Raw genomic sequence first — 55421 nt, forward strand, 5'->3', positions numbered from 1 at the left:
CGCGTCGGCGTTCAACGCGCAGATATTCGAACAACTGCGCCAGCGCTACATCCCGCTGGAGCCGGAACTGCCGAAGATCGAGGCACCGACCCTGCTGCTATGGGGCGACCGCGACCGCGTGCTGGACGTCTCCAGCATCGAGGTGATGCGTCCGCTGCTGAAGCGGCCCAGCGTGGTGATCATGGAAAACTGCGGACACGTGCCGATGGTCGAACGCCCGGAGGAAACCGCGCAGCACTACCAGGCCTTCCTCGACGGCGTACGGAACGCCCAGGTGGCCGGTCGCTGAAAACGCGAACCGGCGCCTGGGCGCCGGTTCGGGGGAGCGGGAGCCGTCGCGAGGACGGCTCGGATCCAGGCCTCAGGCCTGGATCAGGTTGGCGATCTGCACGTCCGGGTTGACGTCCTGCTCGTAGTCGACCCCAGCGACCTCGAAACCGAACAGGTTGAGGAACTCGCTCTTGTAGCCGGCGAAGTCGGTCAATTCGTAAAGGTTCTCGTTGGTTACCTTGTCCCACAGCTCCTCGACACGGGACTGCACTTCCGGCTGCAGTTCCTTGTAGTCGGCACGCAGGCGGCCTTCCTCGTCGAGGCGCGGCTCGGCGCCGTACAGGCTCTCCCGGTACAGGCCGTCGACCTGCTCGATGCAACCTTCGTGGGTACCCTGCTCCTTCATCACCTTGAACAGCAGCGACAGGTACAGCGGCATCATCGGGATCGCCGAGCTGGCCTGGGTCACCACCGCCTTGAGCACCGAGACGCGCGCGTCGCCGCCCAGCGGGGCGAGCTTGTCGCGGATACCGAGGACCTTCTGGTCGAGATCCTTCTTGGCTGCGCCGATGGAACCGTTCCAGTAGATGTCGTGGGTGATCTTCTCGCCCAGGTAGGTGAACGCGGTGGTCTTCGCGCCGTCGGCCAGCACGTCGGCCTCCAGCAGCGCGTCGATCCACATCTGCCAGTCCTCGCCGCCCATCACCGCAACGGTATCGGCGACCTCCTGGTCGCTGGCCGCCTCCAGGACCACGTCCTTGATCACTTCCTTGTCGGTGTCCAGGCCACGGAAGCTGACCGACTTGCCGATCGGCTTGAGGGTCGAGGAGAACACTTCGCCGCTCTTCGGATGGGTACGGCGCGGCGCGGCCAGGCTGTAGACCACCAGGTCGACCTTGCCGAGATCGCGCTTGATGGTCTCGATGGTCAGCCGCTTCACCTCGTCGGAGAAAGCGTCGCCATTGATGCTGCGGGCATACAGGCCTTTCTCGTGGGCGAACTTCTCGAAGGCCGCCGAGTTGTACCAGCCGGCGGTGCCCGGCTTGCTCTCGCTGCCCGGACGCTCGAAGAACACCCCGAGGGTATCGGCGCCGGAACCGAACGCGGCGGTGATGCGGGCAGCCAGGCCATAGCCGGTGGAGGAACCGATGACCAGGACCTTCTTCGGTCCGTTGACGACGGGGCCCTTGGCCTCGACGTAGTCGATCTGTTGCTTGACGTTGGCCTCGCAGCCTGCCGGATGGGTAGTGACGCAGATGAAGCCACGCACGCGCGGTTTGATGATCATGAAAACCTCGGTTGCTAGATGCCGGAAAAGCACATTCAGGAGCTAGAGACGTCGCGCATTGTAAATGAGACACCTCCGCTTGGGCGGACCGAAGGCAGGAATCGTGACCAAAGGGTCACGCGTCGCAGCCCGGACATAAAAAAACCCGCTCCGGGGAGCGGGTCTTGTCGGCTTGGAATCGGGCTCAGACGGCCTTTTCCAGCTCCGGTACGGCGTCGAACAGGTCGGCGACCAGGCCGTAGTCGGCGACCTGGAAGATCGGAGCCTCTTCGTCCTTGTTGATCGCGACGATCACCTTCGAGTCCTTCATGCCCGCCAGGTGCTGGATGGCACCGGAGATGCCCACCGCGATGTACAGCTGCGGGGCGACGATCTTGCCGGTCTGGCCGACCTGCATGTCGTTCGGCACGAAACCGGCGTCGACCGCGGCGCGGGAAGCGCCGACTGCGGCACCCAGCTTGTCGGCCAGGGCGTAGAGGATCTTGAAGTTGTCGCCGTTCTGCATGCCGCGGCCGCCGGAGACCACGATCTTGGCAGCGGTCAGTTCCGGACGGTCGGACTTGGCCAGCTCTTCGCCGACGAAGGCGGACTTGCCGGCATCGGCCGGGCCGGAAACCTGCTCGACGGCAGCCGAACCGCCTTCGGCGGCGACGGCGTCGAAGCCGGTGGTACGCACGGTGATCACCTTGACCGCAGCCGAGGACTGCACGGTAGCGATGGCGTTACCGGCGTAGATCGGACGCTTGAAGGTGTCGGGGCTGACCACTTCGACGATCTCGGAGATCTGGTCGACGTCCAGCAGCGCGGCGACGCGCGGCAGGAAGTTCTTGCCGTTGGTGGTAGCCGGGGCCAGCACGTGGCTGTAGTTCTTGCCCAGCTCGGCGATCAGCGGTGCGACGTTTTCCGGCAGTTGATGGGCGTAGGCGGCGTTGTCGGCGACCAGCACCTTGGAGACGCCCTCGACCTTGGCGGCGGCTTCGGCCACGGCGGCAACGTTCTGTCCGGCGACCAGCACGTGGATGTCGCCGCCAATGGCCTTGGCAGCGGCAACGGTGTTCAGGGTGGCAGCCGCCAGGGCCGCGTTGTTGTGCTCAGCGATAACCAGGATAGCCATTAGATTACCTTCGCCTCGTTCTTCAGTTTCTCTACCAGTTCAGCCACGGACTTGACCTTGATGCCAGCGGAGCGTGCAGCCGGCGCCTCGACCTTCAGGGTCTTCACGGTGGAAGCGGTGGAAACGCCCAGGGCGTCCGGGGTCACCACGTCCAGCGGCTTCTTCTTGGCTTTCATGATGTTCGGCAGCGACGCGTAGCGCGGCTCGTTCAGGCGCAGGTCGGTGGTGACGATGGCCGGCAGGTTCAGCGCGACGGTCTGCAGACCGCCATCGATCTCGCGGGTCACGTTGACCTTGTCGCCAGCGACCTCGACCTTGGAGGCGAAGGTGCCCTGGGCGTAGCCGGTCAGCGCGGCGAGCATCTGGCCGGTCTGGTTGTTGTCGCTGTCGATGGCCTGCTTGCCGAGGATCACCAGCTGCGGCTGCTCCTTGTCGACCACGGCCTTGAGCAGCTTGGCCACGGCCAGGGAGTTCAGCTCGTCGTTGCTCTCCACCAGGATCGCACGGTCAGCGCCCAGCGCCAGCGCGGTGCGCAGTTGCTCCTGGGCGGCGGTCGGGCCGACGGAGACAGCGACGATCTCGGTAGCCACGCCCTTCTCTTTCAGGCGCACGGCTTCTTCCACGGCGATTTCGCAGAAGGGGTTCATGGACATCTTGACGTTGGCGAGGTCGACGCCGGAGTTGTCCGCCTTGACGCGGACCTTGACGTTGTAGTCGACCACTCGTTTGACTGCTACAAGAACCTTCATGGATTCCTCGTTATTCTCCGGTGAATAAGGATGTCGCCAGACAGGCCTGGCCGGTGATGCTCGCCGGCCGGAAACCGACACTCTGCTAGACAGCGACCGCAAAACCGCCCGTATCTTGACCGGATCACCCTTTTCGGTCAATACGGCAAAAGGGTGGTTTCCCCCCCTCGAATGCCGATTCTATCAGGCTTCCAAAGAATTCAAACAAACGTTTGTATTGGACCTGCCCATGCAGCTATATATAATGCGCCCGCTCTGATCAGGGAAAGATCTCAGCCACCAATAAACAGATACCGTGAGCCTTGAGTAGGAGATCGATAGTGGAACGCGAATACATGGAATTCGACGTCGTCATCGTCGGCGCCGGCCCCGCCGGTCTGTCCGCCGCATGCCGACTGAAGCAGAAGGCCGCCGAAGCCGGTCAAGAGATCAGCGTCTGCGTGGTCGAGAAGGGTTCCGAAGTGGGCGCCCACATCCTCTCCGGCGCGGTGTTCGAGCCGCGCGCGCTGAACGAGCTGTTCCCCGACTGGAAGGAACTCGGCGCGCCGCTCAATACCCCGGTGACCGGCGACGACATCTACGTCCTGAAGAGCGCCGAGAGCGCTACCAAGGTGCCCAACTTCTTCGTGCCCAAGACCATGCACAACGAGGGCAACTATATCATCTCCCTGGGCAACCTCTGCCGCTGGCTGGCCCAGCAGGCCGAAGGACTGGGCGTGGAGATCTATCCGGGCTTCGCCGCCCAGGAAGCGCTGATCGACGAGAACGGCGTGGTCCGCGGCATCGTCACCGGCGACCTCGGCGTCGACCGCGAAGGCAACCCGAAAGAAGGCTACTACACCCCCGGCATGGAGCTGCGGGCCAAGTACACCCTGTTCGCCGAAGGCTGCCGCGGGCACATCGGCAAGCAACTGATCAAGAAATACAACCTGGACAGCGAGGCCGATGCCCAGCACTACGGTATCGGCATCAAGGAAATCTGGGACATCGACCCGTCCAAGCACAAGCCCGGCCTGGTGGTCCATACCGCCGGCTGGCCGCTGAACGACGAAAATACCGGCGGCTCGTTCCTCTACCACCTGGAGAACAACCAGGTGTTCGTCGGCCTGATCATCGACCTGTCCTACAGCAACCCGCACCTGTCGCCGTTCGACGAGTTCCAGCGCTACAAGCACCACCCGGTGGTCAAGCAGTACCTGGAAGGCGGCAAGCGCGTGGCCTACGGCGCCCGGGCCATCTGCAAGGGCGGCCTGAATTCGCTGCCGAAGATGGTCTTCCCCGGCGGCGCGCTGATCGGTTGTGACCTCGGCACCCTGAACTTCGCCAAGATCAAGGGCAGCCACACCGCGATGAAGTCCGGCATGCTCGCCGCCGACGCGATCGCCGAGGCCCTGGCCGCCGGCCGCGAAGGCGGCGACGAGCTGTCCAGCTACGTCGATGCGTTCAAGGCCAGCTGGTTGTACGACGAACTGTTCCGCAGCCGCAACTTCGGCGCGGCCATCCACAAGTTCGGCGCTATCGGCGGCGGCGCGTTCAACTTCATCGACCAGAACATCTTCGGCGGCAAGATCCCCGTCACCCTGCATGACGACAAGCCGGACTACGCCTGCCTGAAAAAGGCCAGCGAAGCGCCGAAGATCGACTACCCGAAGCCGGACGGCAAGCTCAGCTTCGACAAGCTGTCCTCGGTGTTCCTCTCCAATACCAACCACGAGGAAGACCAGCCGATCCACCTCAAGCTGGCCGATGCGAGCATTCCGATCGAGAAGAACCTGCCGCTCTACGACGAGCCGGCCCAGCGCTACTGCCCGGCAGGCGTGTACGAAGTGGTGGCCAACGACGACGGCAGCAAGCGCTTCCAGATCAACGCGCAGAACTGCGTGCACTGCAAGACCTGCGACATCAAGGACCCGGCGCAGAACATCACCTGGGTGGCGCCGGAAGGTACCGGCGGGCCGAACTACCCCAACATGTAAGGCAAACGAAAAAGGCTCCCTCGGGAGCCTTTTTTCATGCTGCGCCTGTCAGTCCGGCTGCGGGCCGATGGGAAAGAACTCGCCGTGGCTCCAGACGCCGAGCCATTCGATGCCGTCGATCCGGCGCGGCACCGCCAGCTCGACCAGCTGGTAGAACACGTTGCGATGCACCAGCGCCTCGAGGTTGTCGCGCACCCGCAGGTAGGGCGTGGGTTCCTGGCTGCGGGGGTCGATCTCGACGCGCAGCGGATGCCCGGCGTCCGCCTCGACCTCGTCCTCGACGTTGGTGGCGAAGCGCAGTACCTGCGCCCCGCCCTCGCCCTGCACCTGCAGGGTCACCGCGACGAAGGGCGCATCGTCGACGCGGATACCGACCTTTTCCACCGGAGTCACCAGGAAATAGTCGTCGCCGTCGCGGCGAATGATGCTGGAGAACAGCTTCACCATCGGCTTGCGTCCGATCGGCGTGCCCAGGTAGAACCAGGTGCCGTCGCGGGCGATGCGCATGTCGATGTCGCCGCAGAACGGCGGATTCCACAGGTGCACGGGCGGCAGGCCCTTCTTTTCGCCCCTGGGGATCTGCGCCAGCAGGTCGTTGGCCTTGCCGGTATCACTCATAGCCTGTTCCTCGACTGTTCAGGCCCAGCAATTCCTGGGCGTATTGCTCCAGCGGGGGACGCAGCAGGTCTTCCGGGGTGGCGTCGTAGAACGTCAGGAAACCGCCGCGGCTGCGGATGGTCGCGCTGTCCACCAGGAAACGGGTGCTGGTCTCGATCAGCATGACCTGGATGACACTGCGATCGCGCCCGACCCGGCCGAGTTCCTCTTCGTCTTCCCACTCCTCCCAGTTGCCGATCCTGTTGTCGCCCCGGGCGAAACGGCAGTACAGCAGGTAGTGAGCGCCGGCGGCACGCGCATCGCGCATCGCGTCGTCCAGGCCGAGCGGCGCCTTGGCGCGGCGCACCAGCGGGAAATACTCGACGAAACCTTCGAAGGCCTGCTCGGCCACCACGTTCGGCCGCGCGTACCGGTAGCCCGGCGGCACGAACGGGCCCTGGCCGATGTAGATGAAGGAGTCGGCCTGGATCCGCCGGTTGTTGCTGCGCTGGCTGGCGCTGTGATCGAGCACCCCGGCGTCGCGCAGGTAGTAGTCGGCGCCGTCGGCCAGGTCGCTGGGCTTCATGCAGGCGGACAGGCTGCCCAGGAGGAGCATCGCCAGGGCGATACGGAACAGGTGCAACATCGGTCATCTCCCCTGCCGGCGTCGGAAAACCGGCGAATGACGAGCCGATGCAGCTTCCGCGCCATCACAGGCCACGCTGCCACTCCTGGCGCAGGGCAGCGTGCTGCGGCTGCTCGATGGCCTGGCGGACCTCGGCCAGCAGGCGCGCCTTGTCGGCACCCAGTTCGCCCTTGAGCACCAGATAGTTGGAAGCGTGGTCGCTGCGAAATACCGTGTCTTCGAGCTCCAAACCCTGCAACAGGCGTTCGACCTCGACGAACAGGGCACGCCGATCCAGCGCCTCGAAATCGGCGAAGCCAGCACGGAAACGCTGCTCGCCGGTAGGGAAACTCACCACCAGGGTCGACAGGTACTCCGGCTGGGCGGCGTTCATCAGGCGCGCGGAGTTGTCCGCGTGCTGCGCGCTCAGGGTCATTCCGCCCAGACCGTTGAGGATCATCACCGAACGACTGATCCCCGCCTCGCCAAGCTTTTCCAGCGCATCCAGGGTAGAGGAATAGGTCTCGCCCTTGTTGACCCGCGCCAGCACTTCGTCGTCGCCGGACTCGGCGCCGACATAGGCCATTCGCAGCCCGGCGTCGGCCAGTTCGCGCAACTCGTCGACCGACTTCCTGCGCAGGTTGCGCGGCAGGCAGTAGCTGGATACCCGCTCCACCTCCGGCAAGTGCTCGCGAATCGCCTGCAGCACCGCGAGCAGCCGGCGGGTCGGCAATACCAGGGCGTCGCCATCGGCGAGAAACACCCGCTTGACGATCAGGCGCTCGCCGCAGCGGCGGATCTCCTCCAGTACCTCGTTCTCGTCGCGGGCGCGAAATTTCTTTTGCGGCTGGGTATACATCTCGCAAAAGCCGCATTTGTTCCAGGAACAGCCATTGGTCACCGGGAGGATCAGCGAATGCGCCTCGCTCGGGGGCCGGAACACCGGTTCGATGTAGTGGATGGGGAATTCACGGACACTCATCGGAGAACTCCTGAACGAACGTGGAGCCACCGGCGGATTCGCCGGAAATGGGCAGCCGACGTCCCGCCGGCGGATCGATGGGCGACGAGTATATCCCTGCCGGCAAAGAGTGCGCGGGGCGCAGTGACTGCGTCCCGGCACCACAGGTATCAGGCGCTGGGAGCGTCGCCTTCGCGCTTGCGCTTGTTGCCCATGCGCACGCCGATATCCATCAGGAAGTGGAAGAAACCTTCCTGGTCTTCCAGCACCTCGCGCCAGAACGGCGAGTGGTACAGCGCCACGGCGCCATGCACCAACGCCCAGGCAGCGCAATAATGGAAGTACGGCGGAACGTTCTCCAGCTTGCCGTCGGCGATACGCTCCTTGATCAGTTGGGTCAGGCGTTCGAAGTTGGAGGCGCGGATCTTGTGCAGCTCCTCGACCATCTCCGGCACCTGGCTGGTCTTCACCACCTTCTCTTCCAGGCGGTCGAACAGGCGGTAGCGCTGCGGATCGCGCATGCGGAACTCGAAGTAGGCACGCGACAGGGCTTCCTTGTCGCGGGCTACGTCTTCGGAATGGAACAGGGCGGCGAGATCGCGCTCGTAGTCCAGCATCAGGCGCAGGTAGATCTCCGCCTTGGACTTGAAGTGCTTGTAGATCGTGCCTTTGCCGATGCCGACGGCATCCGCGATCATCTCGACCGTTACGCTGTCTTCCCCCTGTTCGAGGAACAGCTTGAGGGCGGTATCGAGAATCTCCTGTTCACGGCGACGAAATTCACGAACTTTGCGAGGCTCTTTCTGCATAAAAAGACTGTCAGGTCAAAATGAGTCAAAAATCGAAGCCGCGTATTATGCCTATTCAGCACGAAAATGCACGGAACATCCGACGATGAATTGTTACCAGGACGAATTCGACCAGACCAACGGTCTGCGCTACCTCAACCACGCAGCGGTCGCACCCTGGCCTAGACGCGCCGCCGACGCGGTGAGCGCCTTCGCCCGGGAGAACGTCGCCCACGGCGCCAACGACTATCCGGAATGGCTGAAGATAGAACATCGCCTGCGCGAGCGCCTTGCCCGACTGCTCAATGCGCGCGCCGGCAGCGACCTCGCCCTGGTCAAGAACACCTCCGAGGCGCTTTCCTTCGTAGCCTTCGGCCTGGATTGGCGAGAGGGCGACCAGGTCGTCATCGGCAACGAGGAGTTCCCCTCCAATAGAGTGGTCTGGGAAGCCTTGCGCCCGCGCGGCGTCGAAGTGGTCGAGGTCGGTCTCGCCGGCGACGATCCCGAGAGCGCCCTGCTCGCCGCCTGCGGCCCGCGCACCCGCCTGCTGTCGATCAGCGCGGTGCAGTACGCCAGCGGCCTGCGCCTTGACCTGGAGCGCATCGGCGCGGGATGTCGCCGCCGCGGGGTGCTGTTCTGCATCGACGCGATCCAGCAGCTCGGCGCCCTGCCCTTCGACGTACAGACCTACGATTGTGCCTTCGCCATGGCCGATGGGCACAAGTGGATGCTCGGCCCCGAAGGGCTGGGCGTCTTCTATTGCCATCCCGAGCAGCGCGAGCGCCTGGCGCTGCACGAATATGGCTGGCACATGCTGGAACATGCCCTCGATTACGAGCGTCGCGACTGGCGGCCGGCGCGCAGCGCCCGGCGCTTCGAATGCGGCAGCCCGAACATGCTCGGCGCGATGGCCCTGGAGGCCAGCCTGGGGCTGTTGGAGGAGGTCGGCATGGAGCGGGTCGGCAGAGACATCGCCGAGCGCGTCCAGTGGCTACAGGACGGTCTGTCGGGAATTCCCGGGGTACGCCTGCACAGCCCGCGGAACCCGAGCCGACGCGCGGGCATCCTGACCTTCAGCCTGGACGGCCAGGACAATCGGACACTCTTCGAAACGCTTCGCCAGGAACGGGTCATTTGCGCCCAGCGTGGCGGAGGTATCCGTTTTTCCCCGCACTTCTACACGAGTTCGACGGTGATCGACGATACCCTGGCGATCTTGCGCCAGATCGCAGGCACCTAGGTACTCAAGGACCGCAAGGGTATTCCAAATCTGTTTAAAAAACCGCCAGCCCTGTCTGGACGCCCCACGAACATGACCAATACTGAAAGGTACTGGCGCGCGGTATCTCCCCCCAAGTACCCAGCCAGTGAAGGTACCGAGGAATGCGTACCTTTGTTCCACTCCTAATGGTCTTGACCCGGATTCATCCCCCAGAACCCGGGTTTTTTTTATCCGTGCGCCGGCCTAGCGGGCCAACGGAAACAGCCGATGGAAATTGGCGGTAGTCTGCTCCGCCAGGGTTTCCAGGCTGACGCCACGCAACGTCGCGAGGAATTCGGCGACATCGCGCACGTATTCCGGCAGGTTCGGCTTGCCGCGATGGGGAATCGGCGCCAGGTAGGGCGAGTCGGTCTCCACCAACAGCCGGTCGGCCGGTACCTGGCGAGCCACCTCGCGCAGGGCATCGGCATTGCGGAAGGTGACGATGCCGGACAGGGAAATGTAGAAGCCCAGGTCCAGCGCCGATCGCGCCATTTCCCAGTCCTCGGTGAAGCAATGCAGCACGCCGGCCTGCGGCAACGCCGCCTCGCGCAGCAGCGCCAGCGTGTCGGCGCGCGCCTCGCGGGTGTGCACGATCACTGGCTTGGCGGTGATCCGCGCGGCTTCCAGGTGCAGGCGAAACGCCTCCTGTTGCAACTCGGCGGCTTCCGGTTCGTAGTGGTAGTCGAGGCCGGTCTCGCCGATCGCCACCACCCGCGGATGCGCCAGTTCGCCCAGCAGCCAGTCCAGCGCTGGCGCGCTTCCGGGCTCCAGGTCCAGCGGGTGCACGCCCACCGAACAGTGCACGTCGGCATAGCGCTCGGCCAGGGCCTTCACCGCCTGGGCATTGTCGGCGCTGACGCCGATGCAGAGGAATTGACCGACGCCACGCGCTCGCGCGGCATCCAGCGCCGCATCGAGCGAGCCGCCATGGGCGGCCAGGTCGAGGCGATCGAGGTGGCAGTGGGAATCGACCAGCATGATCCTGTCTAGCGTTACATCGTGTGGGTCGGCCGGTCCGACTTCAGCGCCCCGGCCAGGTAGGTTTCGATCTTGTTGCGGGCGGTGTTGTCACCGTCGTTGAACTGCACGCCGATGCCAGCCGCACGGTTGCCCTGGGCGCCCTTCGGGGTGATCCAGACGACCTTGCCGGCCACCGGGATCTTCTCCGGCTCTTCCATCAGGTTGAGCAGCATGAAGACTTCGTCGCCGAGCTTGTAGTTCTTGTTGGTGGGAATGAACAGCCCGCCGTTCCTGATGAACGGCATGTAGGCGGCGTACAGCACGGACTTGTCCTTGATGGTCAAGGACAGGATGCCGTTACGCGGCCCCAGATTGGGTGGCAAACTCATGCAGGTTCCTGCCAGTCGAATATCAGCGGGATTCTAGCCCGGCCCGGGCAGGCTTGCCCACTGCACCAGCAGGGCTTCGAGAAGCAGGACACGGTTGAGGTTGGCCTTGTTCAACACTTTCTGCCGCTGTTGCAGCAGCCAGTCCTGCATGGCCAGCACCTTGGCCTGCCCGGATTTGTCGCCCAGGTACTGGATCACCTTGCGCATGTCGGCCAACCCCAGCCCCTCCTCGTCGTGGGTCAACTGGTAGCGCAGGATGCCCAGCGTCCAGTCGCAGAACCAGTCGAAGAGCAATGGCAACGGCACGCTGTTCCAGCTTTCGGCCAGTGGGCTGGCGGCGATCTGCTGCTTGAGCAGCTTCTTCACCCCCTCGACCACCTGCGCGCGCTGCTCGCGCACGCCCTGGCCGTGCAGGCGCTGGGCGGTGAGCGGCGAGCCGCCGGAAAGCGCCAACAGTTCCTCCAGGGCCTCGGCCGGCTCGTCGGGCAGGGCCCGCGCCAGCCATTCCAGACTCGCCGCCGCGCCCGGCAAAGGGCAGGCCTGCTGCACGCAGCGGCTCTTGATGGTCGGCAACAGGCGGCTGGGCTGGTGGCTGATCAGCAGCAGCACAGTATCGCCCGACGGCTCTTCAAGGCTTTTCAACAGGGCGTTGGCGGCGTTCACGTTCATCGCCTCGGCGGGTTCGAGCAACACGACCTTGCGCCCGCCCAGTTGCGCGGTCTGCACCACGAAGCCAACCAGGTCGCGGACCTGATCGACCCGGATCGGTTTCTCCGCCTCCTCCGGCTCCAGCACGAAGTAGTCCGGATGGGTACCGGCGGCCAGCAACTGGCAGGCCTTGCACTCGCCGCATGCGCCAGCGGCGGCAGGCCGCTGGCAGAGCAGTTGGGCGGCCCAATGCTCGGCCAGGGCACGCTTGCCGATCCCGGCGGGACCGTAGAGCAGATAGGCGTGGGCGTGCTGGGCGCGGCCGCCCAGTTGGTTCCAGAGCGCCTGCTGCCAGGGATAGATATCAGCCATTCAGACGCTCCAGCAGATTCGGCAGCAGCCGATCCAGGCCAGCCTGCACCTCGGCCAGCGGCAACCCGGCATCGAGCACCTGGTAACGCTCCGGGGCCTGCGCGGCGCGCTGCAGGTAGGTCTGACGCACGGCCTCGAAGAAGCGTCGGTCCTCCTGCTCGAAACGGTCGAGCCGGCCACGCGCCGCCGCCCGCGCCAGGCCGATTTCCACCGGCAGGTCGAAGACCAGCGTGAGGTCGGGCCGCAGGTCGCCCTGGACGAAGCTTTCCAGCGCGGCGATGCGCGCCTCCGGCAAACCGCGCCCGCCGCCCTGGTAGGCATAGGTGGCATCGGTGAAGCGATCGCAGAGCACCACGGCCCCGCGCGCCAGCGCCGGGCGGATGACCCCGGCGAGATGCTGGGCCCGCGCGGCGAACATCAGCAACAGCTCGGTATCGGCGGCCATCGGCTCGTCGCTGGGCGCCAGCAGCAGTTCACGGATGCGCTCGGCGAGAGGCGTGCCGCCAGGCTCGCGGGTCAACTGCACCTCGATGCCGCGCTCGCGCAGGCGCTCGGCCAGGTAGTCGCGGTTGGTGCTCTTGCCGGCCCCTTCCGGGCCCTCCAGGGTGACGAACAGGCCGGTCACACGGCACTCCTTATCTTGGCTGCGCCGCTCATTGTGGCGGCGGGGTGATGGGCGCGGGGCTGGAGCGATAGTCCGAGCGACGCTTCAACTGGTACTCGCGGACCGCCTTGTTGTGTTCGTCCAGGCTGCTGGAGAACACATGGCTGCCATCGCCGCGCGCCACGAAATACAGGGTCTCACCCTCGGCCGGATGCAGCGCGGCGCGAATCGCCTCGCGCCCGGCCAGGGCGATCGGGGTCGGCGGCATGCCCGGCACCACATAGGTATTGTAAGGGGTCGGTTCGCGCAGGTCGGCGCGGGTGATCTTGCCGTTGTAGCGCTCGCCCATGCCATAGATCACCGTCGGATCGGTCTGCAACAGCATGCCGCGCTGCAGGCGGCGGACGAAGACGCCGGCGATCTGCGAACGCTCTTCCGGCACGCCGGTTTCCTTTTCCACCAGCGAGGCCATGATCAGCGCCTGGTAGGCGTCGCGATAAGGCAGGTCCTGGCTGCGGCCATCCCATTCCTTGGCGAGGATGGTCTGCATGCGCTGGTAGGCCTTGCGCAGTATGTCGATGTCGCGCATGCCACGGGTGTAGCGGTAGGTATCGGGGAAGAAGCGCCCTTCGGCCACTTCGTCGGGCTTGCCGAGGCGTTGCATGATCTCGCCGTCGCTCAGGCCGGCCAGGGTCTGCTCCAGCTTGCCCTGCCTGGCGAGCGCTTCGCGCACCTGGCGGAAACTCCAGCCCTCGACCAGGGTCAGGCTGTACTGCACCACCTCGCCTTCACGCCAGAGTTCCAGCAGGTCGGCGCCCTTCATCCCCGGCAAGAGGCGGTATTCGCCGCTGTGCAGGGCCTGGCCCGGCAGGTTGAAACGCCAGTAGAGGCGCAGCCAGAACGCGCCATGGAGCACCTTTTCCTGCTCCAGACGCGCGAGCATGCCGCCCGGCGTGGAGCCCGAGGAAACGTCCAGCAGGCGCTCCTCGGTCAATTGCAGGGGCTGCTCCAGCGCCCGCTGCTGCTGCCATGCAGCCAGGCCGACGCAGAGGCCAACGAACAACAGGCCACTCTCCAGCAGCACCAGCAGTTTGCGCATCAAAGTCAGAAATCCAGGTCGTCGCGAAGTTGGTCTTGCAGTTTACGGGTCAGCTCGCCGACCGGCCAGACGTGCTCGTCCAATGCCCGGACCGGCCAGATGCCGAACTGGCTGTTGCACAGAAAGACCTCGTCGGCCGTCGCCAGTTCAGCCATGGAAACATCCCGTATCGCCAGCGGGACGCCGATTCCTTCGGCGCGCTCGAGCAATTCCGCGCGCATCACTCCAGCGACGCCGCAGCGCCGCAGGTCAGGCGCTACGAGGGTGCCGTCGAGAACCAGCAGCAGGTTGCTGAACACCCCCTCCACCACCCGCTCGTGCACGTCCAGCATGAGCCCTTCGGCATGCCCGGCGTCGCTCCACTCGGCACGGGCGAGGACCTGCTCCAGGCGATTGAGGTGCTTGAGGCCGGCCAGCAGGGGCTGCTCGGCCAGGCGCGTGCGGCAGGCGAACAGGCGCACGCCTTGCTGCCAGTGGCGCTCGGGATAGGCCGGACGCGGCGATCCGGAGAGGATTCGCCGCGGCGAGGCCTCGGCAGGCGGCGCGTAGCCACGCAAACCCTCGCCGCGGGTGACGATCAGCTTGGCGACACCGTCGCCCAGCGCCGCGCAGAACGCCAGCAACTCCTGGCGCAACGCCGCGGCGTCGAGAGGGATCGCCAGGCGCCGACACCCCTCTTCCAGGCGCGCCAGGTGGCGCTCCAGGAGACGCGGCGTGCCGGCGCGCACCGCCAGGGTCTCGAACAGCCCGTCGCCATAGGCCAGTCCGCGATCGCGCACGGACAGCTCGGCGGCGGGCCGGCCGTCGACCCAGTCCAGCATCAGTCGGCGAACCTGCGGAACACCAGGGTGCCGTTGGTCCCGCCGAAACCGAACGAGTTCGACAGGGCCACGTCGATCTTGCGCGGCTTGGCTTCGTGGGCCACCAGGTCGAGGTCGCAACCTTCGTCCGGGTTGTCCAGGTTGATGGTCGGCGGGGCGACCTGGTCGCGCAGGGCCAGCACGCTGAAGATCGCCTCCACCGCACCGGCGGCACCTAACAGGTGGCCGGTCATCGACTTGGTCGAACTCATCGACAGCGCATGGGCATGCTCGCCGAACACGCTCTTCACCGCGGCGATCTCGGCGATGTCGCCGGCCGGGGTGGAGGTGCCATGGGCGTTGATGTAATCGACCTGACGAGGATCCAGGCCGGCATCGCGCAGCGCGTTCTTCATGCAGCGGGCGGCACCGGCGCCGTCTTCCGGCGGCGCGGTCATGTGGAAGGCGTCGCCGCTCATGCCGAAGCCAACCAGCTCGGCATAGATCCGCGCGCCGCGGGCACGGGCGTGCTCCAGTTCTTCGAGCACCAGGGCGCCGGAACCGTCGGACAGGACGAAGCCGTCGCGATCCCGGTCCCACGGACGGCTGGCACGGGTCGGCTCGTCGTTGCGAGTGGAGAGCGCGCGAGCCGCGCCGAAACCACCCAGGCCGAGACCGCAGGCAGCCATTTCGGAACCGCCGGCGACCATCACGTCGGCCTCGCCATAGGCGATGTTGCGAGCAGCCATGCCGATGCTGTGGGTACCGGTGGTGCAGGCGGTGGTGAGGGCGTAGTTGGGCCCCTGCAGACCCAGGTGGATCGACAGGAAGCCGGAAACCATGTTGATGATCGAACCGGGCACGAAGAACGGCGAGATGCGCCGCGGCCCTTGCTCGAACAGGGATCGGCAGTTGTTCTCGATATTGGTCAGGCCGCCGATACCGGAACCCATGGATACGCCGATACGCTCACGATTGGCGTCGGTGACCTCCAGGCCGGAATCGCGAACGGCCTGGAAGCTGGCGGCGAGACCGTACTGGATGAACAGGTCGAGCTTGCGGGCTTCCTTGGCGGACAGGTATTCCTCGACATTGAAACCCTTGACCGAACCACCGAAGCGGGTGGAATAGGCGGACAGGTCCATATGCTCGATCGGGGCGATCCCGCTGCGACCGGCGAGAATACCTTCCCAACTGCTCGGGACATCCAGGCCCAGCGGCGACAGCATGCCCATGCCAGTAATGACGACGCGTCTACGCGACACTACGACTTCCTCTTTCTCATTTCACGGGGTTGCGCCGACAGACTACCAGGGTAGGTAAGGCGCTAAAGAAAAGCCGCACGCCCTTACAGGCTGTGCGGCTTTTCCACGTCGGAAAATCCGACGACTACTTATTGCTGGTGAGCAACGATGTAGTCGATGGCTTCCTGAACGGTGGTGATCTTTTCAGCTTTCTCGTCAGGGATTTCGGTCTCGAATTCCTCTTCCAGAGCCATCACCAGCTCGACGGTGTCAAGGGAGTCGGCGCCCAGGTCTTCGACGAAGGAAGCGCTGTTGGTGACTTCTTCTTCCTTCACGCCGAGTTGTTCAGCGACGATCTTCTTAACGCGTTCTTCGATGGTGCTCATACCTTGTTTTCACTCCTATGGAAAATCCGAGCAGCTGGGCTGCGGGTAAGTGTATAGAAAGGGTTTTCTGCTTTTCAAGCTGAACGCCTCACCTTCCCACGGCCACTTCGATAATTCTATCTAATAACCCGGCTGCAATTCCGCAACGAATTCTAGACAGCGCTTATGACAGACCCGAGAAAGGTAACGTCACATTCAGCTCATGTACATCCCACCATTGACCGGCACGGTGGCCCCGGTCACATAGGCTGCGCCGTCCGAAGCGAGGAAGCCGACCACCTTGGCGATCTCTTCCGCCTGCCCCAGGCGACCCAGCGGAATCTGGCCCAGCAGCGCTTCGCGCTGGGCTTCCGGCAGCTCGCGGGTCATGTCGGTGTCGATGAAGCCCGGCGCCACCGCATTCACGGTAATGGCACGCGAACCGACTTCCCGGGCCAGCGCACGGGTGAAGCCCTCCAGGCCGGCCTTCGCCGCGGCATAGTTGGTTTGCCCGGCATTGCCCATGGCGCCGACCACGGAACCGATGTTGATGATGCGCCCCCAGCGGGCCTTGGTCATACCGCGCAGAACGGCTTTCGACAGACGGTAGAGACTGTTCAGGTTGGTGTTGACCACATCGAACCACTCGTCGTCTTTCATGCGCACCAGCAGATTATCGCGGGTGATGCCGGCGTTATTGACCACGATCAGCGGTTGGCCGAGATGCTGCTGGATGTGCTCCAGGGTCGCGGCTACGGATTCGTCGCTGGAAACGTCCAGGACCAGGCCCGCACCCTCGACGCCATTGGCCTTGAGGGTTTCGGCGATCTTCTCGGCGCCGGACGCGCTGGTCGCGGTGCCGATGACCACGGCACCCAGGCGCCCCAGTTCCAGCGCAATCGCCTGGCCGATGCCACGGCTGGCGCCGGTTACCAATGCGACCTTACCTTGCAGACTCATGGGATTCTCTCCTTTCTCTCTCTCAGGCCAGGGCGGCGCGCGTGGCGGCGAACGCCTCGACGCCATCCAGGCCATGGGTATTGATGCCCTTCGCGCAGCGCCTGTTGAGGCCTGCCAGGACCTTGCCCGGCCCGCACTCGACCAGCTCGGTGACGCCCTTTTCCGCCAGCAGCTGGATGCTCTCCACCCAGCGAACCGGGCTGTACAGCTGTGCCAGCAGGTCGCGGCGCAGCGTATCGAGATCAGCCGGCACGGCGGCGCTGACGTTCTGCACCAGCGCAATCTTCGGCGCCTGCCACTGCAGGCTTTCGACCGAGGCGGCGAACTGCTCGGCGGCCGGACGCATCAGTTCGCAATGCGACGGCACGCTGACTGGCAGCGCCACCGCGCGCTTGGCGCCGCGTGCCTTGCATGCCTCGATGGCACGCTCAACGGCAGCCGCGGCACCGGCGATCACTACCTGCCCCGGCGCGTTGAAGTTGACCGCGCTGACCACCTCGCCCTGGGCCGCCTCGGCACAGGCCGCCAATACATCGGCGTCTTCCAGGCCAAGGATCGCGGCCATGCCGCCCTGCCCCGCCGGAACCGCCTGCTGCATCAGTTGGCCCCTACGCTCGACCAGCTTGACCGCATCGGCGAACGCCAGGCTTTCGGCCGCGACCAGCGCGGAATATTCGCCCAGGCTGTGCCCGGCGACGAACGCCGGGCGCGCACCGCCCTCGGCCAGCCAGAGGCGCCAGAGCGCGATCGAAACCGTGAGGATGGCCGGCTGGGTCTTGTCGGTCTGGTTCAGGTGCTCTTCAGGACCATTCTGGACCAGCGCCCAAAGGTCGTAACCGAGCGCCTCGGAGGCCTCGGCGAAGGTATCGCGCACCAGCGCCTGCTGGGCGCCCAGCTCGGCCAGCATGCCGAGGGATTGCGAACCCTGGCCAGGGAAGACGAATGCGAGGGATGCAGACATTGAATAGGTCCCTTGTGGTCTTTTGCTCGTCGGAGATAACGCGCCAGCCGCGACTGGCGCAGGAAACTGAGTGTTGGATGGCTGCCTGGACCGCCCGGTCACACATTAGAGCAGCAGATGCTCGAGACGGCCATGCAATCGTTGCGGCAGGTTTTCCCGGACTTCCAGTGCCGCGCGACGCAAGGCGCTCTGGAAACCCTCCTCGGCGGCAGACCCATGGCTTTTCACCACTATCCCCTGCAATCCGAGGAAACTGGCGCCGTTATAGCGTGCCGGAGCGATATCGCCGCGCAGCCGGCGCAGCAGCGGCAACGCCAGCGCACCGACCAGCTTCGCCGCCAGTCCATCGCGGAAGCGCTGTTCGATCCGCGCCGACACCATGGCAGCCAGGCCTTCGCTGGCTTTCAGCAGGATGTTGCCGACGAAACCGTCGCAGACCACCACGTCGGCCTCGCCGCGATACAGGCCATCGCCCTCTATATATCCGCTGAAATTCAACCCCTGCGCCTTCTGCAACAGACTCGCCGCCAGCTTGACCTGCTGGTTGCCCTTGATCTCCTCGGTCCCCACGTTGAGCAGGGCGACCCGGGGCGAGACGCAGCCCAAGGCCTCTGCCGCCACCGCGCCCATCACCGCGAACTGATAGAGATGCTCGGCACTGCAATCCACGTTGGCGCCGAGGTCGAGCAGATGACAATGCCCCTTCTCGGTCGGAACCGCCGTCACCATCGCAGGGCGGTCGATACCGGGCAGGGTCTTCAGCAGGTGCCGCGACAGCGCCATCAACGCCCCGGTATTGCCGGCGCTGACGCACGCGTGCGCCGGGCCGTCGCGGACCAGCTCCAGCGCCACGCGCATGGAAGCGTCCGGCTTGCCACGCAAGGCCTGGGAGGGACGCTCGTCTGAACCTATCACTTCGCTGGCCGCATGCACACGCAGGCGCTGCCGGTCGAGCGACGGATAGCGGGAAAGGAGTTCTTCGAGGAGGGCAGGCTGACCGACGAGGATCAGTTGCGAAGAGGAATTCTCGGCCAGGAAGGCAATAGAGGCCGGAACAACGCAGTGGGGACCGAAGTCCCCACCCATTGCATCAATCGCGATGATTGGTGCGGACAAGGATTACTCGTCGGAGCCCTTGTCTACTACCTTACGGCCGCGATAGAAGCCGTCCGGGGATACGTGGTGGCGCAGGTGGACTTCACCGGTGCTCTTTTCCACGGACAGAGCATTGGACTCGAGCGCATCGTGGGAACGACGCATGTCACGAGCGGAACGAGACTTTTTGTTCTGCTGAACAGCCATGATTGATTAACTCCTAAACGTTTGGGTCACGCTTCAACTGTGCCAGTACGCTGAACGGATTAGGACGCTTGTCCTCGACTTCGCTCGACTCCGGCTCGTCTTCGACGACGAATCCAGCCGGGTGCTGACATACTTCGGGGTCATGGGCCGGAACGATGGGTAAGGCGAGCAACAGCTCGTCCTCGACCAGCGCCAGCAGGTCCAGGGGTTCCTCCCCCACTTCCAGCGCATCGTACCCCTTCGGCAGACCGTCGGCGGACTGACCTTCCCGAAGAATGGCGTAGGTATATTCGCCATGCACGGGAATGGCCGCCGCATCCAGGCAGCGTTGGCATACCATGCTCACCTCGGTATCGAGCTGCATATGCATGACCGCCAGCTTCTGGTGGTCGCGCTCGAAGGAAACCTTCACGCGCACCTCACCGGCATCGCTGGTCAGTTGCTCGCATACACGCGGCATATCGGCGAGCGCGTACACACCCTCGAGGGTGGCGCCGCGGTCGACCAACTTGCGCGGATCGATATGAGGTGGAATCGGCCCATTCAACATAAGCGCGCCATTATAGGGACGCCCCCGCGCCTGTCAAAGGAAATTAGCCATAAACCGCTGTAAGGACGAGTCTTTTCGTTAAAATCGGCCGCTCGCCATGGAGAACCTCATGCCCGACCTGATCCTCGCCTCCAGCTCCCCCTACCGACGCGAACTCCTGACCCGCCTGCGCCTTCCCTTCGAAAGCGCCAGCCCCGATATCGACGAAAGCCATCGCGCCGGGGAAAGTGCCGAGGAACTGGTGCGCCGCCTTTCCGCCAGCAAGGCCGAAGCGCTGGCCGGACGCTATCCGCAACACCTGGTGATCGGCTCCGACCAGGTCGCCGTACTCGACGGCAACATCCTCGGCAAGCCGCACACCCCCGAACGCGCCATCCAGCAGCTACGGGACGCCAGCGGCAAGAGCGTGACCTTCCTCACCGGACTGGCCCTCCTCAACAGCGCCAGCCGACGCATCCAGGTGGCATGCGTGCCGTTCACCGTGCACTTCCGCCACCTCGACGAGAGCCGCATCCGCCGCTACGTCGAAGCGGAACGCCCGCTGGACTGCGCCGGCAGCTTCAAGGCGGAAGGCCTGGGCGTCAGCCTGTTCCGCTCCACCGAAGGAGAGGACGCCACCAGCCTGGTGGGACTGCCCCTGATCCGCCTGGTCGACATGCTCCTCGAGGAAGGCGTCGAAATCCCCTGAGCCGGCATTCCATATAAAGAAGCCCGGCTTCGGCCGGGCTTCTTTATATAAGGAAGGGAAACACCCTCAGCGCAGTACCGGCCCCTGCCAGCCCATCCACAGCGCGAGGCGCTCCGCCACACTGGCACCGAACTTCTTGGCGAAGCGATCGAAAGGCGACTCCTGCACGGTGTAGTCCTCGATCTTCTTCTCCTTCACCACTTCGCGCGCCACATAGCTGGCATTGCCCAGGCCGTCGATCAAACCGAGCTGCAATGCCTGTTCGCCGGACCAGACCAGACCCGAGAACAGCTCCGGATGCCCCTCGACCTTGAGCCGGTCGCCGCGCCCTTTTTTCACGCTGTCGATGAACTGCTTGTGGGTGGTATCCAGCACCTGCTGCCAGAACTGGGTCTCCTCGGGCTTTTGCGGCTGGAAAGGATCGAGGAACGACTTGTGCTCGCCGGAGGTATAGACGCGCCGCTCGACACCGAGCTTCTCCATGGTGCCGACGAAACCGAAGCTGGCCGCCGTCACACCGATGGAGCCGACCAGGCTGGCCTTGTCGGCGTAGATCTGGTCGGCGGCGCTGGCGATGTAGTAGGCGCCGGAGGCACCCAGGTCGCTGATCACCGCATAGACCTTGACGTTCGGGTGCTCGCCGCGCAGGCGACGAATCTCGTCATAGATATAGCCCGACTGCACCGGACTGCCGCCCGGACTGTTGATCCGCAGGACGATCCCCTTGGTACCCTCATCCTTGAACGCCGCGCGCAGGGCCGTGACGATATTGTCGGCACTGGCCGGCTCATCGTCGGCGATCATGCCCTTCACCTCGATCAGTGCCGTGTGGCTACCGCTGCGCGAGGCCGATTTCTCCAGGCTGCCGAACGGACTGAAGGCCAGCAGCACGACAAAGAGATAGATGAAGGTCAGCGACTTGAAGAATATCCCCCAGCGCCGCGCCCGCCGCTGCTCCTGGACCCCGGCGAGAACCGCCTTCTCCAGCAGCTTCCAGCTCTTGTCGTCATTCGCCTTCGGCGTTTCCGACCTCCACTCGTCAGACATGTTCAACCACTCCTGAAACCGCCTCACGTCGAGCACCGCCCAACCAGGCGCGCAACTCGGTGAAATGCTCAACTTCCAGCCGCGGCGCATAAGGCCGCAACTGCTCCAGCGATTGGGCGCCATAGGCCACCGCAACCGAATCCATCCCCGCCCGCCGCGCCATTTCCAGGTCGAACGGCGAATCACCGATCATCAGCGCCCGCCCCGGCTCGACCCGGCAGTGCGCCAGGATCTCGTGGAGCATCAACGGGTCCGGCTTGCTGGCCGTTTCGTCGGCGCAGCGGGTGATATCGAAGAAATCGCTCCAGCCATGCCCCGCCAGCACCCGGTCCAGGCCGCGCCGACTCTTGCCGGTGGCGACCGCCAGGCGGAACCCGGCCTCGCGAAAATGCACCATGGCTTCGGCCACGCCGGGGAACAACCGCGACGGCTGCGCCTCCTGCGCCAGGTAATGCTCACTGTAGGCACGCCGGAAACGCTCGACCAGAGCAGGGTCGCCAACCTCCGGATAGAGCGAAGCGATCGCCTCGGGCAAGCCGAGGCCGATGATGCCCTTGATCCGGGTATCGTCCCGCTCCGGCAGAGCGGTTTCCCGCGCCGCCGCCTTCATCGAATCGACGATGCGCGCGATCGAGTCGACCAGGGTGCCGTCCCAATCGAATACCAGCAACGCGTAATCAGTCATTCAAACGCTCCAGCGAACGCTGCCACATCTCGTCCACCGGCGCCTCCAGCTCCAGCACCTGCCCGTCGGGCAGCGGCACGCGCAACTGCGCGGCATGCAGGAACAGGCGCTTGCCGCCCAGCTCGCGGATCTCGCGGGAGAAATCCTCGTCGCCATACTTCGGGTCGCCGGCGATGGCATGCCCGGCGTGCTTGGCATGCACGCGGATCTGGTGGGTCCGCCCGGTGATCGGGCGTGCTTCCACCAGGGTGGCGAAATCGCCGAAGCGACGCAGCACCCGGAACTCGGTCAGCGCGTCCTTGCCCTCGACGTTCACCTCGACCATCCGCTCGCCCGAACGCAGGTTGTTCTTCAGCAGCGGCGCGCGCACGTTCTTCTTGCCAGCCGGCCAGTGGCCACGGACCAGGGCGTGATAGCGCTTGTCGACGATCTTCTCGCCCCGCAGGGCCTCATGCAGGTGACGCAACATGCTGCGCTTCTTGGCGATCATCAGCAGGCCGGAGGTATCGCGATCGAGACGATGCACCAATTCGATATCCTTGGCATCGGGGCGCAACTGGCGAAACACCTCGATGACCCCGGCGCTCACGCCGCTGCCGCCATGCACGGCGATCCCGGCGGGCTTGTTGACCACGATCAGCGCCTTGTCCTCGTAGACGATCGCCGCCTCCATCCGCTCCAGCAGCCCCTGCGCCAGCGGCGCCGGCTCATCACGCTCGGCCAGGCGCAGCGGCGGCACGCGCACCTGGTCTCCGGCCTGGAGCCGATAGTCGGGCTTGATCCGCCCCTTGTTCACGCGCACTTCGCCCTTACGCAGGATGCGATAGATCAGGGTCTTGGGCGCACCCTTGAGACGGGCGATAAGGAAATTGTCGATACGTTGACCAGCCAGTTCCGGCGGCACATCGAGCAGCTGGACACCGGTGGTCGGAGAGGCGGGAGTAGTCATCCGTACATCATAACAATTTTTCATTCAATTGAAGCACTTAATCATTGCTGCTATAGTCGGGAAGCCGCCATAAGCGGCCTGGCCTGCGGATGATTGCCAACCTGCATTTCCCCCTCGCCTGCAAACACTTTGAACGGACGTCAGGCCGTCCTACAGAGGCGTTTCAGCGGAAATACGAAAATTTCCAACCCGCTAACGACTCGAAACCAAAGCCTTGAAACATGAGCCGCGACCACTTCGGTGAGCGCGAGATGCCAACCCGCTCCGGATACTGCGAGCGGCGCCCGATTCTTAAGGAACATGTGTAGGGTGGAGATGTACGGCTATTGGACTGCGTAGCTTCTAGCTTGATCCAGACGCATTTTTCGTCCGCCTCCGACAGCCGATTCCTCCTCCTGACTCAAGTGCTTCTGAAACACAGGAAGCAGGAGACGTAGTCGCGGACCGGCACCCAGTGCCGAGCGCCGCTGGACACGGGAATGGCCCGCCATTCCTGAATACGCGCCCGAGCACCGACCGTGAGAGTCGTGTGTGCCGATCGCCGTTTCCGGTAGCCCCGGAAACCATTGGTACTACATGAAAAGAATGCTGATCAACGCGACTCAACCCGAGGAGTTGCGTGTTGCACTGGTCGACGGCCAACGCCTGTTCGACCTCGACATCGAGTCGGGCGCCCGCGAGCAGAAGAAGGCCAACATCTACAAAGGCCGCATCACTCGCGTCGAACCCAGCCTCGAAGCCGCCTTCGTCGACTTCGGCGCCGAACGCCACGGCTTCCTCCCCCTCAAAGAAATCTCCCGCGAATACTTCAAGAAATCCCCCGAAGGCCGGATCAACATCAAGGAAGTCCTGAGCGAAGGCCAGGAAGTCATCGTCCAGGTCGAGAAGGAAGAGCGCGGCAACAAGGGCGCCGCCCTGACCACCTTCATCAGCCTGGCCGGCCGTTACCTGGTGCTGATGCCGAACAACCCGCGCGCCGGCGGCATCTCCCGCCGTATCGAAGGCGAAGAACGCAACGAGCTGCGCGAGGCCCTGAACGGCCTCAACGCACCGGCCGACATGGGCCTGATCGTGCGCACCGCCGGCCTCGGCCGCAGCACCGAGGAACTGCAGTGGGACCTCGACTACCTGCTGCAACTGTGGAGCGCGATCAAGGAAGCGTCCGGCGAACGTGGCGCGCCCTTCCTGATCTACCAGGAAAGCAACGTCATCATCCGCGCCATCCGCGACTACCTGCGCCAGGACATCGGCGAAGTGCTGATCGACAGCATCGACGCCCAGGAAGAAGCCCTGAACTTCATCCGCCAGGTGATGCCGCAGTACGCCAGCAAGGTGAAGCTGTACCAGGACAGCGTTCCGCTGTTCAATCGCTTCCAGATCGAGAGCCAGATCGAGACCGCCTTCCAGCGTGAAGTGAAGCTGCCGTCCGGCGGCTCCATCGTCATCGACCCGACCGAGGCCCTGGTTTCCATCGACATCAACTCGGCGCGCGCCACCAAGGGCGGCGACATCGAGGAAACCGCCCTGCAGACCAACCTGGAAGCGGCCGAGGAAATCGCCCGCCAGCTGCGCCTGCGTGACATCGGCGGCCTGATCGTCATCGACTTCATCGACATGACCCCGGCGAAGAACCAGCGCGCCGTGGAGGAGCGTGTCCGCGAAGCCCTCGAGGCCGACCGCGCGCGCGTCCAGGTCGGTCGCATCTCGCGCTTCGGCCTGCTGGAAATGTCCCGCCAGCGCCTGCGTCCGTCCCTCGGCGAGACCAGCGGCATCGTCTGCCCGCGCTGCAACGGCCAGGGCATCATCCGCGATGTCGAGTCGCTGTCGCTGGCCATCCTGCGCCTGATCGAGGAAGAAGCCCTGAAGGACCGCACCGCGGAAGTCCGCGCCCGCGTGCCCTTCCAGGTCGCCGCCTTCCTGCTCAACGAGAAGCGCAACGCCATCACCAAGATCGAACTGCGTACCCGCGCGCGCATCTTCATCCTGCCGGACGATCATCTGGAAACCCCGCATTTCGAAGTCCAGCGTCTGCGCGATGACAGCCCCGAACTGGTTGCCGGCCAGACCAGCTACGAAATGGCCACCGTCGAGCACGAAGAAGCCCAGCCGGTCAGCTCGACCCGCACCCTGGTCCGCCAGGAAGCAGCAGTCAAGACCGTCGCTCCCCAGCAGCCCGCACCGCAACACACCGAAGCACCGGTCGAGCCGGCCAAGCCGATGCCCGAGCCGAGCCTGTTCCAGGGCCTGGTGAAGTCCCTGGTCGGCCTGTTCGCAGGCAAGGATCAACCTGCCGCCAAGCCTGCTGAAACCAGCAAGCCGGCTGCCGAGCGCCAAACCCGCCAGGACGAGCGTCGCAACGGCCGCCAGCAGAACCGCCGCCGCGATGGCCGCGATGGCAATCGCCGCGACGAAGAGCGCAAGCCCCGCGAGGAACGCGCAGAGCGCCAACCGCGCGAAGAGCGCGCCGAACGCCCGAACCGCGAAGAGCGCAGCGAACGCCGCCGCGAAGAGCGCGCCGAGCGCCCGGCTCGCGAGGAGCGCCAGCCGCGCGAAGGCCGTGAAGAGCGCGCCGAGCGGACGCCCCGCGAAGAACGCCAGCCGCGCGAAGGCCGCGAAGGTCGCGAGGAACGCAGCGAACGCCGCCGCGAAGAGCGCGCCGAACGCCCGGCTCGCGAAGAGCGCCAACCCCGCGAAGGCCGTGAAGAACGCGCCGAGCGCCCGACCCGCGAAGAGCGCCAGCCGCGCGAGGATCGCCAGGCTCGCGACGCCGCGGCCCTGGAAGCCGAGGCGCTGCCGAACGACGAGAGCCTGGAGCAGGACGAGCAGGACGATACCGATGGCGAGCGCCCGCGCCGCCGCTCCCGCGGCCAGCGTCGTCGCAGCAACCGCCGCGAACGCCAGCGCGAGGTCAGCGGTGAGCTGGAAGGCAGCGAGGCGACCGATAACGCCGCCGCGCCGCTGAACACCGTCGCAGCCGCCGCTGCTGCCGGTATCGCTGTCGCCAGCGAAGCCGTAGAAGCAAACGTGGAGCAAGCCCCGGCCACTACCAGCGAGGCTGCCAGCGAAACCACGGCAAGCGATGAAACCGACGCGCCGACCAGCGAAGCCGTCGAAACCCAGGGCGCGGCCAGCGAGGCCAATGCCGGCGAAACCGCCGACATCGAAGCGCCGGTGACCGTCAGCGTGGTCCGGGACGAAGCCGACCAGAGCACCCTGCTGGTCGCGCAAGCCACTGAAGAAGCTCCCTTCGCCAGCGAAAGCGTGGAAAGCCGCGAAGACGCCGAGAGCGCCGTGCAACCGGCAACGGAAGCGGCCGAAGAAGTTGCCGCCCCGGTGCCCGTCGAAGCAGCAGCCCCTAGCGAGCCCGCAACCACCGAGGAGCCGACCCCGGCCATCGCGGCGGTGCCGGCCAACGCGACCGGCCGTGCCCTCAACGACCCACGGGAAAAACGTCGCCTGCAACGCGAAGCCGAGCGTCTGGCACGCGAAGCCGCAGCAGCAGCCGAAGCGGCAGCTCAGGCCGCTCCCGCCGTCGAGGAGGTCCCGGCTATAGCGAGCGAGGAAGCGTCGGCCCAGGAGGAACCTGCTGCCCCCCAGGCTGAAGAAATCGCCCAGGCCGACGTTCCGTCCCAGGCGGACGAAGCCCAGGAAGCGGTACAGGCCGAGCCTGAAGCTTCCGGCGAAGACGCCACCGACACGGAGCACGCGAAAAAGGCCGAGGAAAGCGAAACCTCGCGCCCGCATGCCTGAGTGACAGACTGAAAAAAGGGGATGCCATGGCATCCCCTTTTTTTGCGCGCCATTCCGCGGCACTCCGGCATACCGCCCGTCGTGACCAGAGCCGCCGAACACGCACAATGAAAAAGGGATGCCGCCGGCATCCCTTTTTCATTCTCCAGCCGCACCCTCAGTAGAGATTGGGTTCAGGCTCCAATTCGACGCCGAAACGCCGACGGACGTCCTCCTGGATACGCTCCGCCAATGCCCGGACCTGGGCACCGGTGGCACCGCCATGGTTGACCAGGACCAGCGCCTGCTGCGCGTGTACCCCCACCGGGCCATCGCGAAAGCCCTTCCAGCCGCCCTTGTCGATGAGCCAGCCTGCGGCCAGCTTCAACCGACCGTCCGCCTGCGGATAGCCGACCAGATCCGGGAAGGCCTGACGCAAGCGCTCGGCCTGCGTCGCATCCACCAGCGGGTTCTTGAAGAAGCTACCGGCATTGCCCAATACGGCGGGGTCGGGCAGCTTTTCCCGGCGAATGGCGCAGATTACCCGGCTTACGTCCCTGGCCGTCGGACTGGCGATGCCCTCCTCCTCCAGGCGCTGGCGTACCGGCCCGTAGTCCAGGTGCAGCCTCTCCCGCCGTGTCAGGCGCAGGCGCACGCGGAGGATCAGCCAGCGATCAGGCTCCTGCTTGAACAGGCTGTCGCGGTAGCCGAAACGGCAGGCCTGGCGATCGAACTCACGCAGGGTTCCATCCTGGCGATCCAGCGCCGTCAGGCTGTCGAAGACATCCTTCAGCTCCACGCCATAGGCGCCGATGTTCTGCATCGGCGCCGCACCCACGGTACCGGGAATCAGGCTGAGATTTTCCAGACCGGCCAGGCCCCGCTCCAGGCTCCATTGCACGAATGGGTCCCAGGCCTCGCCCGCCTCCGCCTCGACCAACACCGAATCCGCGGCATCGGAAACAATTCGCCGCCCCTGGCTGGCCATGCGCAAAACCAGCGCCTCGACGTCACGGGTCAGCAGCAGGTTGCTGCCACCACCGATCACCAGCAGCGGCAATCCACGCTCCCGAGCCAGGGCCAGGGCCTCGCGCACATCAGCCTCGTCCCGGGCGTGGGCCAGCAGGCGGGCGCGCACGTCGATGCCGAAGGTGTTATAGGGCTTCAGCGAGCAATGCTCTTGCAGTTCCAGGCTCACAGTCGCCCCTTGGCTTCGATCAACAGACGGTCGCAGGCATGTTCGATCAGGTCGAGGACCTGCTCGAAGCCTTCTTCGCCGCCATAGTAGGGATCGGGCACTTCGTCCCGCTCGGATCCGTAGCGACGCAGGAACAGATCCAGTTCGGCGGCACCGCGCCCGGCACGCAGGGTCTCGAGGTCAGCCAGGTTGGACAGGTCCATGGCCAGGATCAGGTCATGGCGGGAGAAATCCTCGATGCCGACCTGGCGTCCACGCAGTGCCGACAGGTCGTAGCCACGCCTTTGCGCGGCCAGGCGGGTGCGCTGGTCGGGCGCCTTGCCGACATGCCAGCCGGCGGTGCCGGCGGAATCGACATGGATACGGGAGGCCAGACCGGCCTCCTCGACCTTGCGCCGGAACACGCCTTCGGCGGTGGGCGACCGGCAGATGTTGCCCAGGCAGACGAACAGGACGCGCATCAGCCCCCCAGCACGCGGCGAACGCGTTCGAGGTCTTCCGGCGTATCCACGCCCGGAAGCATGGTTTCGCGGGCATCGGCCACATGGATTCGCACCCCGTGCCAGAGCGCGCGCAATTGCTCGAGGCTTTCGGCGTTCTCCAGCCAGCACGGTCCCCAGGCGACGAAATCGGCAAGGAAACCCACGCGATAGGCGTAGATGCCGATGTGGCGACGATAGGGCACGCCCTCCGGCAGGCTGTCGCGATCGCGGGCGAAGGCGTCGCGAGCCCAGGGCAAGGGCGCACGACTGAAAGTCAGGGCCAGGCCGTCGATGTCGGTGGCGACCTTGACCACGTTCGGATTGAACAGCGCGGAGACCTCATGGATCGGCTCGGCCAGGGTAGCGATGGCAGCTTCCGGGTGCGCCGCCAGGTTGGCCGCCACCTGGTCGATGAGCGCCGGGGGGATCAGCGGTTCGTCGCCCTGGACGTTGACCACGATGGCATCGCTGGCCAGGCCGAGCCGGGAAGCGACTTCCTCCAGGCGATCGGTGCCGGAGTTGTGCTCGGCACGCGTCAGCAGCGCCTCGGCGCCGAACCCCTGGCACGCCGCCAGGATGCGTTCGTCGTCGGTGGCGACGACCACGCGGCTGGCGGCGCTCTTGCGGGCCTGGTTCCAGACGCGCTGGATCATTGGCTGGCCGGCGATATCCTGCAATGGCTTGCCGGGCAGGCGAGTGGAGGCGTAGCGGGCGGGAATGACGACAGTGAACGCCTGGGTCATTACTTGTCCAGCCGCTCGTCCACGTTCAGGGAGCGAGCCTCGCTCTCCAGCATCACCGGGATGCCGTCGCGGATCGGATAGGCCAGGCCGGCCTGCTTGCTGATCAGTTCGGTCTTGTCTTCGCTGAGCACCAGCGGGCCCTTGGTCAACGGGCAGGCAAGGATATCGAGGAGTTTCGGGTCCATGGCGGAGTCCTTCATACAATGGCGGCACGGCCGCCGGTCAGCGCGCCAGGAGATGCTCGAGTCGGGCGTCGAACCAGGCGACGAATGCTGGGGAAGGCACCGCATCGACCGCCAGGTACCACCAGTCGGCCGCTGCGAAAGCCCGGCATTTAACGGCATCCTTCTCGGTCATCAGCAGCGGCAGCGGCGGGCTGAACGCCAGTTCGGCCGCCGTGTAGGTCGCGTGATCCGGGAAGGCATGCGGAATCGCCCGCCAGTGTAGCGCCTCGAGCGTCCTGAAGAAACGCTGCGGATTGCCGATCCCGGCCAGGGCATGGACCTCCTGGCCCGCGGGAAAATGCTCCAGCGGTCGGCGCTCGCCGCTCTGCAGGTTGATCAGCGCAGTAGGCTGCAAGCGGAATGCGTAACCGCCGTCAGGATCCTCGTCGGCGCCGTTGTAAAGCAGCGCGTCGACGCTTTCCAGACGCTCCGCCGGTTCGCGCAACGGACCGGCCGGCAGGCAACGACCATTGCCGAGACCGCGCGCGGCATCGATCAGCACCAGTTCCAGATCGCGCGCCAGGCGATAGTGCTGCAAGCCATCGTCGCAGAGGACCAGGTCCAACTGCTCTTCGGCGAGCAGCGCCTGCAGGGCGCGCGGACGATCCGGGTCGATCATCAGCGGCACGCCGCTGCGCCGGACGATCATCAGCGGTTCGTCGCCGGCCTCCGCGGCGTCCTGCTCGGCCCGCACCCGCCACGGCGTGGTGGGCGGCCGGGCACCATAGCCGCGGCTGATCACGCCAACCCGCAAGCCGCGAGCCCTGCAGTGCTCGATCATCCAGAGGATCATCGGCGTCTTGCCGGTTCCGCCGACGGTGATGTTGCCTACCACCAGCACCGGCAGCGGTGCCCGGTAGGCGGGCTTGCGCCCGGACAGGAAGTCCGCCCGGCGGCCGTTCGCCACCCGACGATAGAGAGCCTCCAGCGGACGCAGCAGCGCCAGCGCCGGATGCCCCTGGTACCAGGCGGCGAGCAGTCGCTCGGAGAACGACATCAGGGCTTGGCCGCCGTGTTCTCGACCGTGGTGATGCGCAGGTGGACGAAGCCCAGCTTGCCCGCTGCGTCCATCGCCGTGACCACCGACTGGTGGGTGGACTTGGCATCGGCGCTGATCACCACCGGCAGGTTGTTGTCGCCCGCCGATTCACGCTGCATCGCCGCCATCAGGGTGGCCAGGTCGCTCTTGGCCAGCGCCTGCCCGTTCAAGGCGTAGTGCCCCTCGGCATCCACCGAGAGTTCCAGTTGCTTCTGCTCGGTGCCGGCGGTTTCGCCGCTCTCCGCCGATGGCAGCTCGATGTTGAGCTGCTCGGGGCGGGTGAAGGTGGTACTGACCACGAAGAACAGCAGCAGGACGAAGATCACGTCGATCAGCGACGCCAGGTTGATGAAGACGTCTTCACGGGCGGCACCCGCCCGTCTGCGGCGGAATTTCACGCTTTGCCTTCCTCGACGTAGTCGACTTCACGATCGCCCTGCACCACTTCCACCAGCTTGATGGCCTCCTGCTCCATGGCGATCACCAGTTCGTCGACCCGCCGCAGCAGGTAGCGATGGAAGAACACCGCCGGAATCGCCACCAGCAGGCCGGCGGCGGTGGTGATCAATGCCTTGGAGATGCCCGCGGCGAGCATCGGCGAGTTGGCCATGCCGTTGTCCATGAAGGCGCCGAAGATCTGGATCATGCCGAACACCGTACCCAGCAGGCCCAGCAGCGGCGCCATCGCGGCGATGGTGCCGAGGGCGTTGAGGTAGCGCTCCAGCTCGTGGATGACACCGGAAGCAGCCTCCTCGATGCACTCCTTCATGATCTCGCGACCGTGCTTGGAGTTGGCCAGACCGGCGGCGAGGATCTCTCCCAGCGGCGAGTTGGCGCGCAGGTCCTTGAGCTTCTGGGCGCTCAGTTGCTTGCCCTTGATCTGCTTCCACACCTGGCCGAGCAGCTCGGGCGGCGCGACGCGGCTCTTGCGCAGCGTCCACAGGCGCTCCGCGACGATGGCGGTGGCGGCGATCGAACTCAGAATGATCGGCAGCATCATCCAGCCGCCGGCTTGAACCAGTTCCCACACAGTGGCATATCCCCGAAAAAAAAGTGGCGCCACTCTAGCACAGCGACCCTTTTCCGCCGACCGCCACGGTTCTCATTTTTCCCGCCAGAAGTGCGCCGAATCACGCTCCCGGCGTGCGCCGCCACGGCTTCCGAGGAGAAACGTCAGGGCACCGTCGCGTGCCGTGTCGTGGACCTGCGCGGCGACCCTCGCGTAACGCTCCATCACTTCGCCATGGGGATGGCCGAAGGCGTTGCGCCAACCTCGCGAGACCAGCACATGGCGAGGTCGCGTACGCAACACGAAGGCGACTCCGGAGGAACTGCGGCTGCCATGATGCGGCGCCAGCAACCAGTCGACCCGGGGATCGGCCTGTCGCGCCAGCCAGGCATGCTCGGCCGCACGCGAGATGTCCCCGGTCAGCAGCAGGACTTCGCCATCGGCCTCGACCCTCAGCACACAGGAGCGGTCGTTGCTGTCGCCGGCCTGCGCCCATGCCCACTGTTCGAAAACCACGCCATCCCAGGACCAGCTCCGCTCGTCGCAGCTGTCCGCGAACAACGGCGAAGGCAGGCGCGCGGGTTCGCCGCTGACCAGCCAACCCGGCGGGAATCGGGAAGCGACCGTAGGAGCACCGCCTGCATGGTCGTTGTCGGCATGACTCAGCAACAGGCCGTCCAGGCGCCGCAGGTCCAGACTGCGCAGCACCGGCACCACCACCCGCTCGCCCATGTCGAACGCCCCCTGCCGCGCACCGCTGTCATAGAGCAAGGCATGCTCCCGGGTACGCACCAGCACGGCCAGCCCCTGGCCGACGTCCAGCACCCTCACTTCCGCCCGCCCCCATTCGACAGGCGGCGATGACGGCAACAATGCCGGCAGTAGCAACGCGGCACCGAGGGCACGCAACGGCAAGCCAGCCGGCGCCAGCCAGCAGAGCGCGCCGAGCATGCCCAGCGCTACGCTCCAGGCCGCTGCGGCGGGTGGCTGCCAGGCCTCGGCCAGGCCTGCCAGCAGGCCAAGCGCACGAAACAGCAGGTCCAGCGAAACGCCAGCGGCGCGAAGCAGCCCCTCGCCCAGCCCGGGCACCCACAGCAGCAGGCTCCCCGCCAGGGCCGGGGGCACTACCAGCAGTTCGATCCAAGGCACCGCCAGCAGGTTGGCCAGCGCTCCGCTCAGGCTCAACGGCAGGCCCAGCGCCAGCAGCGGCATCGCCAGCCCCAGCGCCATCCCCCACTGCGCCCGCCCCCAGGCCGCCCACCAGCGCCAGCGCCCAAGGCGCCCGGCGAACAGCCAGAGCAGCAGGGCAACCGCCAGGAACGACAGCCAGAACCCCGCCTGCAGGCTGGCCAGCGGCTCGACCAGCAAGACCAGCACCAGCGTTCCCAACAGCGGGGCCAGCAAGCCCAGGTGGCGGAAACGCAGGCGCCAGACCAGCGCCAGGCTGACCATCAGGCAGGCGCGCCGTACCGGGACCTCGAAACCCGCCATCAACCCGTAGCTCCAGGCACCAAGCAAACCCAGGGCGCAGGCACAGGGCAGCCAGGGCAGGCGCCGCGGCCAGCAGCCCAGGCGATGCAAGGCCGCCACCAGGCCATAGAGCATCCCCGCCAGCAACGAGATATGCGAACCGGAGATGACCATCAGATGCACGGTGCCGGTGTCCTGGAACATGCGCCACTCGGCCGCGCTCAATCCCGAGCCATCCCCCAGCACCAGCGCCGCCAGGGCGGCGCCGCGCCCCTGTGCGTCGACCGCCAGCAGGCGTTGGCGCCAGGCGTCGCGCCAGGCATCCAGGCCGCTGGCCGGCTGCAGGCGTTGGCCCGCCTTCACCGTGCCCACGGCACCGACCCGCTGCGCCAACAACCAGGCCTCGTAGTCGAACCCCGCCGCGTTCACCAGGCCGCGGGGGCGTTTCAGGGTCACCGCCAGGCGCCAGCGTTCGCCGCCCATCAGCGGCGGCGCGCCGCGCCAGCTCAGGCGCAGACGCTCGGGAAGAAGCACGCCCCGCGCAGCGCTGACCTCCTCCAGCCGGAAGCGCGTGACGCCCTCGCCGCTCGCCGGCAGATCGACCACACGCCCCTCCAGCCAAAGGGTGCGACCATCCAGCTCGGCGGCCAGGCGTCCGTCCAGGGCGACTTGCGCCGAGCCGCAGGCCCAGGCGAACCCGAGCAGGAACAACCCCAGCCAGTACAGCCGGCCGAACAGCAGCAACAGTCCGGCGGCGGCCATGCCCAGCAGCCAGCCGACCGACGGCAATTCCGCCAGGAAGCGCAGGGCCAGCAGCCCCGCGGCGAGGGCTGGCAATCCCAGGCGCATGAACGGTTCCTCCCATCCCCGTGGCGTGCCCTCCGCTCCCCGACATGTCACATGGGGTCATACAATGGGCAACGAAATCCTGTCATCTTGCTTGGCATAATACGCAAGCCTATATCCACCGAGAGCCCACATGCCGCGTCGCCTGTTCAAGCGCTACATGCCCGATCCGGAAAGCATCCGCTCGCAGAAGTCGCTGCGCTTTCTCGGCAAGTTGACGCACGATCCCAACCTTTGGCATCTCAATCGCCACTCGGTATCGCGCGCCATGGCCGCCGGGCTGTTCGCCGCCTTCATCCCGATGCCGATGCAGATGCTGCTGGCGGCCGGTCTGGCGGTGTGGATTCGGAGCAATCTGCCAATCTCCGTCGGATTGGTCTGGCTGACCAATCCGATCACGATGCCCCCGGTCTTCTATTGCACCTACAAGCTGGGCGCCTGGTTGATGCAGGTGCCGCCGCGCACCCTGCCGGACCATCTCACTTGGGAATGGATCAGCCAGGAGCTGTCCAGCCTCTGGCAGCCCTTCCTGCTCGGTTCGGTGGTGTGCGGCATCATCGCCGCCATCCTCGGCTACGCGCTGACGATGCTCTACTGGCGCTGGTGGGTGCAGCGCAGTTGGAGCCGACGCTGCCGGCAACGTCGCGAACGGGTCGCCGCGAAGTGATCCGCCGGACATGAAAAAGCCGCCTCGAAGGCGGCTTTTTCGTGGGCCTTGTCCGCCCCGTGCTGGGACTGGCGCAGGCCTTCTCGCTCACTCGTAGCGCAGCGACTCGGCCGGTTGTGTCCGCGCCGCGCGCCAGGATGGGTACAGGGTGGCGAGGAAGCTCATCAGCAATGCAGCGCTGCAGATCAGCACCACGTCCAGCACCTGCAGATCGGAAGGCAGGTAGTTGATGAAGTACACATCCGAGCTGAAGACCTTGTGTCCGACCAACCGTTCGATGCGGTCGATCATCCCGGTGATGTTCAACGCCGCGAACACCCCGAGTACCCCGCCGATGACCGTCCCGATCACGCCGATGACGGTGCCCTGGACCATGAAGATCGCCATGATCTGCCGCGGCGTGGCGCCGAGGGTACGAAGAATCGCGATGTCGGTGCGCTTGTCGGCGACCACCATGATCAGGGTGGCGATGATGTTGAAGGCGGCGACCGCGATGATCAGCAGCAGGAGCAGGCCGATCATGGTCTTTTCCATCTTCATCGCGTTGAACAGGCTGCCCTGGGTCCTGGTCCAGTCGCTGGACCTGAAGCCCTGCCCCAACTCCTTGACCACCTTGGCGGCGACCTGCGGCGACTGGTAGAGATCCTTCAGCTCCAGGCGCACGCTCGGCACCTGGCCCGGTTGCAGGCGCAGCAACTGGCCGGCATCGGCGATGTCGATCAGCGCCAGCGAGTTGTCCAGTTCGGCACCGACCTTGAACAGGGCGACGATGGTGAAGCGCTGCATGCGCGGAGTGATGCCGCCCGGCGCGCTGGTGGCTTCCGGGACGATCAGGGTCAGCTTGTCGCCGACATTGACATGGAAGCGCCGCGCGGTGATCTCGCCGAGGACGATGCCGAACTCGCCAGGCTTGAGGTCGTCCAGGCTGCCCTGGACGATGTGCTCACCGACGATGGAAACCTTGCGCTCCTCCTGCGGGTCGATGCCGTTGACCAGCACCGGCAGCATATTGCCCTTGTACGACAGCATGCCCTGCAGTTCGGCGAACGGCGCCGCGCCGACCACCTCGCGGTGCCGCAGCGCCGCGTTGGCGACGGTCTGCCAGTCGTCCAGCGGCTGCGCCGCGCTGATGGTGGCATGCGGCACCATGCCGAGGATCCGCGTGCGCATTTCCTTCTGGAAGCCGTTCATCACCGAGAGCACGATGATCATCGCCAGCACGCCCAGCGCCAGGCCGATCATCGAGGTCAGCGAGATGAACGAGATGTAGTGGTTGCGGCGTTTGGCGCGGGTGTAGCGCAGGCCTATGAAGAACGGTAACGGTCTGAACATGTCGCGGATGCACCGAGTCGATGGGGGATTCGCCGGACGGGAGCGGACGGCGGGCACGCCGTCGCCCCGCTACGCGGCGATCAGTCGGCCTTCTTCCAGGCGCAGGATGCGATCCATGTGCCCGGCCAGCTGGAGATCGTGGGTTACCACCAGGAACGAGGTCTGCAACGAACGGCTCAGTTCCAGCATCAGCTCCTGGATACCCTGGGCGGTATGCTGGTCGAGGTTGCCGGTGGGCTCGTCGAGCAGTACCAGCTGCGGACGGTTGACCAGCGCGCGGGCGATCGCCACCCGCTGGCGCTCGCCGCCGGACAGCTCGGCCGGCTTGTGCGACAGGCGATGCCCCAGCCCGACCCGCTCCAGCAGCTCGGCCGCCCGCTGGCGGGCTTCCGCGATCGGCGTGCGGCCGATCAACAGCGGCATGCAGACGTTCTCCAGGGCGGTGAACTCCGGCAACAGGTGGTGGAACTGGTAGACGAAGCCCAGCGCGCGGTTGCGCAGCAGCCCGCGGGCCGTCTCGTTCAGCGCCGAGAGTTCCTCGCCGGCGAGCCAGACGCTGCCGGCGGAGGGCGTGTCCAGGCCGCCGAGCATGTTCAGCAAGGTGCTCTTGCCCGAACCGGAGCTGCCGACGATAGCCACCCGCTCCCCAGGCAGCAGGTTCAACTCGACGCCGGACAGCACCTGCACCGATTGCGGCCCCTCGTCGTAGCTCTTGCTCAGGTTGCGGCAACTCAGCACCGACTTGTCATTCATAACGCAAAGCCTCCGCAGGCTGGGTGCGCGCCGCACGCCAGGCTGGATACAAAGTGGCGAAGAAGCTGAGGACCAGGGCCGCGCCGCAGACCAGCACGACATCGTCGAGCATCAGTTGCGACGGCAGGTAATCGATGAAGTACACGTCGGACGCGAGGAACTGGTGGCCCAGCAGCTTTTCCAGGGCGGAAATCCAGGCGCTGACGTTGAGTGCCGCGACCACCCCGAGGACCCCGCCGACCAGCGTGCCGATCACCCCGATCACCGTGCCCTGGACCATGAAGGTAGCCATGATCTGCCCCGGAGTGGCGCCGAGGGTACGAAGGATGGCGATGTCCGACTTCTTGTCGGTGACCACCATCACCAGGGTGGAAATGATGTTGAACGCGGCGACCGCGACGATCAGCAGCAGCAACAGGCCGATCATGGTCTTTTCCATGCGGATGGCCTGGTACAGGTTGCCGTGGCTGCGCGTCCAGTCGCGGGCGTAGAAGTCATTGTCGGTCAGGGTCCGGGCGATCTCCCAGGCCACCCGCGGCGCCTGGAACAGGTCGTCGAGCTTCAGGCGCAGCCCCTGTACCTGGTTGGTCTTCCAGCGCTGCAGGCGCGCGGCGTCTTCCAGGTGGATCAGCGACAGGCCGCCATCCAGTTCGCCGGCGCCGACGCGGAAGGTGCCGACCACGGTGAAACGCTTCATCCGCGGGAACACCCCGGCCGGGGTGACCGCCACCTCGGGGAGGATCAGGGTGACCTTGTCGCCGATGCCGACGCCGAGCTTCTGCGCCGCCAGTTGGCCGATGACGATGCCGAAGCCGCCGGCCTTGAGTTCCGCCAGCGAGCCCTGCTTGAAGAAATCGGGAATGATCGAGACCTTGGCCTCTTCCAGCGGATCGACCGCATCGACCATCACCGTCTGCACCGCGCCATTGGCGCTGAGCATGCCCTGCATCTGGGTGAACGGCGCTACCGCGGTGACATGCTCGTGGGCCTTGACCTTCTCGGCCAGGGCGCGCCAGTCATCGATGGGCTGGTACGACTCGACGGTGGCCTGCGGCACCATGCCGAGGATGCGGGTACGCATTTCGCGATCGAAGCCGTTCATCACCGAGAGCACCACGATCATCACCAGCACGCCCAGTGCCAGGCCGATCATCGAGGTCAGCGAAATGAAGGAGACGAAATGGCTGCGACGTTTGGCCCGCGTATAGCGCGTGCCGATGAAAACGGACAGGGGTCTGAACATGTCGCCCTTAGCTGGCAGAAAATGGATGCGTCGGGATGGCGAAGTGGCGAGGCATCGCCGGCGGCCTTACACTCTGACCATCACTGCCGCCGTGGGTTCGCCATGTCCACTCGTGACGCGGATGACCGCCGCGAATACTACCGTATCGAAGATACCCTCGCACTGGAATTTCGCCCTGCCGGGGCCGTCGAAGACGGCCTGGAGAGCGAGCCGGGGGCCACCCTGTTCAGCCTGCTCAGCGACCTCCACCTGATGGATTACGAGTCGCAGCACCTTCTGCGCCACATCAGCGAACGCGACCGCACGCTGGCCAACTACCTGAAGGTGATGAACAAGCGCATCGACCTGCTTGGCCAGGTCATGGTGCAGAGCCTGCTCAAGGAGATCGGCGAACCGCGCAAGGTCAGCCTGTCCGAGGGGGGAGTCAGCTTCCGCCACGACCGCGCATTGCCGGTCGGCCAGTTGCTCGTCCTGCGCATGGTCCTGTTGCCGCAGGGGTTCGGCCTCGAACTGCGGGCCCGGGTAATCCACGCCCAGCCACACGACGACGAATTCGAGATCGGCACCGAGTTCGAAGCGTTGAGCGACGCACAGCGCCAGTTGCTGGCCCGGCATATCCTCCAGAAGCAGGCCCAGCAGCGCCGCCTGGCACGGGCCGGACAGGGCCCGCTCGGCGAGCCGGGCCAACCTTCTTCGACCTGAAACCTTCTTCGACCTGAGATGTGCCGATGCTCCGTTCGCTACTGCTGTGCTCCCTCCTCCTCGCCCCGCCGCTGTTCGCCGACACCCTGAGCATTCCGCTGGGCGCCCAGGGCGATACCCGGGTCGCCCTGCCCGCGCACGGCGAAAGCCGCGAAGCCGTGCTGCAACGCTTCGGCCTGGCCGACGAGGAACATCCCGCGGTCGGCCAGCCGCCCATCGTGCGCTGGGATTACCGCGACTTCTCGGTATATTTCGAAAGCGGCCGGGTGCTCGACAGCGTTCGCCATCATCGGCCGCGGAATCCCGCGCAACCCTCGAACAAGGAGCCACAGTGACTCTCATCTATGGACATCGCGGCGCCAAGGGCGAAGCGCCGGAAAACACCCTGGCCAGCTTCCAGCGCTGCCTGGAGCATCGCGTCAACCGTTGCGAACTGGACCTGCACCTGTCCCGCGACGGCGAACTGATGGTGATCCACGACCCGACCCTGAAGCGCACCACCGGCCGCCGCGGCAAGGTCGCCGAACACGACGCGGCCACCCTGGCCACCTACGACGCGCGCAAGGGCGGCCCCGGCTGGGTACGGCCGACGCCGATCCCGCGGCTGGAGGAGCTGTTCGAGAAGTGCCCGTTCGAGCACTGGCAGCTGGAAGTGAAGAGCGCCTCGCGCGAACGCGCGGCGCGGACGGTAACGCGGATCAGGGAGCTGACCGAGCGCTTCGGCAACCGCGACAAGGTCACCGTCACCAGCGGTTCGCGGACCGTGCTCAAGGCCCTCAACGAACTGACCCCAGAGCTGTCGCGCGGGCTGGTCGCCGAATACGCCTGGCTCGACCCGCTGAAGGTCGCCCAGCACTATGGCTGTGCCCTGCTCGCCCTGAACTGGACCCTATGCACCCCGGAACGCCTGCTCAAGGCCCAGCGCCAGGGGCTTCACGTCTCGGTGTGGACGGTCAACGAACCGGCGCTGATGCGCCGGCTCGCCGACTTCGGCGTGGACAGCCTGATCACAGACTTTCCCGGTTTGGCCAGCGCCACCCTCGGGAATCGCTGAGCACATCCCCTCCGGCCGGCTCAGGCCGCCGGCCGGAGTCCTTCAAAAAAGCCGGTTGAGGCCGTCGAACGCCGCTACCCGATAGGCTTCCGCCATGGTCGGGTAGTTGAAGGTGGTGTTGACGAAGTACTTCAGGGTATTCAGCTCGCCCGGCTGGTTCATGATCGCCTGACCGATGTGGACGATTTCCGAAGCCTGGTCGCCGAAGCAGTGCACGCCGAGAATCTCCAGGGTCTCGCGATGGAACAGGATCTTCAGCATGCCCACCGGCTCGTTGGAAATCTGCGCCCGGGCCATGCCCTTGAAGAACGCCTTGCCCACTTCGTAGGGAATCTTCGCCGCGGTCAGTTCGCTTTCGTTCTTGCCGATCGAGCTGATCTCCGGAATGGTGTAGATGCCGGTCGGCACATCGTTGACGAAGCGCCAGCTGTCGCTCTCGACGATGTTGCCGGCGGCCGAGCGGCCCTGGTCGTAGGCAGCGCTGGCCAGGCTCGGCCAGCCGATCACGTCGCCGGCGGCGAAGATGTTGCTCACCGAAGTGCGGTAGTTCTCGTCCACCTCGATCTGGCCACGGCTGTTGACCTTGATGCCGACGTTCTCCAGGCCGAGCTTGTCGGTGTTGCCGGTCCGGCCGTTGCACCAGAGCAGCGCGTCCGCCTTGATCTTCTTGCCCGACTTCAGGTGCAGGATGACACCGTTGTCCAGCCCCTCGACGCGCTCGTACTCCTCGTTGTGGCGGATCAGCACGTTGTTGTTGCGCAGGTGGTAGCTCAGCGCATCGGAAATCTCGTCATCGAGGAAGCTGAGCAACTGGTCGCGCGTATCGATCAGGTCCACCAGCACGCCCAGGCCGCTGAAGATCGACGCGTATTCGCAGCCGATCACCCCGGCTCCGTAGATGATCAGCCGGCGCGGGGTGTGGCTCAGGGACAGGATGGTGTCGCTGTCGTAGACCCGCGGGTGGTTGAAATTGATGTCCGAAGGACGATACGGGCGCGAGCCGGTGGCGATCACGAACTGGTCGGCGACCAGGCGCTCCACCGCGCCGCTCGGCGTCACCACTTCGACGGTGCGTTCGTCGACGAAGCTGGCGGTGCCGGTGAACATGTCGATGCGATTGCGCGCGTAGTAGCCGGTACGCGAAGCGACCTGCTTGGAGATCACCCGGTCGGCGCTCTTCAGCACGTCGGGGAAGGAGAACCAGCGCGGCTCGCCGATCTGGCGGAACATCGGGTTGGTGTTGAACTCGATGATCTGCTTCACCGAGTGGCGCAGGGCCTTGGAAGGAATGGTGCCGAGGTGCGTGCAGTTGCCTCCGACCACGCGACGGCTGTCGACTACCGCCAGCTTGCGTCCGTACTTGGAGGCGTTCATCGCCGCCCCTTCGCCCGCCGGACCCGTGCCCAAAATCACCACGTCGTAGTTGTAGACAGCCATGCGTACTCCTCAGAACAGGCCGAGGCGCCCACTGGCGCCTCCGGCAAAGCCGCTGCACAACATGTGCGCGGCGGATCGATTCGATCATCGGGTCGGTGCGAACGACGGCATTCGCCGGGCAAGGCTCGGTCCGACCTCGAGGCGGGCATATGTTACGCCCTGTGCGAAATGTCGCACATTAGCGTTTGGTCGCGTCGTAGGCGAGTTTTCCGGGCACTACAGATTCGTCGCGGTTGGCTTCCTCGCATTTCTGCCGGTCGCCGCCGCAGATCGAGCATTCCTTCTCGATCCCCAGGTTGGCGATGCCGCCGCAGGAACCGGCGATCGGCTTGCGGCCCATGATGACGCCGATGGACATGCCGAAGACCACCAGCAGCATGATGACGAAGACCAGTAGCCAGGTCATGGACGTTCTCCTTGGTTGCCGAACAGTTGCTCGTAGCGTGGCGTGGTGCGGCTGTCGAAACCGTTGCCCTGGCGACTGACGAACAGCGCCGCCAGTCGGTGCTTCTCGGCGAAACGGTAGCCCTCCTCCGGACCGAGCACCATCAGCAGGGTCGACAGGCCGTCGGCGTTGCGCGTCGACGGATCGATCACCGTGACCGAAGCCAGGTGATGGTCGATCGGCGCGCCGGTGCGCGGGTCGAAGGTGTGCGAATAGCGCTGGCCGTTCTCTTCGAAATAGTTGCGGTAATCGCCCGAGGTCGAGACGCCGTAGCCGTCCAGCGCCAGTACCTGCTGGGCGACCCGCTGGCCCTCGCGCGGCGCTTCGATAGCGATGCGCCAGGGCGTGCCGTCCGGCTTGCGCCCTTCGGCTTTCAACTCGCCGGTGATTTCCGCCAGGTAGCTGCGCACGCCAAGCTCCTTCAGGCGTTCGCCTACCGCGTCCACCGTATAGCCAGCGGCGATGCTGTCGAAGTCCAGCTGTACGGCGGCGTCCTTGCACAGGCGCTGGCCGTCGATGCGCAGGTGTCGATGGCCGACGTCACGGCGCGCCGCGGCGATCTGCTCGGCGCTGGGAACCTTCTCCACCCGCGCCTGCGGACCGAAACCCCAGAGGTTCATCAGCGGCTCGACGGTCATGTCGAAGGCGCCCTGGCTCTGCTCCGACAGCTCGCCGCCGTAGCGCAGCAACTCCAGCATCGGTGGCGGCAGCTCCATGCAGGACTGCGCCGGCAGCGCATTGAAACGCGAGACCAGGGAGTCGTCGCGGTAGGTGGACATCTGCCGGTCGACCTCGGCGAGGATCGCCTCCACCGCGGCTTTCGCCGTCTGGACGTCGGGCGCCGAGGCGCCGCGCACGTACTTGATCGAATAGGTGCTGCCCATGGTCGGGCCGCCGAAGCTTTCCAGGGTGTCGCCGCAACCGGCCAGGACCAGCGCCAGCGCTGCCAGTCCGGCCATGGCAAGCGGACGGAAACGCTCAGCCACCGAAATCGTCCAGCAGGATATTCTCGCGCTCCACGCCCAGGTCGGTGAGCATCTTGATCACCGCGGCATTCATCATCGGCGGGCCGCACATGTAGAACTCGCAGTCCTCGGGCGCCGGGTGGTCCTTCAGGTAGTTCTCGAACAGCACGTTGTGGATGAAACCGGTCAGGCCGGTCCAGTTGTCCTCCGGCTGCGGGTCGGACAGCGCCAGGTGCCACTGGAAGTTGGGGTTCTCCGCCTGCAGCTGGTCGTACTCCTCGGTATAGAAGGCCTCGCGCAGCGAGCGCGCGCCGTACCAGAAGCTGATCTTGCGGTTCGACTTGAGCCGGCGCAACTGGTCGAAGATGTGCGAACGCATCGGCGCCATGCCGGCGCCGCCGCCGATGAAGACCATCTCGGCCTCGGTGTCCTTGGCGAAGAACTCGCCGAACGGCCCGTACACGGTGACCTTGTCGCCCGGCTTGAGGTTGAACACCCAGGACGACATCTGCCCCGGCGGCAGGTCGCTGCCCGGCGGCGGCGAGGCGATGCGGATGTTGAACTTGACCACGCCCTTCTCTTCCGGGTAGTTGGCCATCGAGTAGGCGCGGATCACCGTCTCGTCGACCTTCGACACGTAGCGCCACATGTTGAACTTGTCCCAGTCGCCGCGATATTCCGGCTGGATATCGAAGTCCTTGTACTCGACCACGTGCGGCGGGCATTCCAGCTGCACGTAGCCGCCGGCACGAAAGTCCACGCTCTCGCCGTCCGGCAGGCGCAGGGTGAGTTCCTTGATGAAGGTGGCGACGTTGGGGTTGGACTCCACCGTGCACTCCCATTTCTTCACCCCGAAGACCTCTTCAGGCACGCGGATCTGCATATCCTGCTTGACCGGCGTCTGGCACGACAGGCGCCAGCCTTCCTTCGCCTGGCGCCGGGTGAAGTGCGACTCCTCGGTGGGCAGCATCTCGCCGCCGCCCTCGACCACCACGCATTTGCACTGCGCGCAGGTGCCGCCGCCGCCGCAGGCGGAAGACAGGAACACGTTGTTCGCCGCCAGGGTTTGCAGCAGCTTGCCGCCGGCCGGCACGGTCAGGCTGTGCTCGCCGTTGATCTGGATGGTCACGTCGCCACTCGACACCAGCTTGGCGCGGGCGACCAGGATGATCGCCACCAGGCCCAGGACGATGGCGGTGAACATGCCGATGGCCAGGAAAATCTCGAATCCGATCACGGGCCTCTCCTTACAACTGCACGCCGGAGAACGACATGAAGCCCAACGACATCAGGCCGATGGTGATGAAGGTAATCCCCAGGCCCTGCAGGCCCTCGGGGACGTCGCTGTACTTGAGCTTCTCGCGGATACCCGCCAGCGCGGCGATCGCCAGCGCCCAGGAAAAGCCCGAGCCGACGCCGTACACCGTGCTCTCGGCAAGGTTGTAGTCGCGCTCGACCATGAACAGCGAGCCGGCCATGATCGCGCAGTTCACCGTGATCAGCGGCAGGAACACGCCCAACGCGTTGTAGAGGCTGGGTACGTACTTGTCGAGGAGCATCTCGAGGATCTGCACGATGGCGGCGATCACCCCGATGTAGCTGAGCAGGCCGAGGAAGCTCAGGTCCACCTCGGGCAGCCCGGCCCAGGCCAGCGCGCCGTCCTTGAGCAGGTAGGTGTAGATCAGGTTGTTGGCCGGCACGGTGATGGTCTGCACCACGATCACCGCGATACCCAGGCCGATGGCGGTCTCCACCTTCTTCGAGATGGCGATGAAGGTACACATGCCGAGGAAGAACGCCAGCGCCATGTTCTCGACGAACACGGCCTTCACGAACAGGCTGATGTAGTGCTCCATCAGTAAGCCTCCTTGCTGGATACCTGCGGGGCCATCTTGTAGGTCGGGGCCTCGACCTGGTCTTTCTTCCAGGTCCGCAGGGCCCAGATGATCAGGCCGATCAGGAAGAACGCCGAAGGCGGCAGCAGGAGCAGGCCGTTCGGCTGGTACCAGCCGCCATCGTTGACCGTCGGCAACACGCTGATGCCGAAGAGCTTGCCGGCGCCGAACAGCTCGCGGACGAAGCCCAGCACCAGCAGCATGGCGCTGTAGCCGAGACCGTTGCCGATGCCGTCGAAGAACGACACGAGCGGCGGGTTGGCCATGGCGAAGGCTTCGGCGCGGCCCATCACGATGCAGTTGGTGATGATCAGCCCGACGAACACCGAGAGCTGCTTGCTCAGGCTATAGGCATAGGCCTTGAGCACCTGGTCGACGACGATCACCAGCGAGGCGATGATCACCATCTGCACGATCATCCGGATCGAGCTGGGAATCTGCCGGCGGATCATCGAGATGAACAGGTTGGAGAAGCCGGTCACCAGGGTCAGGGCGATGGCCATGACGGTAGCGGTCTTCAGGTTCGAGGTTACCGCCAGCGCCGAGCAGATCCCGAGGATCTGCAGGCCGATCGGATTGTTCTGGAAGACCGGATTGAACAGGACTTCGCGGATCGTGGGTTGAGCAGCCATCACGCCTCCCCTTTGCGCAGATTGGCGAGGAAGGCGTCGAAACCGTCCTTGCCGAGCCAGAAATGCAGCAGGTTGTCGACGCCCTTGCTGGTCAGGGTGGCGCCGGCCAGGCCGTCGACCTGGTGGGTCGCCTTCGCCGATTGCGGGTCCACCGAGCCCTTGATGATCTGTACGGCAAGATCGCCCTGGGCGTCGTAGAGGGTCTTGCCGACCCACAGCGCCTTCCATTTCGGATTGTCGACCTCGCCGCCGAGACCGGGGGTCTCGCCATGCTGGTAGAAGCCGAAGCCGGCGACCGTATTGAGGTCGCCCTTGAGCGCCAGGAAGCCGTAGAGGGTCGACCACAGACCGTAGCCGCGCACCGGCAGGATCAGTGTGTCGAGCTTGCCGTCGGTCTCCACCAGGTAGACCGTGGTATAGCGCTCGCGGCGCTTGATCGAGGCGATGTCCTCGGCGGCGGGCAGCGCATCCGACAGCGCCGGGTCCTTGGCCGCTTTCAGCGGGTCGTAGCCGAGCGGGTCCTGGGCATCGCTGAAGGTGCCGCTCTGCAGGTCGACCACCTTGGCGGTGATGCGACTGTCGAACAGCGCCTTGACCTCTTTGCCGGACATGCCCGGCTCGCCGAGACCAGCGATGGCGAGGATGCTGCGCTGCTTGTCGAGCAGGCGGTTTTCCGCCTGGGTCGGCTTCAGCGCCACCGCCGCGCCGGCGACGAACACCGAGCTGACCAGGCACACCACCAGGGCTACCAGCAGTGTGCGGGTGGTGGATTCTTGATTAGCCATTGCGCGCCAGCCTCCGCTTGATGTTGGCCTGAACGACGAAATGGTCGATCAGCGGTGCGAACAGGTTAGCGAACAGGATCGCCAGCATCATGCCTTCCGGGAACGCCGGGTTGACCACCCGGATCAGCATGACCATCACTCCGATCAGAGCGCCGAACAGCCACTTGCCGGTATCGGTCATGGACGCCGAGACCGGGTCGGTGGCCATGAAGATCATGCCGAAGGCGAAGCCGCCGGTGACTAGGTGCCAATACCAGGGCATGGCGAACATCGGGTTGCTGGCCGAGCCGATGGCGTTGAACAGGTAGCTCATGGCGACCATCCCCAGCATCACCCCGGCGACGATGCGCCAGGAGGCGATGCGGGTCAGCAGCAGCACGGCGCCGCCGATGAAGATCGCCAGGGTGCTGGTCTCGCCCATCGAACCCTGCATGTGGCCGAGGAAGGCATCCATCCAGGTCAAGCCGTGGCCGAGGATGTTGTCCACGCCGCCGGCGGCGGCCAGGCTCAGCGAGGTGGCGCCGGCGAAGCCGTCCACCGAGGTCCATACCGCGTCGCCGGACATCTGCGCCGGGTAGGCGAAGAACAGGAAGGCCCGGCCGACCAGTGCCGGATTGAGGAAGTTCTTCCCGGTGCCGCCGAACACTTCCTTGCCCAGCACCACGCCGAAGCTGATCCCCAGGGCTACCTGCCACAACGGGACGGACGGCGGCAGGGTCAGGGCGAACAGCACCGAGGTGACGAAGAAGCCTTCGTTGACCTCGTGGCGGCGGATGCTGGCGAACAGCACCTCCCAGAAACCGCCGACGATGAAGGTGGTCAGGTACACCGGCAGGAAGTACGCGGCGCCCTGGACCAGGCAATCCCACAAGCTGTTCGGGTCGAACCCGGCCAGCGCGCCGATCAGGGCGAAGCGCCAGCCATCCTGGGCGCTCAACAGGTCGGGGCTCTGGGCGAAGATCAGGTTGGCCTGGTGGCCGACGTTGTACATGCCGAAGAACATCGCCGGGAAGGTGCATAGCCAGACGATGATCATCATGCGCTTCAGGTCGATGCCGTCGCGCACGTGTGCAGTGGTGCGGGTGACGCTGCCCGGACGATAGAGGAAGGTGTCCACGGCTTCGTACAGCGGGTACCACTTCTCGTAGCGCCCGCCCTTCTCGAAATGATGCTCGACCTTGTCGAGCAGGTTACGCAAACCCATGGCTCAGCCCTCCTGCTCGATGCGTGCCAGATTGTCCCGCAGAATCGGGCCGTATTCGTACTTGCCGGCGCAGACGTAGCTGCACAGCGCCAGGTCCTCTTCGTCGAGTTCCAGGGCGCCGAGCTTTTGGGCCATTTCCGTGTCGCCGACGATCAGGTAGCGCAGCAGTTGAGTCGGCAGGATATCCAGCGGCATCACCGCCTCGTAGTTACCTACCGGCACCATCGCCCGTGGGCTGCCGTTGGTGCTGGTGGTGAAGGCAAAGCGCTTGCCGCCGAGCAGCCTGGAGACGAACACGTTGAGCAGCGAATGCTTTTCCACCCCGGCGCGCAGGTAGTGGAGGAACTCGCGCTGGTCGCCCTCCTTGAGACAGGACAACTGCAGGTGGTAGCGCCCCAGGTAGGCGTAGGCGCCATGGGCGGTGCGACCGCCCAGCACGGAGCCGGAGATCAGTCGGTTGTTGCCCGGCTGCAACTGGCCGGCGGCCAGTTCGTCGAGGTTGGCGCCCAAGCGGGTGCGCACCAGACGTGGCTTTTCCACCACCGGACCGGCCAGGGCGATCACCCGCTCGGTCCACAATTGCCCGGTCGTGAACAGCTTGCCGATGGCGATCACGTCCTGGTAGTTCAGGTTCCACACGCTCTTGCCGGCACCCACCGGGTCAAGGAAGTGGATATGGGTGCCGGGCAGGCCCGCCGGATGCGGACCGGCGAAGGCTTGCGCGGTCACGCCGGAGAGCGCCTCGCCGGGTAGCGAAACGCCTTCCGCCTTGCACAGGAACACCCGGGCCAGGCGCCCGAGCACCGTCAGCCCGGCCTGGAAGGCCTCGCCCTGCTCCGCGATAACCACCTGCGGATCGGCGGCCAGCGGCTGGGTATCGATGGCAGTGACGAAAATCGAACTGGGGCTGGACTCGGGATCGGGCACCTTGCTGAACGGCCGGGTCCGCAGCGCGGTCCACAGGCCCGACTGCAACAGGTTGTCGCGAACCTGCTCGGCGCTCAGCGTGGCGAGTTTGTCAGCGGGATAACGGGCGAACTCCAGTTGCTCGTCGCCGTCGAGATCGATGACCACCGATTGCAGGACGCGCTTCTCGCCACGATGGATGGCACTGACCACACCGGCGCCGGGTGCGGTATAGCTGACGGAGGGATTCTTCTTGTCGGTGAACAGCGCCTGCCCCAGCTTCACCCGGTCGCCTACCTGCACCGCCATGGTCGGCTTCATGCCGTGGTAGTCGAAACCGATCAACGCCACGCTGCGTACCGGGCGTGCTGCCTCGATGCGCTGTTCGGGGGCGCCGCTGATGGGCAGGTCCAGGCCACGTTTTATCTTGATCATGTCTAGTGCCTAGTGGTCGTGGACAGAAAAGACGAGGCCCAAGTCAGAAAATGACCATCATCGCGCGCAACGTACTGAATTGGCACGATTGATGAATGGCCCCGCAAGGTAACCACGGGATTATAAAGAGCCACCTCCCCGGGAGCCACCCAAGCCGCACACCGGGTCTTGAAACGCGTAACAGAAAACGACAGAAAAACATGCCCGTGCGAAATGAAAAACGGGAGCCGAAGCTCCCGTCCTGCGCCACCCGCAGGCTCAGGCCTGCTGGCCGAGCCCGCGCCTTTCCGCCAGCGACAGCTTGACCCGGTAGCACAACCACATCAGCAGCAGCCAGAATGGAATGGCGTACACCGAGATGTTGATCCCGGGGATCATCAGCATGATGCCAAGGATGAACACCACGAAGGCCAGGCACAGGTAGTTGCTGAACGGCGACCAGAGCGCCTTGAAGAAGGTGTCCACGCCCTGGCGCTTCATCGCCGCGCGGAACTTCAGGTGCGACAGGCTGATCATCGCCCAGTTGATCACCAGCGCCGCCACCACCAGCGACATCAGCAGCTCCAGCGCCTTGTGCGGCAATACGTAGTTGACGATCACGCAGAGGAAGGTGATCAGCGCCGAGACCAGGATCGACAGCACCGGCACGCCCCGGCGGTCCACCGACATCAGCACCTTCGGCGCGTCACCCTGGGCGGCCAGGCCGTAGAGCATCCGGCTGTTGCAGTAGACGCCGCTGTTGTAGACCGACAATGCCGCGGTGAGTACTACGAAGTTGAGGATGTTGGCCGCGGTGCCGCTGCCGATCAACGAGAAGATCTGCACGAACGGGCTGCCGCTGTAGTCGTCGCCGGAAGCGTTGATGGTCTCCACCAACTGGTCCCATGGATACAGCGAGAGCAGCACCGCCAGGGCGCCGATATAGAAGATCAGGATCCGGTAGATCACCTGGTTGATCGCCTTCGGGATCACCTTCCGCGGCTCGGACGCCTCGGCGGCGGTGATACCCACCAACTCCAGCCCCCCGAAGGAGAACATGATGATCGCCAGGGTCATCACCAGGCCGCTGAGACCGTTGGGGAAGAAGCCGCCGCGGTCCCACAGGTTGCTCACCGAGGCTTGCGGTCCGCCACCGCCGCCGACCAGCAGGTAGATACCGAGCAGGATCATGCCGACGATCGCCGCTACCTTGATGATCGCGAACCAGAACTCGGTCTCGCCGAAGGCTTTCACGTTGGCCAGGTTGATCGCGTTGATCAGCACGAAGAACGCCGCCGCCGTCGCCCAGGTCGGCACGTCCGGCCACCAATACTGGATGTACTTGCCCACCGCGGTCAGCTCCGACATGCCCACCAGGATGTACAGCACCCAGTAGTTCCAGCCGGAAAGGAAACCGGCGAATCCGCCCCAGTACTTGTGTGCGAAGTGACTGAAGGAGCCGGCCACCGGCTCCTCGACGATCATCTCGCCGAGCTGGCGCATGATCAGGAAGGCGATGAAGCCGCCAATGGCGTAACCGAGGATCATCGACGGGCCGGCCGTCTTGATGACGCCCGCCGAGCCGAGGAACAGCCCGGTGCCGATCGCCCCGCCCAGCGCGATCAACTGGATGTGGCGATTCTTCAGGCCACGCTTCAGCTCGCCCTGGTGCAGATGTTGACCATCCATTGAAAAACCCTAAATCGAAGTGAGTAGTTTCTTGTTCTGGTTATCCACAGAAATGAAAAACGGGAGCCCGAGAGCTCCCGTTTTCCTCTACGCCTTGCGCATCAACGCGGGAAGGCCGGCGGGTTGACCCCAGCCATGTCTTCCATCACGCGCACTACCTGGCAGCTGTAGCCGAACTCGTTGTCGTACCACACGTACAGGACGACACGGTTGTCGTTGCAGATGGTCGCCTCGGCGTCCACCACGCCGGCATGGCGCGAACCGACGAAGTCGGTGGAAACCACTTCCTGGGAGCTGACGAAGTCGATCTGCTTCTGCAGGTCCGAGTGCATGGCCATCTGGCGCAGGTACTCGTTGATCTCTTCGCGGGTGGTGGCCTTTTCCAGGTTCAGGTTGAGGATCGCCATGGACACGTTCGGCGTCGGCACGCGGATCGCATTGCCGGTCAGCTTGCCTTTCAGCACCGGCAGGGCCTTGGCCGCGGCGGTGGCGGCACCGGTCTCGGTGATCACCATGTTCAGCGGCGCGCTGCGGCCACGACGACTGCCCTTGTGGAAGTTGTCGATCAGGTTCTGGTCGTTGGTGTACGAGTGGACGGTCTCGACGTGACCGTTGACGATGCCGTACTGGTCGTTGACGGCCTTCAGCACCGGCACGATGGCGTTGGTGGTGCAGGAGGCGGCCGAGATGATCTTGTCGTCGGCGCCGATGTCGGTGTGGTTGATACCGTGCACGATGTTCTTCAGCGCACCCTTGCCCGGAGCGGTAAGGACCACGCGATCGATCCCCGGGCACTTCAGGTGCTGGCCGAGGCCTTCGGCGTCGCGCCACTTGCCGGTGTTGTCGACCAGCAGGGCGTTCTTGATGCCGTACTGGGTGTAGTCGATCGACGCCGGGTCGTTGGAGTAGATCACCTGGATCAGGTTGCCGTTGGCGGTCAGCGTGTTGTTTTCTTCGTCGATGGTGATGGTGCCGTCGAACGGACCGTGCACCGAGTCCCGACGCAGCAGGCTGGCCCGCTTGACCAGGTCGTTCTCGGCGCCCTTGCGCACGACGATCGCGCGCAGGCGCAGGCCGTCGCCGCCGCCGGTCTTCTCGATCAGGATGCGCGCCAGCAGGCGGCCGATGCGGCCGAAGCCGTAGAGCACGACGTCGGTGCCTTCGCGGGCATCGCCGTTCTGCTTGCCGACCACCTCGGCCAGCTCGGCCTTGACGAAGTCCTCGATGCTGCGGCCGTTACCTTCTGCCTTGAACTTGGCGACCATCTTGCCCAGATCGACGGAAGCGGCGCCCAGCTTGAGCTCGCTCATCGCCTTGAGGATCGGGAACGTCTCGTGAACCGACAGCTCGGCGTCATCAGCCATGCGATGACGGGCGAAACGATGCGCCTTCATGATCGCGATCACCGAGCGGTTGATCAGACCACGGCCATGGATCGAGGTCACCACATTGTTATTGCGGTAGAGCTGGCCAATCAGCGGGATCATGGCTTCCGCGATGGCTTCACGATCGATCCATTCACCGAGACACTGGTCGGGCTTCTGAGTCACGGGCAATACCTTCCACATGTAGGGGATGAAAAAAGGGGCTACATTATGACCGCGCCGGCCAGGCTCGGCAATCTGCAGCAGTCGGAAGACTGACATCCAGCAGTCGGGAAAGTTACAATCCGGCGGGTCAAATTCCCGACCGGAGCCCAGCTTGCCCGTGTCCGTACTGCGTCTTCCCAGCCTGCCGGCCAGCGCCGGCAAGCAACACTGGGGCAACCTCCCCGGTGCCGCGCTGAGCCTGGCTGTCGCCGAGGCCGCCAGTTCCGCCAAGCGCTTCACCCTGCTGCTGACCGCCGACAGCCAGAATGCCGAACGCCTGGAACAGGAACTGCGGTTCTTCGCCCCCGACCTGCCGGTATTGCATTTCCCCGATTGGGAAACCCTGCCCTACGACGTCTTTTCGCCGCACCAGGACATCATTTCCCAGCGCATCGCCGCCCTCTACCAGTTGCCGCAGCTCAAGCACGGCGTGCTGGTGGTGCCGATCTCCACCGCCTTGCACCGCCTGGCGCCGACCCGCTTCCTGCTCGGCAGCAGCCTGGTCCTCGACGTCGGCCAGAAACTCGACGTCGAGCGGATGCGCCTGCGCCTGGAAGGCGCCGGCTACCGCTGCGTCGACACGGTCTACGAGCACGGCGAGTTCGCCGTCCGCGGCGCGCTGATCGACCTGTTCCCGATGGGCAGCGAGTTGCCCTTCCGTATCGACCTGTTCGACGACGAGATCGAGACCCTGCGCACCTTCGACCCGGAGACCCAGCGCTCCATCGACAAGGTCGAGTCGATCCGCCTGCTGCCGGCACGCGAATTCCCCCTGAACAAGGAAGCGGTCACCGGCTTCCGCGGCCGCTTCCGCGAGCGCTTCGACGTCGACTACCGGCGCTGCCCGATCTACCAGGACCTCGCCAGCGGTTTGACACCCTCGGGAATCGAGTACTACCTGCCGCTGTTCTTCGAGGAAACCGCGACCCTCTTCGACTACCTGCCGCAAGACACCCAGGTGTTCTCCCTGCCCGGCATCGAACAGGCCGCGGAGCAGTTCTGGAATGACGTACGCAGCCGCTACGAGGACCGCCGGGTCGATCCGGAACGGCCATTGCTGCCGCCGGCGGAAGTGTTCCTTCCGGTGGAAGACTGCTTCGCCCGGCTGAAGAACTGGCCACGGGTGGTCGCCAGCCAGGAGGACGTCGAGCCGGGCGTCGGGCGCGAGCGCTTCCCGGCCCTGCCGCTGCCGAACCTGGCGATCGAAGCCAAGGCCGCCGAGCCGCTGGCCGCGCTGCGCCGGTTCATCGAGGAGTTCCCCGGCCGCGTACTGTTCTGCGCCGAATCGGCCGGACGCCGGGAAGTCCTGCTGGAGCTGCTGGCCCGACTGAAGCTGCGCCCCGAGGAAGTCGACGGCTGGCCGGCCTTCCTCGCCAGCCAGGCACGCCTGGCGATCAGCATCGCGCCGCTGGACGAGGGCCTGCTGCTGGACCATCCGGCCCTCGCCCTGGTCGCCGAAAGCCCGCTGTTCGGCCAGCGCGTCATGCAGCGCCGGCGCCGGGAAAAGACCCGCGACGGCGGCGACGCGGTGATCAAGAACCTCACCGAGCTGCGCGAAGGCGCGCCGGTGGTGCACATCGACCATGGCGTCGGCCGCTACCTGGGCCTGATCACCCTCGAGGTGGACAACCAGCAGGCGGAATTCCTCATGCTGCAATACGCCGAGGACGCCAAGCTCTACGTGCCGGTCGCCAACCTGCACCTGATCGCCCGCTACACCGGCGCCGACGACGCCCTGGCGCCGTTGCACCGGCTCGGCTCGGAAACCTGGCAAAAGGCCAAGCGCAAGGCCGCCGAGCAGGTCCGCGACGTCGCCGCCGAGCTGCTCGACATCTACGCCCGCCGCGCCGCCCGCGAAGGCTTCGCGTTCAAGGATCCGCAGGCCGACTACGCGACCTTCTCGGCCGGCTTCCCGTTCGAGGAGACGCCGGACCAGCAAAGCGCCATCGAGGCGGTGGTCGCCGATATGCTCGCGCCCAGGCCCATGGACCGCCTGGTCTGCGGCGACGTCGGCTTCGGCAAGACCGAAGTGGCGATGCGCGCGGCGTTCGTCGCCGTGCATAGCGGCAAGCAGGTGGCGGTGCTGGTGCCCACCACCCTGCTCGCCCAGCAGCACTACAACAGCTTCCGCGACCGCTTCGCCGACTGGCCGGTGAGCGTCGAGGTGATGAGCCGCTTCAAGAGCGCCAAGGAAGTCGAGAACGCTGCGCGGCTACTGGCCGAAGGCAAGATCGACATCCTCATCGGGACCCACAAGCTGCTCCAGGAAGACGTGAAGTTCGCCAACCTGGGGTTGGTCGTGATCGACGAGGAACACCGCTTCGGGGTGCGCCAGAAGGAGCAGCTCAAGGCCCTGCGCAGCGAAGTGGACATCCTCACCCTCACCGCCACGCCGATCCCGCGGACCCTGAACATGGCCGTCTCCGGCATGCGCGACCTGTCCATCATCGCCACGCCGCCGGCGCGCCGCCTGTCGGTGCGCACCTTCGTCATGGAGCAGCAGAGCGCGGTGATCAAGGAAGCGCTGCTCCGCGAACTGCTGCGCGGCGGCCAGGTGTACTACCTGCACAACGAAGTGAAGACCATCGAGAAGTGCGCCCGCGACCTCGCCGAACTGGTCCCGGAGGCGCGCATCGGCATCGGCCACGGACAGATGCACGAGCGCGAGCTGGAACAGGTGATGAGCGACTTCTACCACAAGCGCTTCAACGTGCTGGTGGCCTCGACCATCATCGAGACCGGCATCGACGTGCCCAGCGCCAACACCATCCTCATCGAGCGCGCCGACAAGTTCGGCCTGGCCCAGTTGCACCAGTTGCGCGGCCGCGTCGGTCGCAGCCACCACCAGGCCTACGCCTACCTGCTGACACCGCCGCGCCGTCAGATGACCCCGGACGCCGAGAAACGCCTGGAAGCCATCGCCAACGCCCAGGACCTGGGCGCCGGCTTCGTCCTCGCCACCCACGACCTGGAGATCCGCGGCGCCGGCGAGTTGCTCGGTGACGGCCAGAGCGGGCAGATCCAGGCGGTCGGCTTCACCCTCTACATGGAAATGCTCGAACGGGCGGTGAAGGCCATCCGCAAGGGCGAGCAGCCGAACCTCGAGCAGCCGCTGGGCGGTGGGCCGGAGGTCAACCTGCGGGTGCCTGCGCTGATCCCCGAGGATTACCTGCCCGACGTGCATGCCCGGCTGATCCTCTACAAGCGCATCGCCAACGCCCCTGACGAGGAAGGTTTGCGCGAGTTGCAGGTGGAGATGATCGACCGCTTCGGGCTCCTGCCCGATCCGGCGAAGAACCTGATGCGCCTGACCCTTCTGAAGCTGCAGGCGGAAAAACTTGGAATCCTCAAGGTCGATGCCGGACCGCAGGGCGGTCGTATAGAATTCGCCGCCGATACCCAGGTCGACCCGCTGGTACTGATCAAGCTGATCCAGGGCCAGCCGAACCGCTACAAGTTCGAAGGCGCAACCCTGTTCCGCTTCCAGGTGCCCATGGAACGACCGGAAGAACGCTTCAATACCCTGGAGGCGCTGTTCGAGCGCCTGACACCGCAAACCACCTAAGGATTAGCCTATGCGCTTGTTCCGTTGCCTTGCCCTGCTGCTCTCACTGGCCGCCCCCGCGGCATTCGCCGGCGGTCCCTACCAGGTGGAACTGGTGGTGTTCCGCCAGGCCGGCGATGCCGTGCCGTCCAGCCAGCCGGCGCCGGACG

Annotated in this window: 56 protein-coding genes (2 of these 56 only partly in view); 11 read left to right on the plus strand and 45 right to left on the minus strand. The window is 65.4% G+C overall.

The genetic code is table 11. The features are described 5' to 3' along the window. Window positions 1–289, plus strand: the 3' end of a protein-coding gene (locus HMPREF1224_RS17045; protein ID WP_010793188.1) for an alpha/beta fold hydrolase. The gene continues 659 nt to the left of window position 1, outside the view; 289 of the gene's 948 nt are visible here — the last part of the coding sequence; the start codon falls outside the window, past its left edge; its stop codon occupies window positions 287–289. A 72-nt stretch (window positions 290–361) separates the two neighbouring features. On the opposite strand, the gene fabV is transcribed toward HMPREF1224_RS17045, so the two are convergent. The 3 genes from fabV to HMPREF1224_RS17060 all read right to left on the minus strand — a co-directional run bounded on the left by fabV (window position 362) and on the right by HMPREF1224_RS17060 (window position 3421). Then, a complete protein-coding gene (gene fabV / locus HMPREF1224_RS17050; RefSeq protein WP_003102929.1) occupies window positions 362–1558 on the minus strand; it encodes an enoyl-ACP reductase FabV in 1197 nt (398 codons plus the stop codon). A 184-nt stretch (window positions 1559–1742) separates the two neighbouring features. Then, window positions 1743–2672 (minus strand): electron transfer flavoprotein subunit alpha/FixB family protein, encoded by a 930-nt coding sequence (locus HMPREF1224_RS17055; protein WP_003091099.1) that lies wholly within the window; start codon window positions 2670–2672, stop codon window positions 1743–1745. Beyond that, entirely contained in the window at window positions 2672–3421 is a 750-nt protein-coding gene (locus HMPREF1224_RS17060; RefSeq protein WP_003091107.1) for an electron transfer flavoprotein subunit beta/FixA family protein, read from the minus strand. Before HMPREF1224_RS17060 ends, HMPREF1224_RS17055 begins: the two co-directional genes overlap by 1 nt. A 320-nt stretch (window positions 3422–3741) precedes the next feature. On the opposite strand from HMPREF1224_RS17060, the gene HMPREF1224_RS17065 reads away from it, so the two are divergent. Beyond that, the gene (locus HMPREF1224_RS17065) at window positions 3742–5397 is read left to right on the plus strand and encodes an electron transfer flavoprotein-ubiquinone oxidoreductase (protein ID WP_003102932.1); all 1656 of its coding nucleotides are present in this window, start codon (window positions 3742–3744) and stop codon (window positions 5395–5397) included. A gap of 48 nt (window positions 5398–5445) precedes the next feature. Here the strand turns inward: HMPREF1224_RS17065 and HMPREF1224_RS17070 are convergent, their stop codons facing one another. The 4 genes from HMPREF1224_RS17070 to HMPREF1224_RS17085 form a co-directional block, all read right to left on the minus strand. Beyond that, window positions 5446–6015: a DUF1285 domain-containing protein gene (locus tag HMPREF1224_RS17070; protein ID WP_003160628.1), complete on the minus strand. Its 570-nt coding sequence runs from the start codon at window positions 6013–6015 to the stop codon at window positions 5446–5448. Continuing rightward, window positions 6008–6640, minus strand: coding sequence for a DUF4823 domain-containing protein (locus HMPREF1224_RS17075; protein ID WP_010793189.1), 633 nt, complete (start codon window positions 6638–6640; stop codon window positions 6008–6010). The genes HMPREF1224_RS17070 and HMPREF1224_RS17075 overlap by 8 nt, the downstream gene beginning before the upstream one ends. 64 nt (window positions 6641–6704) lie before the next feature. Further along, entirely contained in the window at window positions 6705–7601 is an 897-nt protein-coding gene (locus tag HMPREF1224_RS17080; RefSeq protein WP_003091113.1) for a radical SAM protein, read from the minus strand. Window positions 7602–7750: 149 nt separating this feature from the next. Then, window positions 7751–8389, minus strand: coding sequence for a TetR/AcrR family transcriptional regulator (locus HMPREF1224_RS17085; protein ID WP_003091114.1), 639 nt, complete (start codon window positions 8387–8389; stop codon window positions 7751–7753). A gap of 85 nt (window positions 8390–8474) precedes the next feature. Between HMPREF1224_RS17085 and HMPREF1224_RS17090 the strand changes: the two genes are divergently transcribed. Continuing rightward, window positions 8475–9608, plus strand: a complete 1134-nt coding sequence (locus tag HMPREF1224_RS17090) for an aminotransferase class V-fold PLP-dependent enzyme (RefSeq protein ID WP_010793190.1) — start codon at window positions 8475–8477, stop codon at window positions 9606–9608. A 225-nt stretch (window positions 9609–9833) separates the two neighbouring features. Here HMPREF1224_RS17090 and HMPREF1224_RS17095 read toward each other — a convergent pair whose 3' ends face one another. The 13 genes from HMPREF1224_RS17095 to HMPREF1224_RS17155 form a co-directional block, all read right to left on the minus strand. Next, window positions 9834–10610: a TatD family hydrolase gene (locus tag HMPREF1224_RS17095; RefSeq protein WP_003091117.1), complete on the minus strand. Its 777-nt coding sequence runs from the start codon at window positions 10608–10610 to the stop codon at window positions 9834–9836. Between the two features lie 14 nt (window positions 10611–10624). Next, a complete protein-coding gene (locus tag HMPREF1224_RS17100) occupies window positions 10625–10981 on the minus strand; it encodes a PilZ domain-containing protein (RefSeq protein WP_003091119.1) in 357 nt (118 codons plus the stop codon). Window positions 10982–11014: 33 nt separating this feature from the next. Beyond that, window positions 11015–12001, minus strand: coding sequence for a DNA polymerase III subunit delta' (locus tag HMPREF1224_RS17105; protein ID WP_010793191.1), 987 nt, complete (start codon window positions 11999–12001; stop codon window positions 11015–11017). After that, window positions 11994–12626 (minus strand): dTMP kinase, encoded by a 633-nt coding sequence (gene tmk / locus HMPREF1224_RS17110; protein ID WP_003091125.1) that lies wholly within the window; start codon window positions 12624–12626, stop codon window positions 11994–11996. Before tmk ends, HMPREF1224_RS17105 begins: the two co-directional genes overlap by 8 nt. A gap of 28 nt (window positions 12627–12654) precedes the next feature. Then, window positions 12655–13704: an endolytic transglycosylase MltG gene (mltG, locus tag HMPREF1224_RS17115; RefSeq protein WP_003104128.1), complete on the minus strand. Its 1050-nt coding sequence runs from the start codon at window positions 13702–13704 to the stop codon at window positions 12655–12657. 5 nt (window positions 13705–13709) lie between these two features. Beyond that, complete coding sequence (gene pabC / locus HMPREF1224_RS17120) at window positions 13710–14525, minus strand: aminodeoxychorismate lyase (protein ID WP_003110198.1); 816 nt, start codon at window positions 14523–14525, stop codon at window positions 13710–13712. Further along, the gene (fabF, locus tag HMPREF1224_RS17125) at window positions 14525–15769 is read right to left on the minus strand and encodes a beta-ketoacyl-ACP synthase II (RefSeq protein WP_003104132.1); all 1245 of its coding nucleotides are present in this window, start codon (window positions 15767–15769) and stop codon (window positions 14525–14527) included. The genes pabC and fabF overlap by 1 nt, the downstream gene beginning before the upstream one ends. 128 nt (window positions 15770–15897) lie before the next feature. Then, a complete protein-coding gene (gene acpP, locus HMPREF1224_RS17130) occupies window positions 15898–16134 on the minus strand; it encodes an acyl carrier protein (RefSeq protein WP_003091135.1) in 237 nt (78 codons plus the stop codon). A gap of 195 nt (window positions 16135–16329) precedes the next feature. Next, on the minus strand, window positions 16330–17073 hold the full coding sequence (fabG, locus tag HMPREF1224_RS17135; protein WP_003091137.1) for a 3-oxoacyl-ACP reductase FabG: 744 nt from the start codon (window positions 17071–17073) through the stop codon (window positions 16330–16332). A 22-nt stretch (window positions 17074–17095) separates the two neighbouring features. After that, the gene (gene fabD / locus HMPREF1224_RS17140; protein WP_003104134.1) at window positions 17096–18034 is read right to left on the minus strand and encodes an ACP S-malonyltransferase; all 939 of its coding nucleotides are present in this window, start codon (window positions 18032–18034) and stop codon (window positions 17096–17098) included. Window positions 18035–18139: 105 nt separating this feature from the next. After that, window positions 18140–19150, minus strand: coding sequence for a phosphate acyltransferase PlsX (gene plsX / locus HMPREF1224_RS17145; protein WP_071536045.1), 1011 nt, complete (start codon window positions 19148–19150; stop codon window positions 18140–18142). A gap of 3 nt (window positions 19151–19153) precedes the next feature. Then, window positions 19154–19336, minus strand: coding sequence for a 50S ribosomal protein L32 (gene rpmF / locus HMPREF1224_RS17150; RefSeq protein WP_003091143.1), 183 nt, complete (start codon window positions 19334–19336; stop codon window positions 19154–19156). Window positions 19337–19349: 13 nt separating this feature from the next. After that, the gene (locus HMPREF1224_RS17155; RefSeq protein WP_003091144.1) at window positions 19350–19886 is read right to left on the minus strand and encodes a YceD family protein; all 537 of its coding nucleotides are present in this window, start codon (window positions 19884–19886) and stop codon (window positions 19350–19352) included. A gap of 109 nt (window positions 19887–19995) precedes the next feature. On the opposite strand from HMPREF1224_RS17155, the gene HMPREF1224_RS17160 reads away from it, so the two are divergent. Continuing rightward, entirely contained in the window at window positions 19996–20574 is a 579-nt protein-coding gene (locus HMPREF1224_RS17160) for a Maf family protein (protein WP_003113992.1), read from the plus strand. A 66-nt stretch (window positions 20575–20640) separates the two neighbouring features. On the opposite strand, the gene sppA is transcribed toward HMPREF1224_RS17160, so the two are convergent. The 3 genes from sppA to rluC are packed head-to-tail and all read right to left on the minus strand — an operon-like array spanning window position 20641 to window position 23255. Next, complete coding sequence (gene sppA / locus HMPREF1224_RS17165) at window positions 20641–21621, minus strand: signal peptide peptidase SppA (RefSeq protein WP_010793193.1); 981 nt, start codon at window positions 21619–21621, stop codon at window positions 20641–20643. Then, a complete protein-coding gene (locus HMPREF1224_RS17170) occupies window positions 21614–22306 on the minus strand; it encodes an HAD-IA family hydrolase (protein ID WP_003091148.1) in 693 nt (230 codons plus the stop codon). Before HMPREF1224_RS17170 ends, sppA begins: the two co-directional genes overlap by 8 nt. Then, complete coding sequence (gene rluC, locus HMPREF1224_RS17175; protein WP_003104143.1) at window positions 22299–23255, minus strand: 23S rRNA pseudouridine(955/2504/2580) synthase RluC; 957 nt, start codon at window positions 23253–23255, stop codon at window positions 22299–22301. Before rluC ends, HMPREF1224_RS17170 begins: the two co-directional genes overlap by 8 nt. A 576-nt stretch (window positions 23256–23831) precedes the next feature. Between rluC and rne the strand changes: the two genes are divergently transcribed. Continuing rightward, window positions 23832–27005 (plus strand): ribonuclease E, encoded by a 3174-nt coding sequence (gene rne, locus HMPREF1224_RS17180; protein WP_010793194.1) that lies wholly within the window; start codon window positions 23832–23834, stop codon window positions 27003–27005. 157 nt (window positions 27006–27162) lie between these two features. Here the strand turns inward: rne and murB are convergent, their stop codons facing one another. The 8 genes from murB to HMPREF1224_RS17220 all read right to left on the minus strand — a co-directional run bounded on the left by murB (window position 27163) and on the right by HMPREF1224_RS17220 (window position 33998). Then, complete coding sequence (murB, locus tag HMPREF1224_RS17185; RefSeq protein WP_003106928.1) at window positions 27163–28182, minus strand: UDP-N-acetylmuramate dehydrogenase; 1020 nt, start codon at window positions 28180–28182, stop codon at window positions 27163–27165. Further along, window positions 28179–28643: a low molecular weight protein-tyrosine-phosphatase gene (locus HMPREF1224_RS17190; RefSeq protein ID WP_003106924.1), complete on the minus strand. Its 465-nt coding sequence runs from the start codon at window positions 28641–28643 to the stop codon at window positions 28179–28181. The genes murB and HMPREF1224_RS17190 overlap by 4 nt, the downstream gene beginning before the upstream one ends. After that, on the minus strand, window positions 28643–29407 hold the full coding sequence (gene kdsB / locus HMPREF1224_RS17195; protein WP_003091155.1) for a 3-deoxy-manno-octulosonate cytidylyltransferase: 765 nt from the start codon (window positions 29405–29407) through the stop codon (window positions 28643–28645). The genes HMPREF1224_RS17190 and kdsB overlap by 1 nt, the downstream gene beginning before the upstream one ends. Next, window positions 29407–29592, minus strand: a complete 186-nt coding sequence (locus tag HMPREF1224_RS17200) for a Trm112 family protein (protein WP_003091157.1) — start codon at window positions 29590–29592, stop codon at window positions 29407–29409. Before HMPREF1224_RS17200 ends, kdsB begins: the two co-directional genes overlap by 1 nt. 37 nt (window positions 29593–29629) lie before the next feature. Further along, window positions 29630–30628, minus strand: a complete 999-nt coding sequence (gene lpxK / locus HMPREF1224_RS17205) for a tetraacyldisaccharide 4'-kinase (protein WP_003091159.1) — start codon at window positions 30626–30628, stop codon at window positions 29630–29632. Next, window positions 30628–31068 (minus strand): ExbD/TolR family protein, encoded by a 441-nt coding sequence (locus HMPREF1224_RS17210; RefSeq protein ID WP_003091161.1) that lies wholly within the window; start codon window positions 31066–31068, stop codon window positions 30628–30630. The genes lpxK and HMPREF1224_RS17210 overlap by 1 nt, the downstream gene beginning before the upstream one ends. Next, window positions 31065–31700, minus strand: coding sequence for a MotA/TolQ/ExbB proton channel family protein (locus HMPREF1224_RS17215; protein WP_003091163.1), 636 nt, complete (start codon window positions 31698–31700; stop codon window positions 31065–31067). Before HMPREF1224_RS17215 ends, HMPREF1224_RS17210 begins: the two co-directional genes overlap by 4 nt. Before the next feature lie 72 nt (window positions 31701–31772). Next, the gene (locus HMPREF1224_RS17220; protein ID WP_010793195.1) at window positions 31773–33998 is read right to left on the minus strand and encodes a DNA internalization-related competence protein ComEC/Rec2; all 2226 of its coding nucleotides are present in this window, start codon (window positions 33996–33998) and stop codon (window positions 31773–31775) included. Window positions 33999–34128: 130 nt separating this feature from the next. Between HMPREF1224_RS17220 and HMPREF1224_RS17225 the strand changes: the two genes are divergently transcribed. Continuing rightward, on the plus strand, window positions 34129–34662 hold the full coding sequence (locus HMPREF1224_RS17225; RefSeq protein ID WP_003091165.1) for a DUF2062 domain-containing protein: 534 nt from the start codon (window positions 34129–34131) through the stop codon (window positions 34660–34662). Between the two features lie 87 nt (window positions 34663–34749). Here the strand turns inward: HMPREF1224_RS17225 and HMPREF1224_RS17230 are convergent, their stop codons facing one another. The 3 genes from HMPREF1224_RS17230 to HMPREF1224_RS17240 form a co-directional block, all read right to left on the minus strand. Beyond that, entirely contained in the window at window positions 34750–35994 is a 1245-nt protein-coding gene (locus HMPREF1224_RS17230) for a lipoprotein-releasing ABC transporter permease subunit (protein ID WP_003113987.1), read from the minus strand. Window positions 35995–36063: 69 nt separating this feature from the next. After that, entirely contained in the window at window positions 36064–36747 is a 684-nt protein-coding gene (lolD, locus tag HMPREF1224_RS17235; RefSeq protein WP_003091168.1) for a lipoprotein-releasing ABC transporter ATP-binding protein LolD, read from the minus strand. Continuing rightward, window positions 36740–37990 carry a lipoprotein-releasing ABC transporter permease subunit gene (locus tag HMPREF1224_RS17240; protein ID WP_003091170.1) on the minus strand — a complete coding sequence of 417 codons (1251 nt, stop codon included), beginning with the start codon at window positions 37988–37990 and terminating at the stop codon, window positions 36740–36742. The genes lolD and HMPREF1224_RS17240 overlap by 8 nt, the downstream gene beginning before the upstream one ends. Window positions 37991–38092: 102 nt before the next feature. Between HMPREF1224_RS17240 and HMPREF1224_RS17245 the strand changes: the two genes are divergently transcribed. Genes HMPREF1224_RS17245 through HMPREF1224_RS17255 form a run of 3 tightly spaced genes read left to right on the plus strand, consistent with a single transcriptional unit; the run spans window position 38093 to window position 39746 of the window. Next, entirely contained in the window at window positions 38093–38692 is a 600-nt protein-coding gene (locus HMPREF1224_RS17245; protein ID WP_003105196.1) for a PilZ domain-containing protein, read from the plus strand. A 26-nt stretch (window positions 38693–38718) separates the two neighbouring features. Further along, a complete protein-coding gene (locus HMPREF1224_RS17250) occupies window positions 38719–39027 on the plus strand; it encodes a hypothetical protein (protein WP_003105194.1) in 309 nt (102 codons plus the stop codon). Further along, entirely contained in the window at window positions 39024–39746 is a 723-nt protein-coding gene (locus HMPREF1224_RS17255) for a glycerophosphodiester phosphodiesterase (protein WP_010793196.1), read from the plus strand. The genes HMPREF1224_RS17250 and HMPREF1224_RS17255 overlap by 4 nt, the downstream gene beginning before the upstream one ends. Before the next feature lie 42 nt (window positions 39747–39788). Here the strand turns inward: HMPREF1224_RS17255 and sthA are convergent, their stop codons facing one another. The 11 genes from sthA to HMPREF1224_RS17310 form a co-directional block, all read right to left on the minus strand. After that, window positions 39789–41183 (minus strand): Si-specific NAD(P)(+) transhydrogenase, encoded by a 1395-nt coding sequence (gene sthA / locus HMPREF1224_RS17260; protein WP_003091177.1) that lies wholly within the window; start codon window positions 41181–41183, stop codon window positions 39789–39791. 178 nt (window positions 41184–41361) lie between these two features. Then, a complete protein-coding gene (gene nqrM / locus HMPREF1224_RS17265; RefSeq protein ID WP_003091178.1) occupies window positions 41362–41589 on the minus strand; it encodes a (Na+)-NQR maturation NqrM in 228 nt (75 codons plus the stop codon). Then, window positions 41586–42614, minus strand: a complete 1029-nt coding sequence (locus HMPREF1224_RS17270) for an FAD:protein FMN transferase (protein WP_003143661.1) — start codon at window positions 42612–42614, stop codon at window positions 41586–41588. Before HMPREF1224_RS17270 ends, nqrM begins: the two co-directional genes overlap by 4 nt. After that, the gene (gene nqrF, locus HMPREF1224_RS17275; protein ID WP_003113984.1) at window positions 42607–43830 is read right to left on the minus strand and encodes an NADH:ubiquinone reductase (Na(+)-transporting) subunit F; all 1224 of its coding nucleotides are present in this window, start codon (window positions 43828–43830) and stop codon (window positions 42607–42609) included. The genes HMPREF1224_RS17270 and nqrF overlap by 8 nt, the downstream gene beginning before the upstream one ends. 10 nt (window positions 43831–43840) lie before the next feature. Further along, entirely contained in the window at window positions 43841–44449 is a 609-nt protein-coding gene (nqrE, locus tag HMPREF1224_RS17280; RefSeq protein ID WP_003091182.1) for an NADH:ubiquinone reductase (Na(+)-transporting) subunit E, read from the minus strand. Further along, a complete protein-coding gene (locus HMPREF1224_RS17285; RefSeq protein ID WP_019395714.1) occupies window positions 44449–45123 on the minus strand; it encodes an NADH:ubiquinone reductase (Na(+)-transporting) subunit D in 675 nt (224 codons plus the stop codon). Before HMPREF1224_RS17285 ends, nqrE begins: the two co-directional genes overlap by 1 nt. Beyond that, a complete protein-coding gene (locus HMPREF1224_RS17290) occupies window positions 45120–45905 on the minus strand; it encodes a Na(+)-translocating NADH-quinone reductase subunit C (RefSeq protein WP_003105182.1) in 786 nt (261 codons plus the stop codon). The genes HMPREF1224_RS17285 and HMPREF1224_RS17290 overlap by 4 nt, the downstream gene beginning before the upstream one ends. Beyond that, window positions 45898–47109 carry an NADH:ubiquinone reductase (Na(+)-transporting) subunit B gene (locus HMPREF1224_RS17295; RefSeq protein WP_003109478.1) on the minus strand — a complete coding sequence of 404 codons (1212 nt, stop codon included), beginning with the start codon at window positions 47107–47109 and terminating at the stop codon, window positions 45898–45900. Before HMPREF1224_RS17295 ends, HMPREF1224_RS17290 begins: the two co-directional genes overlap by 8 nt. A 3-nt stretch (window positions 47110–47112) precedes the next feature. Next, on the minus strand, window positions 47113–48450 hold the full coding sequence (locus tag HMPREF1224_RS17300; RefSeq protein WP_003143657.1) for a Na(+)-translocating NADH-quinone reductase subunit A: 1338 nt from the start codon (window positions 48448–48450) through the stop codon (window positions 47113–47115). Window positions 48451–48708: 258 nt separating this feature from the next. Next, the gene (locus HMPREF1224_RS17305) at window positions 48709–50118 is read right to left on the minus strand and encodes an amino acid permease (RefSeq protein WP_003118089.1); all 1410 of its coding nucleotides are present in this window, start codon (window positions 50116–50118) and stop codon (window positions 48709–48711) included. Between the two features lie 101 nt (window positions 50119–50219). Beyond that, a complete protein-coding gene (locus tag HMPREF1224_RS17310; protein ID WP_010793199.1) occupies window positions 50220–51686 on the minus strand; it encodes a glyceraldehyde-3-phosphate dehydrogenase in 1467 nt (488 codons plus the stop codon). Window positions 51687–51825: 139 nt separating this feature from the next. On the opposite strand from HMPREF1224_RS17310, the gene mfd reads away from it, so the two are divergent. Together mfd and HMPREF1224_RS17320 are read left to right on the plus strand one after the other, a co-directional pair. Then, window positions 51826–55272 (plus strand): transcription-repair coupling factor, encoded by a 3447-nt coding sequence (gene mfd, locus HMPREF1224_RS17315; protein ID WP_019395716.1) that lies wholly within the window; start codon window positions 51826–51828, stop codon window positions 55270–55272. Window positions 55273–55282: 10 nt separating this feature from the next. Continuing rightward, a protein-coding gene (locus HMPREF1224_RS17320; RefSeq protein WP_003091190.1) for a CsiV family protein crosses the window boundary here: on the plus strand, window positions 55283–55421 show its 5' end (the start). It continues 491 nt past the right edge of the window; 139 of the gene's 630 nt are visible here — the first part of the coding sequence; it begins with the start codon at window positions 55283–55285; its stop codon lies off the right edge, out of view.

This window comes from Pseudomonas sp. P179, assembly GCF_000478485.2.
In the GTDB taxonomy this organism is placed as follows: domain Bacteria; phylum Pseudomonadota; class Gammaproteobacteria; order Pseudomonadales; family Pseudomonadaceae; genus Pseudomonas; species Pseudomonas aeruginosa.

Bases quoted from the DNA above. Each gene is read 5' to 3' on its own strand.
- fabV (WP_003102929.1), bottom strand. From the start codon at position 1,558: ATGATCATCAAACCGCGCGTGCGTGGCTTCATCTGCGTCACTACCCAT.
- HMPREF1224_RS17055 (WP_003091099.1), bottom strand. From the start codon at position 2,672: ATGGCTATCCTGGTTATCGCTGAGCACAACAACGCGGCCCTGGCGGCT.
- HMPREF1224_RS17060 (WP_003091107.1), bottom strand. From the start codon at position 3,421: ATGAAGGTTCTTGTAGCAGTCAAACGAGTGGTCGACTACAACGTCAAG.
- HMPREF1224_RS17070 (WP_003160628.1), bottom strand. From the start codon at position 6,015: ATGAGTGATACCGGCAAGGCCAACGACCTGCTGGCGCAGATCCCCAGG.
- HMPREF1224_RS17075 (WP_010793189.1), bottom strand. From the start codon at position 6,640: ATGTTGCACCTGTTCCGTATCGCCCTGGCGATGCTCCTCCTGGGCAGC.
- HMPREF1224_RS17080 (WP_003091113.1), bottom strand. From the start codon at position 7,601: ATGAGTGTCCGTGAATTCCCCATCCACTACATCGAACCGGTGTTCCGG.
- HMPREF1224_RS17085 (WP_003091114.1), bottom strand. From the start codon at position 8,389: ATGCAGAAAGAGCCTCGCAAAGTTCGTGAATTTCGTCGCCGTGAACAG.
- HMPREF1224_RS17090 (WP_010793190.1), top strand. From the start codon at position 8,475: ATGAATTGTTACCAGGACGAATTCGACCAGACCAACGGTCTGCGCTAC.
- HMPREF1224_RS17095 (WP_003091117.1), bottom strand. From the start codon at position 10,610: ATGCTGGTCGATTCCCACTGCCACCTCGATCGCCTCGACCTGGCCGCC.
- HMPREF1224_RS17100 (WP_003091119.1), bottom strand. From the start codon at position 10,981: ATGAGTTTGCCACCCAATCTGGGGCCGCGTAACGGCATCCTGTCCTTG.
- HMPREF1224_RS17105 (WP_010793191.1), bottom strand. From the start codon at position 12,001: ATGGCTGATATCTATCCCTGGCAGCAGGCGCTCTGGAACCAACTGGGC.
- mltG (WP_003104128.1), bottom strand. From the start codon at position 13,704: ATGCGCAAACTGCTGGTGCTGCTGGAGAGTGGCCTGTTGTTCGTTGGC.
- pabC (WP_003110198.1), bottom strand. From the start codon at position 14,525: ATGCTGGACTGGGTCGACGGCCGGCCCGCCGCCGAGCTGTCCGTGCGC.
- acpP (WP_003091135.1), bottom strand. From the start codon at position 16,134: ATGAGCACCATCGAAGAACGCGTTAAGAAGATCGTCGCTGAACAACTC.
- fabG (WP_003091137.1), bottom strand. From the start codon at position 17,073: ATGAGTCTGCAAGGTAAGGTCGCATTGGTAACCGGCGCCAGCCGTGGC.
- fabD (WP_003104134.1), bottom strand. From the start codon at position 18,034: ATGTCTGCATCCCTCGCATTCGTCTTCCCTGGCCAGGGTTCGCAATCC.
- rpmF (WP_003091143.1), bottom strand. From the start codon at position 19,336: ATGGCTGTTCAGCAGAACAAAAAGTCTCGTTCCGCTCGTGACATGCGT.
- HMPREF1224_RS17155 (WP_003091144.1), bottom strand. From the start codon at position 19,886: ATGTTGAATGGGCCGATTCCACCTCATATCGATCCGCGCAAGTTGGTC.
- HMPREF1224_RS17160 (WP_003113992.1), top strand. From the start codon at position 19,996: ATGCCCGACCTGATCCTCGCCTCCAGCTCCCCCTACCGACGCGAACTC.
- sppA (WP_010793193.1), bottom strand. From the start codon at position 21,621: ATGTCTGACGAGTGGAGGTCGGAAACGCCGAAGGCGAATGACGACAAG.
- HMPREF1224_RS17170 (WP_003091148.1), bottom strand. From the start codon at position 22,306: ATGACTGATTACGCGTTGCTGGTATTCGATTGGGACGGCACCCTGGTC.
- rluC (WP_003104143.1), bottom strand. From the start codon at position 23,255: ATGACTACTCCCGCCTCTCCGACCACCGGTGTCCAGCTGCTCGATGTG.
- rne (WP_010793194.1), top strand. From the start codon at position 23,832: ATGAAAAGAATGCTGATCAACGCGACTCAACCCGAGGAGTTGCGTGTT.
- HMPREF1224_RS17190 (WP_003106924.1), bottom strand. From the start codon at position 28,643: ATGCGCGTCCTGTTCGTCTGCCTGGGCAACATCTGCCGGTCGCCCACC.
- kdsB (WP_003091155.1), bottom strand. From the start codon at position 29,407: ATGACCCAGGCGTTCACTGTCGTCATTCCCGCCCGCTACGCCTCCACT.
- HMPREF1224_RS17200 (WP_003091157.1), bottom strand. From the start codon at position 29,592: ATGGACCCGAAACTCCTCGATATCCTTGCCTGCCCGTTGACCAAGGGC.
- lpxK (WP_003091159.1), bottom strand. From the start codon at position 30,628: ATGTCGTTCTCCGAGCGACTGCTCGCCGCCTGGTACCAGGGGCATCCG.
- HMPREF1224_RS17220 (WP_010793195.1), bottom strand. From the start codon at position 33,998: ATGCGCCTGGGATTGCCAGCCCTCGCCGCGGGGCTGCTGGCCCTGCGC.
- HMPREF1224_RS17225 (WP_003091165.1), top strand. From the start codon at position 34,129: ATGCCGCGTCGCCTGTTCAAGCGCTACATGCCCGATCCGGAAAGCATC.
- HMPREF1224_RS17230 (WP_003113987.1), bottom strand. From the start codon at position 35,994: ATGTTCAGACCGTTACCGTTCTTCATAGGCCTGCGCTACACCCGCGCC.
- lolD (WP_003091168.1), bottom strand. From the start codon at position 36,747: ATGAATGACAAGTCGGTGCTGAGTTGCCGCAACCTGAGCAAGAGCTAC.
- HMPREF1224_RS17240 (WP_003091170.1), bottom strand. From the start codon at position 37,990: ATGTTCAGACCCCTGTCCGTTTTCATCGGCACGCGCTATACGCGGGCC.
- HMPREF1224_RS17245 (WP_003105196.1), top strand. From the start codon at position 38,093: ATGTCCACTCGTGACGCGGATGACCGCCGCGAATACTACCGTATCGAA.
- HMPREF1224_RS17250 (WP_003105194.1), top strand. From the start codon at position 38,719: ATGCTCCGTTCGCTACTGCTGTGCTCCCTCCTCCTCGCCCCGCCGCTG.
- sthA (WP_003091177.1), bottom strand. From the start codon at position 41,183: ATGGCTGTCTACAACTACGACGTGGTGATTTTGGGCACGGGTCCGGCG.
- nqrM (WP_003091178.1), bottom strand. From the start codon at position 41,589: ATGACCTGGCTACTGGTCTTCGTCATCATGCTGCTGGTGGTCTTCGGC.
- nqrE (WP_003091182.1), bottom strand. From the start codon at position 44,449: ATGGAGCACTACATCAGCCTGTTCGTGAAGGCCGTGTTCGTCGAGAAC.
- HMPREF1224_RS17290 (WP_003105182.1), bottom strand. From the start codon at position 45,905: ATGGCTAATCAAGAATCCACCACCCGCACACTGCTGGTAGCCCTGGTG.
- HMPREF1224_RS17295 (WP_003109478.1), bottom strand. From the start codon at position 47,109: ATGGGTTTGCGTAACCTGCTCGACAAGGTCGAGCATCATTTCGAGAAG.
- HMPREF1224_RS17300 (WP_003143657.1), bottom strand. From the start codon at position 48,450: ATGATCAAGATAAAACGTGGCCTGGACCTGCCCATCAGCGGCGCCCCC.
- HMPREF1224_RS17305 (WP_003118089.1), bottom strand. From the start codon at position 50,118: ATGGATGGTCAACATCTGCACCAGGGCGAGCTGAAGCGTGGCCTGAAG.
- HMPREF1224_RS17310 (WP_010793199.1), bottom strand. From the start codon at position 51,686: ATGTGGAAGGTATTGCCCGTGACTCAGAAGCCCGACCAGTGTCTCGGT.